The 56,405-nt window shown below is 65.6% G+C and carries 51 protein-coding genes and 2 tRNA genes (1 of these 53 running past the window's edge); 12 read left to right on the top strand and 41 right to left on the bottom strand.

Annotation, left to right across the window (positions count from 1 at the left end; translation table 11 throughout):
* The 7 genes from WAQ08_RS03375 to rnr all read right to left on the bottom strand — a co-directional run.
* A protein-coding gene (locus tag WAQ08_RS03375) for a phosphatidate cytidylyltransferase (protein ID WP_422189225.1) crosses the window boundary here: on the bottom strand, positions 1–546 show its 5' portion. The gene continues 387 nt to the left of window position 1, outside the view; only the first 546 of its 933 coding nucleotides appear in the window; the start codon lies at positions 544–546; its stop codon lies beyond the left edge, outside the window.
* 5 nt (positions 547–551) lie between these two features.
* Positions 552–1,328 (bottom strand): polyprenyl diphosphate synthase, encoded by a 777-nt coding sequence (gene uppS, locus WAQ08_RS03370; RefSeq protein ID WP_422189224.1) that lies wholly within the window; start codon positions 1,326–1,328, stop codon positions 552–554.
* A 111-nt stretch (positions 1,329–1,439) separates the two neighbouring features.
* Positions 1,440–2,000 (bottom strand): ribosome recycling factor, encoded by a 561-nt coding sequence (gene frr / locus WAQ08_RS03365; protein ID WP_422189223.1) that lies wholly within the window; start codon positions 1,998–2,000, stop codon positions 1,440–1,442.
* An 88-nt stretch (positions 2,001–2,088) separates the two neighbouring features.
* Positions 2,089–2,799 (bottom strand): UMP kinase, encoded by a 711-nt coding sequence (pyrH, locus tag WAQ08_RS03360; RefSeq protein ID WP_422189222.1) that lies wholly within the window; start codon positions 2,797–2,799, stop codon positions 2,089–2,091.
* 172 nt (positions 2,800–2,971) lie between these two features.
* A complete protein-coding gene (tsf, locus tag WAQ08_RS03355) occupies positions 2,972–3,871 on the bottom strand; it encodes a translation elongation factor Ts (protein WP_422189221.1) in 900 nt (299 codons plus the stop codon).
* Between the two features lie 128 nt (positions 3,872–3,999).
* A complete protein-coding gene (rpsB, locus tag WAQ08_RS03350; RefSeq protein ID WP_422189220.1) occupies positions 4,000–4,746 on the bottom strand; it encodes a 30S ribosomal protein S2 in 747 nt (248 codons plus the stop codon).
* A 180-nt stretch (positions 4,747–4,926) separates the two neighbouring features.
* Complete coding sequence (gene rnr, locus WAQ08_RS03345) at positions 4,927–7,239, bottom strand: ribonuclease R (RefSeq protein ID WP_422189219.1); 2,313 nt, start codon at positions 7,237–7,239, stop codon at positions 4,927–4,929.
* Between the two features lie 117 nt (positions 7,240–7,356).
* On the opposite strand from rnr, the gene WAQ08_RS03340 reads away from it, so the two are divergent.
* Positions 7,357–7,441: transfer RNA gene (locus WAQ08_RS03340), tRNA-Leu, on the top strand.
* Positions 7,442–7,866: 425 nt separating this feature from the next.
* Positions 7,867–7,951, top strand: a tRNA-Leu gene (locus WAQ08_RS03335).
* A 183-nt stretch (positions 7,952–8,134) separates the two neighbouring features.
* On the opposite strand, the gene WAQ08_RS03330 is transcribed toward WAQ08_RS03335, so the two are convergent.
* From WAQ08_RS03330 to WAQ08_RS03235, 20 genes are all read right to left on the bottom strand, one after another.
* Positions 8,135–8,656 carry a phosphoribosyltransferase gene (locus WAQ08_RS03330; protein WP_422189218.1) on the bottom strand — a complete coding sequence of 174 codons (522 nt, stop codon included), beginning with the start codon at positions 8,654–8,656 and terminating at the stop codon, positions 8,135–8,137.
* Positions 8,657–8,711: 55 nt separating this feature from the next.
* On the bottom strand, positions 8,712–10,073 hold the full coding sequence (locus WAQ08_RS03325; RefSeq protein WP_422189217.1) for an adenylosuccinate synthase: 1,362 nt from the start codon (positions 10,071–10,073) through the stop codon (positions 8,712–8,714).
* 58 nt (positions 10,074–10,131) lie between these two features.
* Entirely contained in the window at positions 10,132–11,322 is a 1,191-nt protein-coding gene (locus WAQ08_RS03320; RefSeq protein WP_422189216.1) for an ATP phosphoribosyltransferase regulatory subunit, read from the bottom strand.
* 59 nt (positions 11,323–11,381) lie between these two features.
* Positions 11,382–11,567 (bottom strand): DUF2065 domain-containing protein, encoded by a 186-nt coding sequence (locus WAQ08_RS03315; protein WP_422189215.1) that lies wholly within the window; start codon positions 11,565–11,567, stop codon positions 11,382–11,384.
* Positions 11,568–11,591: 24 nt separating this feature from the next.
* Positions 11,592–12,467 carry a protease modulator HflC gene (hflC, locus tag WAQ08_RS03310; protein WP_422189214.1) on the bottom strand — a complete coding sequence of 292 codons (876 nt, stop codon included), beginning with the start codon at positions 12,465–12,467 and terminating at the stop codon, positions 11,592–11,594.
* Between the two features lie 18 nt (positions 12,468–12,485).
* Positions 12,486–13,886, bottom strand: coding sequence for an FtsH protease activity modulator HflK (hflK, locus tag WAQ08_RS03305; protein WP_422189213.1), 1,401 nt, complete (start codon positions 13,884–13,886; stop codon positions 12,486–12,488).
* Entirely contained in the window at positions 13,867–15,138 is a 1,272-nt protein-coding gene (gene hflX / locus WAQ08_RS03300; protein ID WP_422189212.1) for a GTPase HflX, read from the bottom strand. The genes hflK and hflX overlap by 20 nt, the downstream gene beginning before the upstream one ends.
* Before the next feature lie 62 nt (positions 15,139–15,200).
* A complete protein-coding gene (gene hfq / locus WAQ08_RS03295) occupies positions 15,201–15,440 on the bottom strand; it encodes an RNA chaperone Hfq (protein ID WP_125243601.1) in 240 nt (79 codons plus the stop codon).
* Positions 15,441–15,614: 174 nt separating this feature from the next.
* Positions 15,615–16,958 (bottom strand): ribosome biogenesis GTPase Der, encoded by a 1,344-nt coding sequence (der, locus tag WAQ08_RS03290; RefSeq protein WP_422189211.1) that lies wholly within the window; start codon positions 16,956–16,958, stop codon positions 15,615–15,617.
* A 24-nt stretch (positions 16,959–16,982) separates the two neighbouring features.
* Entirely contained in the window at positions 16,983–18,110 is a 1,128-nt protein-coding gene (gene bamB / locus WAQ08_RS03285; protein ID WP_422189210.1) for an outer membrane protein assembly factor BamB, read from the bottom strand.
* Between the two features lie 56 nt (positions 18,111–18,166).
* Complete coding sequence (locus tag WAQ08_RS03280; protein ID WP_422189209.1) at positions 18,167–18,844, bottom strand: YfgM family protein; 678 nt, start codon at positions 18,842–18,844, stop codon at positions 18,167–18,169.
* Positions 18,845–18,907: 63 nt separating this feature from the next.
* Positions 18,908–20,206 (bottom strand): histidine--tRNA ligase, encoded by a 1,299-nt coding sequence (hisS, locus tag WAQ08_RS03275; RefSeq protein WP_422189208.1) that lies wholly within the window; start codon positions 20,204–20,206, stop codon positions 18,908–18,910.
* Positions 20,207–20,232: 26 nt separating this feature from the next.
* Entirely contained in the window at positions 20,233–21,534 is a 1,302-nt protein-coding gene (gene ispG / locus WAQ08_RS03270) for a flavodoxin-dependent (E)-4-hydroxy-3-methylbut-2-enyl-diphosphate synthase (RefSeq protein ID WP_422189207.1), read from the bottom strand.
* Entirely contained in the window at positions 21,531–22,529 is a 999-nt protein-coding gene (locus WAQ08_RS03265; protein ID WP_422189206.1) for a helix-turn-helix domain-containing protein, read from the bottom strand. Before WAQ08_RS03265 ends, ispG begins: the two co-directional genes overlap by 4 nt.
* A complete protein-coding gene (pilW, locus tag WAQ08_RS03260; protein ID WP_422189205.1) occupies positions 22,522–23,385 on the bottom strand; it encodes a type IV pilus biogenesis/stability protein PilW in 864 nt (287 codons plus the stop codon). Before pilW ends, WAQ08_RS03265 begins: the two co-directional genes overlap by 8 nt.
* Before the next feature lie 68 nt (positions 23,386–23,453).
* Positions 23,454–24,581 carry a 23S rRNA (adenine(2503)-C(2))-methyltransferase RlmN gene (rlmN, locus tag WAQ08_RS03255; protein ID WP_422189204.1) on the bottom strand — a complete coding sequence of 376 codons (1,128 nt, stop codon included), beginning with the start codon at positions 24,579–24,581 and terminating at the stop codon, positions 23,454–23,456.
* A gap of 22 nt (positions 24,582–24,603) precedes the next feature.
* Positions 24,604–25,029, bottom strand: a complete 426-nt coding sequence (gene ndk, locus WAQ08_RS03250) for a nucleoside-diphosphate kinase (RefSeq protein WP_422189203.1) — start codon at positions 25,027–25,029, stop codon at positions 24,604–24,606.
* 82 nt (positions 25,030–25,111) lie between these two features.
* The gene (gene rluB / locus WAQ08_RS03245) at positions 25,112–27,217 is read right to left on the bottom strand and encodes a 23S rRNA pseudouridine(2605) synthase RluB (protein WP_422189202.1); all 2,106 of its coding nucleotides are present in this window, start codon (positions 27,215–27,217) and stop codon (positions 25,112–25,114) included.
* 35 nt (positions 27,218–27,252) lie between these two features.
* Positions 27,253–28,113, bottom strand: coding sequence for an SMC-Scp complex subunit ScpB (gene scpB, locus WAQ08_RS03240; RefSeq protein ID WP_422189201.1), 861 nt, complete (start codon positions 28,111–28,113; stop codon positions 27,253–27,255).
* 265 nt (positions 28,114–28,378) lie between these two features.
* On the bottom strand, positions 28,379–29,443 hold the full coding sequence (locus WAQ08_RS03235) for an RluA family pseudouridine synthase (RefSeq protein ID WP_422189200.1): 1,065 nt from the start codon (positions 29,441–29,443) through the stop codon (positions 28,379–28,381).
* A gap of 235 nt (positions 29,444–29,678) precedes the next feature.
* On the opposite strand from WAQ08_RS03235, the gene WAQ08_RS03230 reads away from it, so the two are divergent.
* Complete coding sequence (locus WAQ08_RS03230; protein WP_422189339.1) at positions 29,679–30,434, top strand: outer membrane protein assembly factor BamD; 756 nt, start codon at positions 29,679–29,681, stop codon at positions 30,432–30,434.
* A 94-nt stretch (positions 30,435–30,528) separates the two neighbouring features.
* On the opposite strand, the gene aceK is transcribed toward WAQ08_RS03230, so the two are convergent.
* Together aceK and can are read right to left on the bottom strand one after the other, a co-directional pair.
* Entirely contained in the window at positions 30,529–32,412 is a 1,884-nt protein-coding gene (aceK, locus tag WAQ08_RS03225) for a bifunctional isocitrate dehydrogenase kinase/phosphatase (protein WP_422189199.1), read from the bottom strand.
* Positions 32,413–32,458: 46 nt separating this feature from the next.
* Complete coding sequence (gene can, locus WAQ08_RS03220) at positions 32,459–33,133, bottom strand: carbonate dehydratase (protein ID WP_422189198.1); 675 nt, start codon at positions 33,131–33,133, stop codon at positions 32,459–32,461.
* A gap of 127 nt (positions 33,134–33,260) precedes the next feature.
* On the opposite strand from can, the gene WAQ08_RS03215 reads away from it, so the two are divergent.
* Complete coding sequence (locus tag WAQ08_RS03215; protein ID WP_422189197.1) at positions 33,261–34,343, top strand: MBL fold metallo-hydrolase; 1,083 nt, start codon at positions 33,261–33,263, stop codon at positions 34,341–34,343.
* On the opposite strand, the gene WAQ08_RS03210 is transcribed toward WAQ08_RS03215, so the two are convergent.
* The 7 genes from WAQ08_RS03210 to WAQ08_RS03180 all read right to left on the bottom strand — a co-directional run bounded on the left by WAQ08_RS03210 (position 34,330) and on the right by WAQ08_RS03180 (position 42,489).
* A complete protein-coding gene (locus WAQ08_RS03210) occupies positions 34,330–35,301 on the bottom strand; it encodes a M48 family metallopeptidase (RefSeq protein WP_422189196.1) in 972 nt (323 codons plus the stop codon). The genes WAQ08_RS03215 and WAQ08_RS03210 overlap by 14 nt on opposite strands.
* The gene (locus WAQ08_RS03205; RefSeq protein ID WP_422189195.1) at positions 35,298–36,107 is read right to left on the bottom strand and encodes a lysophospholipid acyltransferase family protein; all 810 of its coding nucleotides are present in this window, start codon (positions 36,105–36,107) and stop codon (positions 35,298–35,300) included. The genes WAQ08_RS03210 and WAQ08_RS03205 overlap by 4 nt, the downstream gene beginning before the upstream one ends.
* Positions 36,104–36,712, bottom strand: a complete 609-nt coding sequence (gene gmhB, locus WAQ08_RS03200; protein ID WP_422189194.1) for a D-glycero-beta-D-manno-heptose 1,7-bisphosphate 7-phosphatase — start codon at positions 36,710–36,712, stop codon at positions 36,104–36,106. The genes WAQ08_RS03205 and gmhB overlap by 4 nt, the downstream gene beginning before the upstream one ends.
* Positions 36,713–36,770: 58 nt before the next feature.
* The gene (gene glyS, locus WAQ08_RS03195; RefSeq protein ID WP_422189193.1) at positions 36,771–38,954 is read right to left on the bottom strand and encodes a glycine--tRNA ligase subunit beta; all 2,184 of its coding nucleotides are present in this window, start codon (positions 38,952–38,954) and stop codon (positions 36,771–36,773) included.
* Between the two features lie 2 nt (positions 38,955–38,956).
* A complete protein-coding gene (gene glyQ / locus WAQ08_RS03190) occupies positions 38,957–39,892 on the bottom strand; it encodes a glycine--tRNA ligase subunit alpha (protein WP_422189192.1) in 936 nt (311 codons plus the stop codon).
* 129 nt (positions 39,893–40,021) lie between these two features.
* A complete protein-coding gene (lnt, locus tag WAQ08_RS03185; protein ID WP_422189191.1) occupies positions 40,022–41,578 on the bottom strand; it encodes an apolipoprotein N-acyltransferase in 1,557 nt (518 codons plus the stop codon).
* 11 nt (positions 41,579–41,589) lie between these two features.
* Positions 41,590–42,489, bottom strand: a complete 900-nt coding sequence (locus tag WAQ08_RS03180) for an HlyC/CorC family transporter (protein WP_422189190.1) — start codon at positions 42,487–42,489, stop codon at positions 41,590–41,592.
* An 85-nt stretch (positions 42,490–42,574) separates the two neighbouring features.
* On the opposite strand from WAQ08_RS03180, the gene WAQ08_RS03175 reads away from it, so the two are divergent.
* The 5 genes from WAQ08_RS03175 (at position 42,575) to hslU (ending at position 48,197) form a co-directional block, all read left to right on the top strand.
* Complete coding sequence (locus WAQ08_RS03175) at positions 42,575–43,642, top strand: CobW family GTP-binding protein (RefSeq protein WP_422189189.1); 1,068 nt, start codon at positions 42,575–42,577, stop codon at positions 43,640–43,642.
* 121 nt (positions 43,643–43,763) lie between these two features.
* A complete protein-coding gene (gene dksA / locus WAQ08_RS03170; protein ID WP_422189188.1) occupies positions 43,764–44,483 on the top strand; it encodes an RNA polymerase-binding protein DksA in 720 nt (239 codons plus the stop codon).
* A gap of 33 nt (positions 44,484–44,516) precedes the next feature.
* Positions 44,517–46,295 (top strand): STAS domain-containing protein, encoded by a 1,779-nt coding sequence (locus tag WAQ08_RS03165; protein ID WP_422189187.1) that lies wholly within the window; start codon positions 44,517–44,519, stop codon positions 46,293–46,295.
* Positions 46,296–46,303: 8 nt separating this feature from the next.
* On the top strand, positions 46,304–46,855 hold the full coding sequence (hslV, locus tag WAQ08_RS03160; RefSeq protein WP_422189186.1) for an ATP-dependent protease subunit HslV: 552 nt from the start codon (positions 46,304–46,306) through the stop codon (positions 46,853–46,855).
* 7 nt (positions 46,856–46,862) lie between these two features.
* The gene (gene hslU, locus WAQ08_RS03155) at positions 46,863–48,197 is read left to right on the top strand and encodes an ATP-dependent protease ATPase subunit HslU (protein WP_422189185.1); all 1,335 of its coding nucleotides are present in this window, start codon (positions 46,863–46,865) and stop codon (positions 48,195–48,197) included.
* Between the two features lie 73 nt (positions 48,198–48,270).
* On the opposite strand, the gene WAQ08_RS03150 is transcribed toward hslU, so the two are convergent.
* Positions 48,271–49,056: a type III pantothenate kinase gene (locus WAQ08_RS03150; RefSeq protein ID WP_422189184.1), complete on the bottom strand. Its 786-nt coding sequence runs from the start codon at positions 49,054–49,056 to the stop codon at positions 48,271–48,273.
* A gap of 256 nt (positions 49,057–49,312) precedes the next feature.
* On the opposite strand from WAQ08_RS03150, the gene WAQ08_RS03145 reads away from it, so the two are divergent.
* Entirely contained in the window at positions 49,313–49,897 is a 585-nt protein-coding gene (locus WAQ08_RS03145) for a chalcone isomerase family protein (RefSeq protein WP_422189183.1), read from the top strand.
* 104 nt (positions 49,898–50,001) lie between these two features.
* Positions 50,002–50,844 (top strand): HDOD domain-containing protein, encoded by an 843-nt coding sequence (locus WAQ08_RS03140; RefSeq protein WP_422189182.1) that lies wholly within the window; start codon positions 50,002–50,004, stop codon positions 50,842–50,844.
* A 30-nt stretch (positions 50,845–50,874) separates the two neighbouring features.
* Here WAQ08_RS03140 and WAQ08_RS03135 read toward each other — a convergent pair whose 3' ends face one another.
* Genes WAQ08_RS03135 through WAQ08_RS03120 form a run of 4 tightly spaced genes read right to left on the bottom strand, consistent with a single transcriptional unit; the run spans position 50,875 to position 53,886 of the window.
* Positions 50,875–51,831, bottom strand: coding sequence for a S49 family peptidase (locus WAQ08_RS03135; protein WP_422189181.1), 957 nt, complete (start codon positions 51,829–51,831; stop codon positions 50,875–50,877).
* 2 nt (positions 51,832–51,833) lie between these two features.
* On the bottom strand, positions 51,834–52,217 hold the full coding sequence (locus WAQ08_RS03130) for a Rieske (2Fe-2S) protein (protein ID WP_422189180.1): 384 nt from the start codon (positions 52,215–52,217) through the stop codon (positions 51,834–51,836).
* Positions 52,204–52,881, bottom strand: a complete 678-nt coding sequence (locus tag WAQ08_RS03125) for an HAD-IA family hydrolase (protein WP_422189179.1) — start codon at positions 52,879–52,881, stop codon at positions 52,204–52,206. The genes WAQ08_RS03130 and WAQ08_RS03125 overlap by 14 nt, the downstream gene beginning before the upstream one ends.
* Positions 52,882–52,932: 51 nt before the next feature.
* Positions 52,933–53,886 carry an RluA family pseudouridine synthase gene (locus tag WAQ08_RS03120; protein ID WP_422189178.1) on the bottom strand — a complete coding sequence of 318 codons (954 nt, stop codon included), beginning with the start codon at positions 53,884–53,886 and terminating at the stop codon, positions 52,933–52,935.
* Positions 53,887–54,752: 866 nt separating this feature from the next.
* On the opposite strand from WAQ08_RS03120, the gene WAQ08_RS03115 reads away from it, so the two are divergent.
* The coding region (locus tag WAQ08_RS03115) for an Rne/Rng family ribonuclease (RefSeq protein ID WP_422189177.1) at positions 54,753–56,405 on the top strand (1,653 nt) is incomplete at its 3' end.

Genomic DNA, 56,405 nt, shown 5'->3' with positions numbered 1-56,405 from the left:
ATAGGCACCGATGTCCGCAGCCCAGACCAGACACAGCACGGACAGCAGGAAGTTGAGGCCCTGCAGCTTCGCTTCCGTCAAGGCCAGCCACGCCAGCGCCGCCAGCAACACACCCAGCACCAGACGCAGCACCGAAGCCACGCGGCGCCACCAGGTTGAGCCCCAGCGCAGCACCGCCGCGCCACCCAGCACCCACAGCAGCGCGGTGCCCAGCCACAGCCCTGCCGGCAGCACGAAGCCCACGGGCGCCACGCCCGGCGCATGCACATGCGGCACGCTGGAAGCCGCCGGCTCGGACACCAGATCCGCATGGCTCCACACAGGCAAACCACCGGCATCGGCCACCAGCAGCGACAACACAGCCACCGCCAGGCCGATCAGCCAAGCCGTGACACCGCTGCCCCCATTGAGGCGCGACCATTCCCAGCCCGCAGCCGACACGAACGCCAGGCTGAGCAGCGCGAAAGGCCACAGAGCCTCGACTGCGAGGGACGGCAGCAGCACGGCCATCAGGATCAGTGCAGTGATGACTCGTTGTTTCAGCATCGTCGTCAGTTCCCCCAAGTCTTGAGCGACTGGGCAACGCCCGGCACTGACTCATCCTGGCCGACATCGCCGAAACGGCGCTCGCGCCGCCAGAAAGCCTGCAAGGCCTTGTCAAGTTCCTCGTCGTCGAAATCGGGCCACAGGCAATCCGTGAACACCAGTTCCGCGTAGGCGCTCTGCCACAGCAGGAAGTTCGACAAGCGAACCTCACCACCCGTGCGGATGAACAGGTCCGGATCCGGGGCGTAGTTCATGGCCATGTAGCGCGTCAGCAGCACCTCATTGACCTGATCGGCCGGCACGCCATCGGCGACCATGCGCTGGCAGGCCTGCGCGATATCCCAGCGGCCACCATAGTTGAACGCCACCGTCAGCACCAGCCGCTTGTTATGAGCCGTGGCCGTGCTGGCATCCAGCAGGGCCTGGCGCACCTTGGACGACACACCGGCCATGTCGCCCACCACCTGGATCTGAACGCCATCGGCCTCCAGCTTGGTCAGGTGCTTGGACAAGGCCACGATCAGCAGGCTCATCAGGCCGGAGACCTCTTCCTCGGGGCGCTTCCAGTTCTCCGACGAGAACGCGAACACCGTGAGGTACTCGATGCCGCGATCCGCGGCAGCCTGCACCACGCGCACCAGGGCATCCACGCCAGCCTTGTGCCCCATGCCCCGAGGCATGAAACGGCGCTTGGCCCAGCGGCCATTGCCGTCCATCACGATGGCCACATGCCGGGGCACGGGCTGATCGTTCGAGGCGGCGGGCGTGAGGGCTGAAAACATGGAAGGACTGCCTGGCTGTGTGATTTCTTGAAACGCGACGAGGCGGACCAGCCGCCTCGCTTCTCAAACCGTCAACATGGTTTGCAGGGAATGCAAGACCATGGGTGGCCCTCAGACAGCCAGCACTTCGGCTTCCTTGCCCTGCACCAGCTTGTCGATCTCGGCAATGGTCTTGTCCGTCAGCTTCTGAACGTCGTCCTGCGAGCGGCGGTCTTCGTCTTCAGTGATGGCCTTGTCCTTGAGCAGTTTCTTGGCCTGCTCGTTGGCATCGCGGCGCAGGTTGCGCACGGCCACCTTGGCGTCTTCACCAGCGTTGCGGACCACCTTGGTCAGTTCCTTGCGGCGCTCCTCCGTCAACGGGGGCATCGGCACGCGGATCAGGTCACCCTGCGCAGCGGGGTTCAAACCCAGGTCGGACTCGCGGATGGCCTTCTCGATCTTGGCGCCCATGCCCTTTTCCCAGGGCTGAACGTTGATCGTGCGGGCATCCTGCAAGGTCACGTTGGCGACCTGGCTCAAAGGCACCATCGAGCCGTAGTACTCCACATGCACCTGATCCAGGATACCGGGGTGGGCACGACCCGTGCGGATCTTACCCAGTTCGTTCTTGAAAGCCTCAATGGACTTGAGCATTTTCTGCTCGGCGTTCTTCTTGATGTCTGCGATGCTCATGGAATGCTCCGTGCAAATACGTCTGATGGCGACCTTGCCCTGCCAAGGTCAGAACGCATCAGCGGGGTGGCTGGACGACAGGCGCCGGTCAGACGTGGACCAGCGTACCCTCGTCTTCGCCCAGCACGACGCGCTTGAGCGCGCCGGGCTTGAAAATGGAAAACACCTTCAGGGGCAGGTTCTGGTCACGGCACAAGGCAAAGGCCGTGGCGTCCAGCACCTGCAGGTTCTTGATCAGGGCCTCGTCGAACGTGATGCTGGCATAGCGCGTAGCCGACGGATCCTTCTTGGGATCGGCCGTGTAGACGCCATCGACCTTGGTGGCCTTGAGCATGATCTCCGCGCCGATCTCGGCGCCACGCAGCGCGGCGGCGGTGTCGGTCGTGAAGAAAGGGTTGCCGGTACCGGCGGCGAACACCACCACCTTGCCCTCTTCGAGGTACTGCAGCGCCTTGGGGCGCACGTAGGGCTCGACCACCTGCTCAATGTTGATCGCCGACATCACGCGAGCCGTCATGCCTTCCTGGCGCATCGTGTCGGCCAGGGCCAGCGAGTTCATCACCGTGGCCAGCATGCCCATGTAGTCGGCCGTGGCACGGTCCATGCCCACGGAGCCACCCGCGACACCGCGGAAGATGTTGCCGCCACCGATCACGACAGCCACCTCGCAACCCAGCGTGGTCACCTCCTGGACTTCCTTGACCATGCGCACGATGGTGGCACGGTTGATGCCAAAGGCATCGTCGCCCATCAGGGCTTCACCAGAAAGCTTCAGCAGGATGCGCTTGTAGGCGGGCATGCAATCGTCCTTGTCGTCGTCATGTTTGGAAGCTCGGCTGGAAGGTTACCGCAAACCGCCCAGCGAACCTCGCTTTGGATTTAAAACCGCACCGGTGGTTCCGGCGCTCGCGGCGGTTTCTCAAGCAGCCGCGCCAGGAGAAGCAAGGGGGCCCGAAAGCCCCCTTGTTTCATCAGGCCTGGCCCTTGGCTGCGGCCACCGTGGCGGCCACCTCAGCAGCGAAGTCGTCCTGCTTCTTCTCGATGCCTTCGCCCACGACGAACATCGTGAAGCCCTTGGCGGTCGTGCTGGTCGACTTCAGGTACTGCTCGACGGTCTGCTTGCCGTCGGCGGCCTTCACGAAAACCTGGTTCAGCAGCGAGACTTCCTTCAGGTATTTTTGAACGGCGCCTTCGATCATCTTGGCAGCGATGTCGGCGGGCTTGCCGGCTTCAGCAGCCTTGGCCGTGGCGACGCTGCGCTCGGTTTCGATCAGAGCGGCGGGCACGTCAGCCGACGACAGCGACACGGGCTTCATGGCAGCGATGTGCATGGCCACGTCCTTGGCGGCCACGGCGTCACCATCGAACTCCACCACGACACCGATGCGGGCACCGTGCAGGTAGGCAGCCAAGTTGCCACCACCAGCGTAACGCTGGAAGCGACGGATGGACATGTTCTCGCCGATCTTGCCGATCAGGCCCTTGCGCACTTCTTCGACCGTGGGGCCGAAACCGTCTTGCGACAGGGGCAGTTCGCCAATGGCGGCCACATCAGCGGGGTTGTTCTTGGCGATCAGCTCGGCCACGGACTTGCCGAAGGCCAGGAAGGAATCGTTCTTAGAGACGAAGTCGGTTTCGCAGTTGATCTCGACCAGAGCACCGGTGGCGCCGTCGACATAAGCGGAAACCACGCCTTCGGCGGTCACGCGGGAGGCGGCCTTGGAAGCCTTGCTGCCCAGCTTGACGCGCAGGATCTCTTCAGCCTTGGCGAAGTCGCCTTCGGCTTCGGTCAGGGCCTTCTTGCACTCCATCATGGGAGCGTCGGTCTTGGCGCGCAGGTCGGCAACCATGCTGGCGGTGATGGCGGGCATATGCGTTCTCCGTAGGGGTTCTAGGCGCGGCGGTGCGGTTGTCACCGCCGCGTCACATCAGAATCAGTTTGAAAAAAAGGGGCTGAATCAGCCCCTTCGGATCCGGTCCGAGGACCTGGATGTGAAGTTCAGGCGGCTTCGTTGACTTCGACGAATTCGTCGTCGCCGGCAGCAGCCGTTTGAACGATGTCGTTCACGGCGTTGGCCTTGCCTTCCAGCACGGCGTCAGCCACAGCCTTGGCGTACAGCGCCACAGCCTTGGAGGAGTCGTCGTTGCCGGGGATGACGTAGTCGATGCCTTCGGGCGAGTGGTTGGTGTCCACCACGGCGATCACGGGGATGCCCAGCTTCTGGGCTTCAGCCACGGCAATCTTGTGGTAACCGACGTCAATCACGAACAGGGCGTCAGGCAGAGCAGCCATGTCCTGGATGCCGCCGATGTCCTTTTCCAGCTTGGCCAGATCACGCTGGAACAGCAGGCCTTCCTTCTTCTTCAGGTTGTCCAGACCGGCTTCGACCTGAACCTGGGCGTCCTTCAGCTTCTTGATGGAACCCTTGACCGTCTTGAAGTTGGTCAGCATGCCGCCCAGCCAGCGCTGGTTCACGAAGGGCACGCCGGCGCGCTGGGCTTCAGCGGCAACGACATCGCGGGCTTGGCGCTTGGTGCCGATCATCAGCACGGTGCCGCGGCGGGCGGACAGCTGCTTGATGAACTTCAGAGCATCCTCGAACGCGGGCTGCGTCTTCTCGAGGTTGATGATGTGGATCTTGTTGCGATGACCGAAGATGTACGGGGCCATCTTGGGGTTCCAGAAGCGGGTTTGGTGACCAAAATGGACACCGGCTTCCAGCATTTCGCGCATGGATACGGGCATGAGAGTGCTCCAGAGGTTGGGTCTAGAAACCGCCGCAGATCACGTGCGCCGCACCGGAAAACCACTCCCGGGCAACACGCGCGACACCTTGGTTGGGCGGTTTCGCGATTACGTTTGCCGACCTATTTCGGACAAACCCCGACATTCTAGCACGACTTAGCACCCCCTCCCGCCGCTTGGTCAGCTTCTGCGGCGAACACTCTTGCGGCTGGGCGCCTTCTTGCCCGCCGGTTTGCCTTGCGCAGCACGCTGCTCCGCCCGCAGCGATGGGGCAGCCGCTCCCTTCTTGCTGCCACGGCCAACCGACTTGCCGCCACGCTTGACCTCACGGTCGCGCCGCTGCACCTCGGCCAGTTGGGCCTGCGCCGATTCGAAACCCTCACCGCTGTCGCGGGCGCCATCGCGCGGGCCACCGCGGCGCTTGCTGCGCCCCGTGGCTTCGCCCAAGGGCCCTTGCCCCTCTCTCACGATGCGGAAATCGATTTTGCGGCTGTCCAGGTCCACACGACTGACCTGCACCCGCACGCGGTCACCCACGCTGTAGCGCACACCGGTGCGCTCGCCACGTAACTCCTGCCGGGCTTCGTCGAACTTGAAATAGTCGCCCCCCAACTCGGTGATGTGAATCAGCCCCTCCACATACAGGCCATCCAACTGCACGAACAGCCCGAAACTGGTCACCGTGCTCACGGTGCCGCCGTAATCCTCGCCCAGGCGCTCGCGCATGAACATGCACTTGAGCCAAGCCTCGACATCGCGGGAGGCCTCGTCGGCACGACGCTCATTGGCGCTGCAGTGCACGCCGGCCACTTCCCAGGCCACACTCTCTTCCGCCGACATCTTGATCTTGGCGCGCTTGGCAGGCGGTTTGGGCAGGGTCGCGCCCGGTTTGCCTTTCTTGAAGTTGCCGACCGAGGACACCACAGGCGGCAGGATCAGGCCGTAGCGCTCGCCGCTCAACAGCGCCTTGATCACACGGTGCACCAGCAAGTCCGGGTAGCGGCGGATCGGGCTGGTGAAGTGGGTGTAGGCCTCGTAGGCCAAGCCAAAGTGGCCGCTGTTGATCGGCGTGTAGATGGCCTGCTGCATCGAGCGCAGCAGCATCGTGTGGATCTGCAGCGCATCCGGCCGCTCCTTGGTGGCCTGCGCGATGGCCTGGAACTCGCCTGGCGTGGGCTCTTCGCCCACACTCAAGCCCAGGCCCAGCGCCTTCAGGTAGTTCTTGAGCGTCTGGCGCTTTTCCGGCGTGGGCCCTTCGTGCACACGGTACAGCCCCGGGTGCTTGCCTTTCTCAATGAACTCGGCCGAGCAGACGTTGGCCGCCAGCATGCACTCCTCGATCAGGCGGTGCGCCTCGGTGCGCGTACGCGGCACGATCTTGGCGATGCGACCGTTGTCGTCGCAGACGATCTGCGTCTCGGTGGTGTCGAAATCCACCGCCCCACGCACACTGCGCCCCTTGAGCAAGGCGCGATACACGTCGTAAAGGTTCAACAGGTGCGGCACCAACTCGGCACGACGCTGCGCCTCGGGGCCACGCGTGTTGCCGATGATGGCTGCCACCTCGGTGTAGGTGAAGCGCGCATGCGAGCAGATCACCGCCGGGAAGAACTGGTAGGCATGGATCTCACCCTCGGCCGTGATCAGCATGTCGCAGACCATGGACAGGCGATCGACCTCGGGGTTGAGCGAACACAGGCCGTTGGAGAGCTTCTCCGGCAGCATGGGAATTACACGGCGCGGAAAGTAGACGGAGGTGGCACGCTCGTAGGCCTCGCGGTCCAGCGGCTCGCCGGGCTTGACGTAGTGGCTCACGTCGGCAATGGCCACCAGCACGCGCCAGCCATTGGGCTTCTTGCTGCGCCCCATAGCCGCAGGCTCGCAATACACGGCATCGTCGAAGTCGCGCGCATCCTCGCCGTCGATGGTGACGAGTGGTACGTCGGTCAGGTCGATACGCCCCTTGCGGTCGGCGGGGCGGACCTTGTCGGGCAGCTTGGCCGTCTGGGCCAGCACGTCGTCGCCGAACTTGTGCGGCACTTCGTACTTGCGCACGGCGATCTCGATTTCCATGCCGGGGTCATCGATGCCGCCGAGCACTTCGCTCACGCGGCCAACGGGTTGCGCGTGCAGTGACGGCACCTCTGTGAGCTCAACCGCCACCACCTGCCCTGCCTGCGCGTTGGCGATGGCCTTGGGCGGGATCAGGATGTCCTGGCCGTAGCGGCGGTCTTCAGGCGCCACGAGCCACACGCCGCCTTCATGCAGCAGGCGGCCGATGATCGGGGTCTTGCGGCGCTCGATGATGCTGAGCACCTGGCCCTCGGGGCGGCCCTTGCGGTCGAAGCGGAGCACCTTGGCGCGCACGCGATCGCGGTGCAGCACGGAGCGCATCTCCTGGGGGGAAAGGTAGATGCTGCTGGCGCCATCGTCACTGACCACGAAGCCGTGGCCGTCGCGGTGGCCTTGCACCGTGCCCTCGATTTCGCTCATGAGGTTCACGGAAAGTTGCGTTTTACTTGTCATGCTTGTAATTTTGATGCTATAGTCTTAGTCTTCGCTGATCACTGCAAACAAATAGTTTGAAGCGATTTTCGAAGAACAGTACCTGCCCAGGTGGCGGAATTGGTAGACGCACTAGTTTCAGGTACTAGCGGGTAACTCCGTGGAGGTTCGAGTCCTCTCCTGGGCACCAGATGCAAGCCGCATGATCGAAAGGTCATGCGGCTTTTGTCTTTGTTGGCCACGTCACTGACCAGATAAAGCCAACGAGGATCGTGAACGTTGTGGGGTGGGATGGTTGCCGAGAGCGCCGCTTTCGAACGGGGCGCATGGCATCGATGGCGCTTTGTGCAGGCCTCGGCACTGCGGGGCGCCGCAAGGCTCGTGCGGCCAGGATCCAGTGGATCGATCAAAAACACCATGGCGTTCAGATTACCTCAAGCCGCACCGCTCGGGCACCAGAACACCCAACTGCCCCGCCTGGGATGTCATCTACTGATGCGCGCAACACACATGTGGCGCAAACGCACTGCAGATGCCGATATCGCTTCGAAGCCATGCTATAGTCTTGGTCTCGACAACGCACTGCAAACACAGCGCAGACATCGAGAAGTACCTGCCCAGGTGGCGGAATTGGTAGACGCACTAGTTTCAGGTACTAGCGGGTAACTCCGTGGAGGTTCGAGTCCTCTCCTGGGCACCAAGATGCAAGCCGCATGATCGAAAGGTCATGCGGCTTTTGTCTTTTCTGGCTCGATAGATTCATAGGCATCTTCACCCGCATGCGCCCTCCCCGCTTGTCGACAATGGAGGGCCCAAGAAAAAAGGCAACCCGCCGGGTTGCCTTCGATCCGAAGCGACGCACACAACGTGCGCCAAGCCATCATCACACCTGATAACGCTTGAGCAGCGCATCGGGGCGCAGCGTGTCGTACTCTTCGAAAGGCTGATGGATCCAGGGGCTGGTGGGCAGCGTCTCGACGTAGTAGTCGGGCGTGTAGCTGGAGACACCCTTGGTCCAGATCACGGCCGAGCGCAGTTCGGTGATGGCCGGCATGCCGCGCAGGCGGTCGACCACGGCGCGCAGCGTCACACCCGAATCAGCCAGGTCATCGACCAGCAGCACGCGGCCGGCCAGTTCCCCCTTAGGCATGGTAATGTACTTGGCCATGTCCAGACGGCCCTGCAGCGTGCCGCCGTCATCACGGTAGGAACTGGTCGACATGATGCCCAGCGGGCGGTCGAAGATGCGCGACAGCACATCGCCCGGGCGCATGCCGCCACGGGCCAGGCACAGGATCTGGTCAAACTCCCAACCCGAGGAGTACACCTTCAGCGCCAGACGTTCGGTCAGCTGGTGGTACTCCTCCCAGGACACGTACAGGTGTTTGCCGTCATCGGTGAGCATGGGGACTCCTAGGGAAATGCAAGTAGGAAGTTAAACAACAAAGGCCTGGCCTGTTTCAACCCTTGTAGGGGTGACGCAGCAGGATGGTGTGGTCGCGGTCAGGACCGGTGGAGACCATGTCGATGGGCGCGCCGATGAAGGCCTGCACACGCTCCAGATAGGCGCGCGCATTGGCCGGCAGTTTGTCCCATTCGGTGATGCCGAAGGTGGTGCCTTCCCAGCCAGGGAAGGTTTCGTAGATGGGTTCGCAGGCGATGATGTCGTCGGCGTCCAGCGGCAGGATGTCGACGCGCTTGCCATTGAGCATGTAGCCCGTGCAGACGTTGATGTCCTTCAGGCCGTCGAGCACGTCCAGCTTGGTGATGCACAGGCCCGAGATACCGTTGATCAGCACCGAGCGCTTGAGCGCAGCCGCATCCAGCCAGCCGCAGCGGCGGGCACGGCCCGTCACGGTGCCGCGCTCCTGGCCCACGGTGGACAGGTGGTAGCCCACGGTGCCTTCGGTTTCCCAGTCCAGCTCGGTCGGGAACGGGCCGCTGCCCACACGCGTGGTGTAGGCCTTGGTGATGCCCAGGATATAGTGCAGCTTGTCGGGGCCCACACCCGAACCGGCGGCGGCGTTGCCGGCCACGCAGTTGCTGGAGGTGACGTAGGGATAAGTGCCGTGGTCGATGTCCAGCAGCGTGCCTTGCGCACCTTCGAACAGCACGCTGCCACCGGACACGTTGTGGCCGTGGATCTGCACGCCGACATCGGCCAGCATGGGCAGGATCTGCTCGGCCACCTTCATGGCCTGGTCAAAGATGGGCTGGAACTCGATCACGTTGCTCTTGAGGAAGCCTTGCAGCGCGAAGTTGTGCAGTTCGAGCAGTTCGCGCAGCTTCTTGGCGAAACGGTCGGGGTGCTTCAGATCCTGCACGCGCAGGGCGCGGCGGGCCACCTTGTCTTCGTAGGCCGGGCCGATGCCCTTGCCGGTGGTGCCGATCTTGCCGCTGCCGCTGGTCTCGCGAAGGGCTTCGCGGGCCTTGTCCACCTCGACGTGGAAAGGCAGGATCAAGGGGCAGGATTCGCTGATGAACAGGCGCGAACGCACGTTCAGGCCGGCAGCTTCCAGGCGCTCGATCTCGGACAGAAGGTGGGTGGGATCGACCACCACGCCGTTGCCGATGTAGCAGGCCACGCCATCACGCATGATGCCGGAGGGGATCAGTTGCAGCGCAGTCTTCTTGCCGTTGATGACCAGGGTGTGGCCGGCGTTGTGGCCACCCTGGAAACGCACGACGGCGGCGGCATGGTCGGTCAGCCAATCGACGACCTTACCCTTGCCTTCGTCACCCCATTGGGTGCCGACGACCACAACGTTGCGGGCGGATGCGGGACGGGCCGACGCATTCGAAGGCGCGGTGGAGCTTTGCATGGCGGATTCCTGTTTCGCGTAGGGGTTGAGGCGGTGCGGATCTGAGGACGATTCGTCGTCAGATCGGGCGCACCTGCCAGCGTCCATCGATCAATGCGAGCTCGCGGTCGCAATCGAATTCCTGGACGTCGTGTTCATGTCCGGGCAGCACGCACACCACGGTGTGCCCCTGCCCTCTCAGTGCGCGCACGGCCTGGCGCAAGGCGGGGTCTCCACCCCAGGGAGCACGCACCGCCGGGCGCACGGCCAGGCCTTGGCGGCCAGCGAGCAACTCGGCAATGATCTTCAGGTCGAGGCTGAAGCCCACGGCGGGACGGCGGCGGCCGAACACGGCCCCCACCTCGTCGTAGCGGCCACCGCGAACCAGGGCATCGGCATGGCCTTCGGCATAGATGGCGAAGCGGGTGCCGCTGTAATAGGCGTAGCCGCTCAGATCGGACAGGTCGAAGCCCACGCGCAGATCAGGCTGGGCCTGGCGCAGATGGCGCGACAGCCAGGCCAGATCGTTCAGCGCAGCGTCGACCAGCGGGTGCTTGGGCAGCACGGCGCGGGCCTTGTCCAGTGTGGTGTCGTCGCCGTACAGCGTGGTGAGCGTCACCAGGACATCGGCAGCGCCTGCGGCACTGGCCAGGGGGCCTTGCGCCAGATCGTGCAACTCACCAACGTCCTTGTCGGTCAGGGCGCCCACGACGGCGGCATGAGTGGCATCGTCCAGATGCGGCAGGCCCAGGCCGGCCAGCACGCCCTGCACCAGGCGCACGTCGGCCAGGTCGATCACCAGGCCGGTCACGCCGGAGGCCTGCAGGCCTTCCAGGGCCAGCTCGGTCACTTCCAGATCGGCTTCCAGGCCGGCGTGGCCGTAGATCTCGGCACCCAGTTGCAGCGGCTCGCGGCTGGCCTGAGGGCTGGCCGGGCGAGTGTGCAGCACGGGACCGCAGTAGCACAGGCGGGTCAGGCCTTCTCGGTTGAGCAGGTGGGCATCGATGCGGGCCACCTGGGGCGTGGCATCGGCACGAACCCCCAGCGTGCGGCCGCTGAGTTGGTCAACCAGCTTGAAGGTGCGCAGGTCCAGTTCATGGCCGGTGCCCGTGAGCAACGAATCAAGGTGCTCCAGCAGGGGGGGCATGACCAGCTCGTAGCCGTAGCCACGCGCCGCATCCAGCCAGACGCGGCGCAATTCTTCCACGCGACGGGCTTGCGCAGGCAAGACGTCGGCAATGTGCTCTGGCAACAGCCAAGCAGACGACATAGGAAAACGTGTGGGGGTTAAAACCGGGATTCTACCGGGGTTCGGAGTGCCCGACCACCCTAGCCCAGCACCCAGATGAGGAGCAGTCCGCACAGGACGCTGCCGATACCGACCAAGCGCAGCTGTGCATCATTGAGTTGGAGCGCCTGTTCGAACACCCGCCGCCACGCGGCGGGGTTGATCATGGGCAGCAGGCCCTCGATCACGAAGATGAGGGCCAGGGCCAGCCAAAAGGCGTCGGCCATGACGGAATCGCGAGCGCCGGGGGCTTACTTGGCGCCGCCGGAGCCGCGCATGGCCTTGAAGAAGTCACTGCTGGAGTCGAGCACCATCACATCCGACTTGCTGCGGAAGGTGCTGCGGTAGGCCTCCAGGCTGCGGTAGAACTGCGCGAACTGCGGGTCACGGCCGAAAGCATCGGCGTACAGGGCTGAGGCCTTGGCATCGCCATCACCCTTGAGCTTTTGCGCATCGCGGTAGGCTTCGGCCACGATGATCTCGCGCTGGCGGTCGGCGTCGGCGCGGATCTTTTCACCTTCGGCAGCACCTTGCGAGCGCAGCTCGTTGGCCACGCGCTGACGCTCGGACTGCATGCGGCGGTAGACCGCATCCGTGATGCTCACGGAGAAGTCCACGCGCTTGATGCGCACGTCGACGATCTCGATACCGAAGGACTTGGCGTCGTCGGCCAGGCGCGAGATCACGCCCTGCATGACCTTCTCGCGCTCGGTGGACAGCACGGCGCCCACGGTACGGCGCGTCACCTCTTCGTTGAGCGCAGCCTGCACGATGGGGCTCAGGCGGTTCTCGGCGTCGCGCATGTCGGTGCCCAGTGCACGGATGAACAGGCGGGGATCGGTGATGCGCCACTTGAGCAGCCAGTCGATCACCAGGCTTTTCTTTTCAGCCGTGAAGATGGGCTTGGATTCGGGGCTGTCCAGGGTCTGCGTGCGGCGGTCGAGCACGACCACGTTCTGCAGCGGCGCGGGCAGCTTGAACTTCAGGCCGGGCTCGCTCACGACTTCCTTGATTTCACCCAGGCCGTACACGACGGCGTACTGACGCTGATCCACCACGAACAGGGTGGATGCCAGGATGATGAGGGCCAGCAGCGCGCCGACCACGATGATGCCAATGCGGTTCATGTCGGTTGTCCTTCGGGCTCAGCGGGCGTCACGGTCACGGCTGCGCAGGTTCTCGCGCGAGCGGGCGTCACTTGCCAGCGAGGGGCTGGACGAGGGCACGGTCGTGGTCGATTCCGGCACCGAGGCGGCATTGCCTGCGGCACCCGCCGCGCCGGCCACCGGCACACTGCCACCGCTGGCCTGCAGCAGCTTGTCCAGCGGCAGGTACAGCAGGTTGGAGCCCTGGCGCGAATCGACCATCACCTTGGTCACGTTGCTGTAAACCTGCTGCATGCTGTCGATGTAGAGGCGGTCACGCGTGACGGCTGGCGCCTTCTGGTACTCCGTCAACACCGAACGGAAACGCTGGGCATCACCATCGGCCTGTGCGACCACACGGGCGGCGTAACCGGCTGCTTCCTCGCGCAGGCGCGCGGCGGTACCTTGGGCCTTGGGGATCACGTCGTTGGCGTAGGCCTGGCCTTCGTTCTTCAGGCGCTCACGGTCGGCACCGGCCTTCACGGCATCGTCGAAAGCGGCCTGGACCTGCTCGGGGGCCTGCACGTTGCGCACGTTGACGTTGACGATCGTGACGCCGGCCTTGATCTTGTTGAGCTGCGACTGAACCGACTTGACCAGTTCGGTGGCGATGGCGTCGCGCTTCTCGTAGAGCACCGAGTCCATCGTGCTGGTGCCGACGATCTCGCGCACCGCCGATTCGGCCGCCTGCTTGACGGCCTCGTCGGAGCTGCGGTTCTCGAACAGGTACTGCTTGGCATCGGCCAGGCGGTATTGCACCGTGAACTGGATATCGATGATGTTCTCGTCGCGCGTGAGCATGGACGAATCGCGCAGACCCGTGCCCTGCTCCACTGTGGGACTGCCCACTTCCAGCGAACGCAACTGCGTGACGTTGACGATCTCGTGACTCTGGAAGGGGTACGGGCCGCGCCACTGGAAGCCAGCCTCGGAGGTGTGGCTGTAGCGCCCAAAGGACATCACCACGGCCTGCTGGCCTTCCTGCACAATGAAAAAGCCGCTGCCCAGCCACACCAGCACCACCAGGCCGGCCACCAGGCCGATGCCGATGCCTGCGCCCGTGGGATCGGGCGACATGCTGCCGCCAGGACCATTGCTGCCATTGCCACCCTGGTTGCCGCCATCACCGCCGCGGCCAGAAAACAGGCCACTGAGCTTGCGGTTGAAATCACGCCAGAGCTCGTCCAGATCGGGCGGACCGTCATCACGGCGGTTTTCGCTGGTGCTGACGCCGGCCACGCCGGGCAGCAGGCGATACAGACGGTGCGTCGAGCGCCACACCAGGCGCGTAGCGATCCCGGTCAGGAAACCCGCGGTCAGCGCCACGGCCGACGCCACGGCACGCAGGCCGGTTCGCGGCGCGCCCTGGGCGGGACTGGTCTCAGCGTTGTGCATGTCCATGTTCGAACGATTCTTGGTGAGAGGCCACGCCATCCTCCGACGGGGCCGTGAGTTCATGATTGTGCATGCCGAATGGCTGGAAGTCGGCCGAAAAGCCAGCGTCGACACTTTCCAGCCCGGAAACGGCCGCTTGCGAGAGCACTTCGCGCAACACATCGAGGCCGTCGCCGGTCAGGGCGCTGCAGAACACGCGCAGTGCGCGCGTGCCGTCGGGCATTTCGAAGATGTCGCGGTCATGGCGGGGCTGCTGGTGCTCCGGCAGCGCATCGCACTTGTTGAACACCAGCACCTGTGGGATGCCGGAAGCGCCGATAGAGTTCAACACCCGCTGCACTTCGGCCATCTGCTCGAGCAGCACTGGGCTGGCGGCATCGACCACGTGCAGCAGCACATCGGCCTCAGTAGCCTCCTGCAAGGTGGCCTCAAACGCCTCGACCAGCGTGTGCGGCAGGTCGCGGATGAAGCCGACCGTGTCGGAGATGGTGACGCTGCGCTGCGCCTGCGCAAGGTACAGCTGGCGCACGGTGGTGTCCAGCGTGGCGAAGAGCTGGTCGGCCGCGTAGGTGCCGGCCTTGGTGAGCGCGTTGAACAGCGTGGACTTGCCCGCGTTGGTGTAGCCCACCAGCGAGATGCGGAAGGTGCCCGTGCGCTCGCGGCCACGGCGCTGCGTGTTGCGCTGGCACTTGACCTTGATCAGTTGCTGCTTGAGCGACTTGATGCGCTGATCGATCATCCGGCGGTCCAGCTCGATCTGGGTTTCGCCGGGGCCGCCACGATGGCCCACACCGCCGCGCTGACGCTCCAGGTGGGACCAGCGGCGCACAAGCCGCGTGGAGAGGTAGCCCAACCGGGCCAGCTCGACCTGCAGCTTGCCTTCGTGGCTGCGCGCACGGTCACCGAATATCTCGAGGATCAGCGAGGTGCGGTCCAGCACCTCGACGCCGATGTGGCGTTCGAGGTTGCGCTGCTGCGCGGGCGACAGGGCCTGGTCGAAGATGACGGCCTGTGCCCTCTCATCGGCCACGAGGCGCTTGATCTCGTCGGCCTTGCCCGAGCCCACGAAGAACGCAGCATCGGGCGCCTTGCGGCGTGCGATCACACGCGCAATGGGCGCATCGCCGGCCGATTCGGCCAGCAAGGCAAGTTCATCAAGGGTGGGATCGAAGGACGATCCCGGCCCCAGATCGACCCCCACCAGCACGACCCTGGGCGGGCCGCTGGGGGCGGGCTCGAACGGCACTGAAGATGTCAAGGCGTGTCGGGCTTGGGTCGGATCTTTTGGGATGGAAGGAGGTTTGACGCCGTGTCAAAAACTCAGGCGTCGCCGTCTTCAGCGGCGTGGAAATTGACCGAACGGCCCGGCACCACGGTGGAGATCGCGTGCTTGTAGACCATCTGGGTCACGGTATTGCGCAGCAGGACGACGTATTGATCGAAAGATTCGATCTGGCCCTGGAGCTTGATGCCGTTGACCAAATAAATGGACACGGGCACGTGCTCTCTGCGCAGAAGGTTCAGGAACGGGTCTTGTAGAAGTTGCCCTTTGTTGCTCACGATATGCTCCGTGATAAAAAGTTTGGGAAAAGACACCTTATCACAGGCTGCATCCGCATTTGCGGCAGGGTCTTGGCCTGAAAAGTCAAGGTGACGCCGAGCGCGAATTTGCCCGGCGCGGGTTCAAATGTAGCCTATTGCGCGACGTTTACGAGAAAACCCGGAGTGACGCCCTTATTCTTTCTCGGCAAAGGGGTTCGACGAGAGCTTCATCTCGATGCGCAGCGGCGTGCCCGTGAGCTTGAAGTGCGCGCGGAAACGCCCTTCCAGGTAGCGCTTGTAGCTCTCTGAGACGTGCTCCAGCGCATTGCCGTGGATCACGATCACAGGCGGGTTCTGGCCGCCCTGGTGGGCATAGCGCAGCTTGGGCCGCGACATGCCGCCACGCTGCGGCTGCTGGAACTGCACGGCCTCTTGAAGCAGGCGCGTGAGCACGGGCGTGGACATCTTGCAGCTGGCCGAGAACCAGGCATCGCTGATGGCCTTCCAAAGCGGGCCCAGGCCCTGGCGCTTGATGGCCGAGATGTGCAGCACGGGCGCGAACTTGAGGAAGGCCAGGCGCGTCTCGATGGAGCGCTGCAGCATCTCGCGCTGGTAGGAATCGACCGCGTCCCACTTGTTGATGGCCACGACCACGGCACGGCCCGATTCAAGCACGAAGCCGGCAATGTGCGCATCCTGGTCGGTCACGCCTTGGGTGGCATCGATCAGCAGCAGCACGACGTTGGCATCGGCGATGGCCTGCAGCGTCTTGACGACGGAGAACTTCTCGATGGCCTCGAAGACCTTGCCCTTGCGGCGCAGGCCGGCCGTGTCGATCAGCTCGAAGCGCTGGCCATTGCGCTCGAAGGGCACCTTGATCGCATCGCGCGTGGTGCCGGGCATGTCGAAGGCCACCAGGCGCTCTTCACCCAGCCAGGTGTTGATCAGCGTGGACTTGCCGACGTTGGGGCGACCCGCCACCGCCAGGCGAACCGGGCGGTCGGGATCGTCTTCCAGCAGGTCCTCATCATCGTCTTCGTCACCAAAGAACTCGTCGAGTGCCATGTCCAGCAGGCTGCGGATGCCCTGCCCGTGCGCCGACGACACCGGGATGGGATCGCCGATACCCAGCTCGTAGAACTCGGCCAGCTGCGGCGAATCCTGCATGCCTTCGGCCTTGTTGGCCGCCAGCAGCACCTTCTTGTTGGCGCTGCGCAGGTAGTTGGCGATGTCGTGATCCTGGGCAGACAGGCCCGCGCGCAGATCGACCACGAAGATGACGGCATCGGCCTCGGCCACGGCCTGGCGCGTCTGCTTGGCCATCTCCTTGAAGATGCCGTCCGTGCAGTCGGGCTCGAAGCCGCCTGTGTCGATGACGATGTACTCGCGGGCGCCCTGGCGGCCTTCGCCGTAGTGGCGGTCCCGCGTGAGGCCGGCGTAGTCGGCCACGATGGCGTCACGGCTCTTGGTGAGACGGTTGAAGAGCGTCGATTTGCCGACGTTGGGGCGACCGACGAGCGCGATGACGGGTTTCATTCGAAAGAAGCAGGCTGGCCGGGCTTATTGAGCCCGCAGCGCGTAAAGGGTGCCGCCGCGGGTGGCCACCAGCAGAGTGCCATCCACGACCTTGGGCGCGCCGCTCAGGGCGCTGTCCAGGGACAGGCGGGCCACGGTGCGGCCATCGCTGGACGAGAGGAAATGCAGTTGACCGTCGTAGTCGCCCACGGCGATCAGGCCAGCCCACAGCACGGGGGTGCTCAGGGCGCGGTGCTGGAAGCGGTCGATGCGCCACAGCACCTCGCCGGTTTCGGCACGCCAGGCGGTCAGGCGGTCGGCGCTGTCTGCGCCCACGACGATGCGGTCGTCAGCAGCCAGGCCCTGGTAGCCGGCCTGCGGACGCGACCAGCGCAGGGTGCCGCGGTTCATGTCCACGCAGCCGACGGACAGCTGGAAGGAACGCACGCACAGGTCGTCATCGCTGCGCACGGGCGGACCGACCAGGTCGGACAGGCGCTCGACCTCGTTGGTGCCGCGCGGCAGGCCCAGGCTGGCCTCCATGCGCACGGTGCCGCGCAGCGGGTCCAGGCCGATCAGGCGCGAACCCAGGCCCACCACCAGGGTGTCGCGGAAGGCGGCCAGCACACCAGACTGGGCCAGGGCCAGGGGGTCAGTACCCGGGCGCTGGAAGTTCCACAGCCAACGGCCGTCCTGGGCGTCATAGGCGCGCACGCTGCGGTCGACCGATTGCACGAAAACACGCTCACCGGCGACCAGCGGGGCGGTGATCACGCGGCCCGGCAGGCGATCACGCCACAGCGGCTTGCCGCCGTCGAGGACGACGAGTTCGTTGTCGGTGGTGACGACCGCCGCGAAGCGGCCATCGCTGCCAACGCCTGCACTGAGCTTGCTGCCAGCCTGGCCCTTCCAGAGCTCACGGCCGCCGGCGAGATCGACGGACACGATCTGGCCATCGGAGGCGGCCACGGTCACGGCGCCGTTGCTCACGGCCAGCGACATGGGGCCATCGGCCTGGCCGACGCGCACGCTCCAGGCGGTGCGCACGGTCTGGCTCGGGGTGAAGGTTTCCAGGGCCGCGGGCTTGGGCTTGGAAGAGCTTCCGCAACCCGCCAGCACGGCAGTGGCCACCAGCACGGCGCCAGCGCGCCAGAACATCGTCGGTCTCGTCATGATTCGGGTGTGAATGTCGTGAAAGATTGCAGCCTGCCAGGGCCTGCACAGGGGCATCAATGGGCAGCAGAAGCGCTGCCCTGGACCACCGACGGCGCCGGCGGCTCACCCAGTGCGGTGAGCTTGCCTTCGATGAAGCGGCGGTATTCAACCTTGGCGTCCATGGCCATCCAGGCGGCTTGATAGGCCTTGAGGGCCTCGTCCTTCTTGCCCTGCGACAGCAGGATGTCGCCGCGGCGGTCATCGGCCAGGGGCTTGAACTCCTCAGGCACCTTGGCGTCGACCAGCTTGAGGGCTTCGTCGTACTTCTTGGCGTCGAGCAGCAGGCCCGCCAGGCGCAGACGCGCCACGGCCACCAGGTCATCGTTCTTGCCGTTGTCCACCAGCCACTGCAGGCTGGCCTGGCCTTGGTCGGCCTTGCCGGCATCGACCTGGGCCCGGGCAGCCAGCAGGGCGCCCTGCTCTGCGAAGGTGGCGCCAGCGTACTGGTCCTTCAGGTCATTGAAGACGCGGCCGATCTTGTCGACATCGCCAGCCACGACGGCACGGTCCAGCTCTTCGTAGAGGCCGCCGGCCTTGGCGGCCTTGTCGTTCTGCCAGTAGAGGTAGCCCGTCCAGGCGGCATAGCCACCCAGCGCGATCACGAGCACCCAGGTGACCAGGTTGCCATACCTCTTCCACAGGTGCTTGGCGTTGTCGAGCTGTTCTTGTTGTTCGAGGTTGTACGTGGCCATCGAATCCTCTGATCGCTGTGCGAGGTTGGTTGGAAGTGCGTGATTATCGCCGGGCCGGAGGGCTCAGCCCGCGGTGCGCAGGCTGGAAGCCCAGACCGCCACGTCGGCCAGCGGGGCCAGGCACTGCTCGCCCCCGTCACGCAGGGGTTTGATGGCCACTTCGCCGCGCGATGCCTCATCAGGGCCGAACACCAGGGCAAACCGGGCGCCGCTGGCGTCGGCCTTCTTGAACTGGGATTTGGGGCTGGCCGGCCCGTCCTTGCCGGCCGGGTTGAGCACCACCGACACGCCCTGGGCGCGCAAGGCCTCCAGCGTCGTCATGACGGGGGCCAGGGGCGTGCCCGCCAGCACGACGGCGAAAGCGTCGGGCGCCACCGGGGCGGGGATCTTGCCCACCTCTTCGAGCAGTAGCAGCAGGCGTTCGATGCCCAGGCCCCAACCGACGGCTGGCGCGGGCTTCTTGCCACCGAGCTGCTCGATCAGGCCGTCGTAGCGGCCACCACCGCAGACGGTGCCCTGCGAGCCCAGCCGCTCGGTGATCCACTCGAACACCGTAAGGTTGTAGTAGTCCATGCCGCGCACCAGGCGCGGATTGACGCGGTAGGCGATGCCAGAGGCATCCAGCGTGGCCTTGACCGCCTCGAAATGGGCCAGCGAGGCCTCGCCCAGGAAATCGATCAGGCGCGGCGCGCCTTCGACCACAGGCTGCAGCGCCGGGTTCTTGGTGTCCAGGATGCGCAGCGGGTTGCTGTGCAGGCGGCGGCGGGCCTCCTCATCCAGCAGGGCTTCGTGCGATTGCAGGTAGGCGATCAGGGCCTCGCGGTGGGCCCGGCGCTCATCGGGCTGGCCCAGGCTGTTGATTTCAAGGCGGACATCATCCCCCACCGCCAGACCCAGATCGCGCCACAGCGCGGCGCTCATCAGGATGATTTCGGCATCCACATCGGGGCCGGCGAAGCCCAGCACCTCGGCGCCGACCTGGTGGAACTGGCGGTAGCGGCCCTTCTGCGGGCGCTCGTGGCGGAACATCGGGCCGATGTAGTACAGGCGCCTGCCGCCTTCGTACAGGAAGCTGTGCTCGTTCACGGCGCGCACCACGCCGGCGGTGCCTTCCGGGCGCAGGGTGAGCTTGTCGCCATTGAGGCTGTCTTCGAAGGAGTACATCTCCTTCTCGACGATGTCGGTCACCTCACCCAGGCCGCGCACGAACAGGGCCGTCGGTTCGACGATGGGGACGCGCACGTTCTGGTAACCGTAGCGGCGCATCAGTGCACGGACGGTGTCCTCCAGCCATTCCCACCGCGCCGAATCGGGCGGAAGGATGTCGTTCATGCCTTTGACGGCTTTGAGTTGTTCGGCCATGGAATCAGAGAGAAAAAATATTGTCGTCAGTCAGGCTGCGCCACCGCCTCGGTGCCATAGCGCCGGGCAATGTAGGTTTCCACGATCTGCTGGAACTCCTGGGCGATGCCTTCGCCGCGCAGCGTCATGGCCTTTTCGCCATCGATGAACACGGGGGCCGACGGCGCCTCGCCATTGCCCGGCAGGCTGATGCCGATGTCGGCATGCTTGCTCTCGCCCGGACCGTTGACGATGCAGCCCATCACGGCCACCTTCATGCCTTCGACGCCAGGGTACTTGGCACGCCAGACCGGCATCTGCGCACGCAGGAAATCGTCGATCTGCTTGGCCAACTCCTGGAAAGTGGTGCTGGTGGTGCGGCCACAACCAGGGCAGGCCGTGACGCTGGGCACGAAGACGCGCAGACCCAGGGCCTGCAGGATCTCGGAAGCGACCACGACCTCTTGCGTGCGGGCTTCGCCGGGCTGGGGCGTGAGCGAGACGCGGATGGTGTCGCCGATGCCCTCCTGCAGAAGGATGGCCAGGGCCACGCTGGAGGCCACCGTGCCCTTGGTGCCCATGCCAGCTTCGGTCAGGCCCAGGTGGAGCGGGTAGTCGCAACGCTGCGCCAGGGCGCGGTAGACGCTGATCAGGTCTTGCACACCGCTGACCTTGCACGACAGGATGATCTGCTCGGGCGCCATGCCCATCTGCTGCGCCAGGCTGGCCGATTGCAGGGCCGAACTGACCAGGGCTTCGTACATGACCTGTCGCGCTTCCCAGGGCTGGGCACGATGGCCGTTTTCGTCCATCAGCTGCGCCATCAGTTCCTGGTCCAGGCTGCCCCAGTTGACGCCGATGCGCACGACCTTGTCGTACTTGAGCGCCGCCTCGATCATCTGGCCGAACTGCTTGTCCTTCTTGTCACCCTTGCCCACGTTGCCGGGGTTGATGCGGTACTTGGACAGGGCCTGGGCGCAATCGGGATAGTCGGTGAGCAGGCGGTGGCCGTTGTAGTGAAAATCGCCCACCAGCGGCACGTCGATGCCCATGCGGTCAAGCTGCTCGCGGATGTAGGGCACGGCCTGGGCTGCCTCGGGCGTGTTGACCGTGATGCGCACCATCTCGGAGCCGGCCAGCGCCAGTTCCTTGACCTGGATGGCTGTTCCGACCGCGTCGACCGTGTCGGTGTTGGTCATGGACTGCACACGCACCGGGGCGCCGCCGCCGATGGTGACCACGCGCGAGCCCCACACCACCCGTGCCTGGCGGCTGCGACGTGGCGCAGGCTTGGCAGCCTTGATGGGCTGCCCGGCGCATGAAAAAGGGGACGGGGACGTATCGCTCATGGCGTGGACTTCAACTCAAGTCGGGCCACATTGTTGCGCGCAAAGGGCTGCAGGTCGATGGCCCTGCCCAGGTAGCTGACCTGCATGCCCGACGCATTGCCGATCTTCACGTACAGAGGGGGCGAGCCATCAATGCCGATCGTCTCGCCTGAAGACACGGTGCGGGAGAGCAGTTTCTCGCCCTTGGCATCACGCACTTCAACCCAGGAATCCGCGAAAGACACCATGACCAGCGCACTGCCCGAGCGCATGGAGCCGGGCTGACGTGAACCCTCCACGGTGAGCACCGGCACGGGGCCGGAAGCCGCCGGCACCACCACGGTGGGCACCGAGGCCGCAGGCGCCAATTCTGCGGCAGCCGCGGCAGAGGCTGCCAAAGCCGCCGCCGACGCGCCGGACGCCACCACAGCCACACTGGGCACCACCTCTTCAGCCACCACGATCTGGGACGCCCCCAGGGCCACGGACTCGGCCCCGCCTTGCGAGGCGGTGGCCGTTGTGCTCTCACTGCGAGCCCACAGCGCGGCCCAGTCGACATCCGACGGGAACACGTACAGCAGGGCCGCCGCGAGCAGCACGCCCAGCGGCACCAGGTAGCGCGGCACCAGCAGGGCCGACCAGCGGATGCCCGGGCTGCTCATGTCCAGGTTGAGCTTGAGGCTGCTAGCCCGGGAGGCATCAAAGGGCACAGCCTTGGCCTCGCTGGCCACCAGGCTGATGGGCTGGGCCGCAGGCAGACTGGCCAGCACGCCGGCCGGATCAACCTTCAGGGCTCGGCACACCGCCATGGCCAGCGCACGCGTGAAGGCAGCGTCAGGCAGTTCCTGAAAGCGGCCGGACTCCAGAGCATCGAGTTTGGCGGGCGTGACCTTGATCAACAAAGCAAGGCCTTCGAGTGTCAGCCCACGGTCCAGGCGGGCCTGCCGCAGGAAGGATGCCGAGGGCACAGCGCCGCCCGCTGGAGCATCACCAGAAGCCGGTGTGTTCTCAATCATCAAAACGTCCAAGGTCCAGGGCCGTGGTCTCGCGGGCATTCGGGAAACGGCTGCGCAGCTGGGTGGCCAGCTCTTCCATCGTGGCCCGCCCGCCCAGCTTGCGCTCGATGCGGATGCCCAGCCAGAGCGATTCGGCGTTGGCCAGCTCCGGCACGTTGTTGACACGGCGAATGTAGAAGCGCGCACGGTCCAGATCGCCATTGCGATAGAACAGCGACGCCAGGTTAAAAGCGGTCACGGGATTGCCCGGCTCCATCTCGTAGGAGCGCTTGAGCGACGCCTGCGCCTCGGGCAACTGCCCGGCCTGCATCTGGCACACGCCACGCGCCATGAGCGTGCGGGAGGTCTGCACGCTCATCGGCAGCTCGACCGCACGGGCGAACAGTGCATCGGCCTCGGCATACTGCTGACGCTGGCAGAGGAACCAGGCGTAGTTGTGCAGCACACTGCCATTGCGGGCATCGAGCTGGATGGCGCGCTTGTAGCTTTCCTCTGCCAGACCGGGCTCATTCATGCCGCTGTAGATCAGGCCCCGCAGCTCGTAGGCGGCACTCATGTTGCCATCAAGGGCAATGGCCTGCTTGACCTCATCGAGCGCCGTGGTGAGCTGCCCCCGGCTGAAATAGGCGCCGGCCAATTCCAGGCGAAGCCGCGCACGGCGGCGCACTTCGGTTTCATCGGAGGCCGTGACGATATCGCGCCCTGCGGCGCTGGACGTCATGGCCTGGCGGGACACGGGCGACTGCTGCCCTGCCCCCGTGGTGGCGCAACCCTGCAGGACGATGAGCGCGGCCACGCCCGTCGAGGCCAGTGCCGAACGGCCCAGGCCTGCCAGGCTCCGTGGGGTGAATGACATCCCAAGAACTCCTCGAACTCGACGTTGAAACAAGGCCCCGACACCGGAGCCACGCGGATGTGCCCGCATCAGACCTTGCGAGCCGCCACGGTGGCCGGCTGGATCACGATGGGCTGGCGCAGCATGCGCTCGCTGGCACGGGTGCGGTCCTGCACCTCACCGGCCAGTTGACCGCAGGCGGCGTCGATGTCATCGCCACGCGTCTTGCGGACAGTGGTGACGATACCAGCATCGACCAGGATGCGGGCGAAGGCCTGCACCCGGGGATTGTTCGAGCGTTTGAGCCCGGACTGGGGAAACGGATTGAACGGGATCAGATTGAACTTGCATGGCACTTTGTTGCGCACCAGGGCAATCAGTTCCCGGGCATGCTCGTCGGTGTCGTTGACGCCATCGAGCATGCAGTATTCGAAGGTGATGAAATCGCGCGGGGCGGCGCTCAGGTAATCCACGCAGCTGGCCAGCAGCTCGGCGATGGGGTACTTGCGGTTGAGCGGCACCAGTTCGTCGCGCAGCGGATCATTGGGCGCATGCAGCGACACGGCCAGGGCCACGGGGCAGTCCTTCTGCAGACGCTCGATCATCGGCACGACACCCGAGGTGGACACCGTGACACGGCGGCGCGACAGGCCATAGCCATGGTCGTCGAGCATCGTGCGCAGTGCGGGCACCAACGCGTTGTAGTTCTGCAGCGGCTCGCCCATGCCCATCATCACCACGTTGCTGACGATGCGGTCATCGCGCTTGAAGCGCTCGCGCAGCGTGTGCTCGGCGTGCCAGAGCTGGGCGATGATTTCGCCGGTGCTCAGGTTGCGTGAAAAGCCTTGGTGGCCGGTGGAGCAGAAACGGCAGCCGACGGCGCAGCCTGCCTGCGAGGAGATGCACAGCGTGGCGCGGTCGTCCTCGGGGATGTAGACGCTCTCGACGGCATTGCCGCCGCCCACGTCGAATAGCCACTTGATGGTGCCATCGGCGGACACATGTTCGCTGATGACCTTCAGGCGCTCCAGCGTGGCCACACCCTGCAGCTTCCCGCGCAGAGACTTGGCCAGGTCCGACATCTGGTCGAAGTCGGTAGCGCCTTTTTGATGGATCCAGCGGAACAGCTGGACGGCGCGAAAGCGCTTTTCGCCCAGCTGCTCGCAAAACGCCGTCAAGCCTTCAAGATCGAAGTCGAGCAGGTTGACGGCGCTCATGGCACATACCTCCAGCCCGCGATCAGCGGCTGTAGACGTTCAGGCCGGGGAAGAAGAAGGCAATTTCTTGCGCGGCGGTTTCAGCGGCGTCAGAACCGTGCACGGCGTTGGCGTCGATGCTGTCAGCGAAATCGGCGCGGATGGTGCCCTTTTCAGCCTTCTTGGGGTCGGTGGCGCCCATCAGGTCGCGGTTCTTGGCGATGGCGCCTTCACCTTCGAGCACTTGCACGAACACGGGGCCGGAGACCATGAAGTCCACCAGGTCCTTGAAGAAGCCGCGCTCCTTGTGCACGCCGTAGAAGGTCTCAGCTTCTTGACGCGACAGTTGCACCAGCTTGGCAGCGGCAACCTTCAGGCCTGCGCCTTCAAAACGGGCGACGATCTGGCCGATCACGTTCTTGGCGACAGCGTCGGGCTTGATGATCGAGAGGGTGCGTTCGATGGCCATGTAATTTGCTCCGAAATTCGGTTATTTGACAAAACCCGGCATTGTACTGCGGGCAAGTATCAGGTTGTTGAAACTGGGGAGATCAGCGACGACGGCCACCGCCGCCCCGGTTGCCGCCACCGCCGCCGCCCTTGTTGCCAAAGAAGGCGTCGGCACCGATGTAGCCCACCGAGGTCTGCAGCGGATCGGGCTCACGGGGGCCGCCCTTCTTGCCGCCGCCACGCTGACCTTGCTGCTCGTGCTGGTCCGGCCGGCCGAAACCGGAGGTGATGCGCTTGGAGCCCTTGGCGAACCGGCGGTCGAAGGTCTGCTCCAGCGGGTTGGGGATCGGTCCGATGTGGTCATGATCGTCATCGCTGTCAGAGCGGCGGTCCATCGGACGGTCATCGCGGGGCGGACGAGCCTGCTGCTGACGGTCCGGACCACGGTTGCCTTGGTTGTTGCCCTGGTTGTGGCCGTTACCGTTGCCGCGCGGGCCTTGGCCTCGCTGCTGATTCTGGCCGTTGCCCTGGCCGAACTTGTCCTTGTTGCCGAACTTGCCCTGGCCACCGCGCTGGTTGTCGCGCTGATTGTTGTTGCCGTTGCGGCCCTGGCGGTCGTCGCGGTCATTGCGACGGCCTTGTCCCTGGCCCTGGCCTTGTTGTCCCTGGCCTTGCTCCTGGCGGTCACCGCCGGCCAGGAACTTGACCGCGCGCACATCCGACTCGCCCAGCTCGACCCACACGCCGCGCTTGAGGCCCAGCGGCAGCACGATGGAGCCGTAGCGCACGCGAATCAGGCGGCTGACCGTCAGACCCACCGCGTCAAACAGCTTGCGCACTTCGCGGTTGCGGCCTTCCGTGATCACGACGCGGTACCAGCGGTTGACGCCTTCGCCACCGCCTTCTTCGATGGACTTGAACGAGGCGGATTGGCCCTCGATGTCCACGCCTTCGAGCAGCTTGGCCTTGGCGTCAGCGGCGAGCGAGCCCAGCACGCGCACGGCGTACTCGCGCTCCACGCCGAAGCGGGGGTGCATCAGCTGGTTGGCCAGATCACCGGAGTTGGTGAACAGCAGCAGGCCTTCGGTATTCAGATCCAGGCGGCCGACGGATTGCCACTTGCCGTGTTGCAGGCGGGGCAGGCGGCGGAACACGGTGGGGCGATCCTGCGGATCATCGTGCGTGACGACTTCACCCACGGGCTTGTGATAGGCCAGGATGCGGGCCGGCGGCGGCGAGATGCGCACGCGGATGGGCTTGCCGCCCACGGCGATCTTGTCGCCGAAGGAGACGCGCTGGCCGATGTGGGCCACTTCGCCATTCACGGAGATACGGCCGTCTTCGATCATCTGCTCGATGTCGCGGCGAGAACCCACGCCGGACTGGGCCAGCACCTTCTGCAGCTTGGGCGCATCCGGCTCGGGGCGCAGCACGCGCTTGGTCTGGGCGGCCTCGGCGTCAGCGCCTTCGGCCTCCGCCTCTTCTTCATGGGCTTTGTCGAAATCGCCAGCCAGCAGCTCAGCGAACACGGCAGAAGCCTGTTCGGCGGCGATGGCCGCGCGGCGCGACGGACGGGGCTCTTCATCGGTGCCCGCAACCTGACCGCCCTCGCCTTCCTCGGCCTGGCGCGATTCGCGGCGCTCACGGCGCTCCTGGCGATCGTGCCGGTCACGACGGGGGCGGTCGCGGGACTCGCCTTGCTCGCCACCTTCGGGGGCAGCTTCTGCGGCCTCGCCAGAGGCCTCGGCGCCGGCGTCAGCACCCTGCTCTGCCGGGTCCAGCTGGAAGAAGCCATGGCCGGCGGATTCGCGGATCACCGGGGCTTGCTCGACAGGCTCAGCAACGGGCGTTTCATCAGCGGGTGCGGCATCGGCCAGCAGATCACCCTGCTCGGGGGCCACGGCCTTGCGGCGGGGGGCACGCTTGGGCTTGGCCGGCGCTTCTTCAGCCACCGGATCCAGGGCGGGCGCCTCAGCCTCAGCCTCTGCGGCAGCCACGGGCGCAGCCTCATCAGCAGCCTTGGTACGGCGCCGGGACGTCTTGCGGGCCACGGGAACCTCACTGCCGTCCGCCTCGGTCGGCGCGGCGGCTACCGCTTCAACGGCGTCAATGGCTTCAGGGGCCTTGGCGCGGCGGGTGCGCTTGGGCTTGGCGACGGCGTCGGCACCGGCCTCTTGCGGCGGTGTCGTGTCTTGAGGCTCTTGCATGGGCGTGTCGGTCATCGTCGGACAGGAAAGTGTGTTCAGGGGGCCGGCGCCACGGGGGCGTCATCGGCGGTATCGGGGCCGGCATCTGCCTCGGGCTGAGGGGCGGTCATCGTGGGTTCGGTGTGGATGTGTAGCTCGGCGTGGTTGACCGGCGTCAACGCGACCTGGGGCGCCAAGGATTCGGCAGGTGCGGGGGCTTCGGCAGCCTGTGGCACGCCGGCCTCGTCGGCGGCCTCAATGACCGCGCCCTCAGCCGACTCGAAATCCAGAGAAGAGGTTCCCTGCGCCGGCACATCGGTGTTGCCATCGGTATCGGCATCGCCCTCAGCGGCGGCTTCCTCGGCCTGAAGCTCCGGCAACAGGGCCTGCACGGCGCCCATGTGGTCGAGCTCGGGCAGTTGCTCCAGCGAAGTCAGGCCCAGGTCATCCAGGAACTGCCGCGTCGTGGCATACAGGCCAGGGCGCCCGGGCGCATCGCGGTGGCCGATCACCTCGATCCAGCCACGGTCTTCGAGCTGCTTGACGATCTGGGTGCTGACGGTCACGCCGCGGATGTCTTCGATGTCGCCGCGGGTGACGGGCTGACGATAGGCAATGATGGCCAGCGTCTCCATGGTGGCGCGCGAGTACTTGGGCGGCTTCTCGGGGTGAAGCCTGTCCAGGTACTCCTGCACCTCGGCGCGGGTCTGGAAGCGCCAGCCGGAACCTGTCTCGCGCAGCTCCGCCCCCCGGCCTTCCCAGCGATCAGCGAGCTCGTGCAACAGCGCCTTGACCTCATCGGCCGACAAGGCGTCGTCGAACAGCACCCGCAGCTCACGGATGGTCATGGGTTGGTGGGCGCACAACAGCGCCGCTTCAAGGATGCACTGCGCATCCTGGCGATCGAGAATGTCCATCTCTCCAGTCACTTCAAGCCGGAAACCCCGTGCATCAGCCGGACAACCGTCCGGTCTGGCGGATCAGCCTGGCATGCGCCGGGCCCGGCAAAAAGGCAGCATCAGTCGGATCGTTTGGGGTGCATGGGTGAGGGCCCCCGTCCCTGTCGGAGCCGCTGGCCGCGCAAAGGCGTACGGGCAGTTGCTCCGATACCCGGCGGTGCCTTTCGTTCCGCCTCATCTCTCTCGATGAGGCCGGACTGGATCGACTGCCGCCAACAGCGTGTCACACGCTTGTGGGCTCATTATGCACGACTTGGGACCAGGCGGCGGCCATATCGGGCGGCAAAGGTGCCTCAAATGCCAGTTCGTGCCCAAGCACGGGGTGCGCCAGCACCAGACGGGCGGCGTGCAGCGCCTGACGCGTGAGGCCCAAGGCCGGCGCCCCGCCGTACAGGGCATCGGCCAGCAGGGGCCAGCCCCGCGAGGCCAGGTGGACCCGGATCTGGTGGGTACGGCCGGTGTGCAGCGTACATTCCACGGCACTGACACTGCCCTCGGTGGGGCCTTTGCACCCGTCTGCGGCCACGGGCGACAGACGGGCCAGACAACGCACATCGGTCATGGCAGGCTTGCCGGAGGCCACCACGGCCATCCGCACCCTGGAGACAGGATCCCGCCCGATGGGCGCATCGATGCGAAGGCTGTCGGGCGGCGCGCCCCAGGTCAGCGCCCGGTACTGCCGGTGTATTTCGCGGGCCGCGATGGCGCGGGTGAGCGCGGTGCAGGCCTGCAAGGTCTTGCCCACCACCATCAGGCCGCTGGTGTCCTTGTCCAGCCGGTGCACGATGCCTGCGCGGGGCAGCAGCCCGGCACCCTCGTGGCGAGCCAGCAGGCCGTTCATCAGGGTGCCTTGCCAGTGGCCGGCGGCGGGATGCACCACCAGGCCCACGGGCTTGTCGACAATCATCAGGTGCTCGTCCTCGAACACGATGGGCAGATCCATCGCCTCGGGCACGAAGGCCTGGCTTTGCGGTGTCGGGCGCAACTCGGCCACCACTTGCTGGCCGGCCTGCAGCTTGCGCGACGGCGTGCTGATAGCCCGACCATCGACCGAGATGCAGCCCGCCTCGATCAGGTGCTGCAAGTGACTGCGGGAGAACTCCGGCGCCTTGCCTGCCAGCCATTGGTCCAGGCGGCGGCCATGGGCTGATGTCTCCACCGGCTCACGCAGCACGATGGTCTGGGCAGGGGCAAAACCGCTTCCACCTGACTCAGCTGGAGCCCCCGCATCGAGCAGTTCATCGCCCGCCAGATCCTCATCGCCCACCCAGGCCGGCGGCACAGGCACCAAGGCCTCATCCGGCTGGGCCGCAAGTGCCGTATTCGGCTCAACAGGCTCGGTTCGTGAACGGTTCTGACGGTCGGACCGCTTTGGCATGTGGCAGTGCTTCTATACTGCGGGGTGTTGCGCACTTCTGCGGCCCCCGCATACGATTCAAGTGAAAGTTTCCAAGCATCCCCTGAGCAGCCTGACCCAGGTGCTGAGCAAGAGCCTGTGGGCCGGTGTAGCGGCCGTTGTGCTGATGGCTGGCCTGGCAGGCTGCGGCTCGACCCCTGAGAACGAGTTCTCCGGCACCAGCGTCGATCAATTGTATGCGGACGCCCGGGAAGAGGCCTCTGAAGGCAATTTCGAAAACGCCATCAAGCGCTACGAAAAGGTCGAGGCACGCGCCACCGGCACCCTGATGGCCCAGCAGGCCCAGCTCGAACTGGCCTACGCCTACTACCGGACGGGCGAACGGGCCCAGGCGCTGGCCAAGATCGAGCGCTTCGTGCGCCTGCACCCCACCAGCCCCGCGCTGGACTATGCCTACTATCTGCAGGGCCTGATCAATTTCAACGATGATCTGGGCCTGTTCGGCTGGCTGTCCAAGCAAGATCTGAGCGAGCGTGACCAGCAGGCCTCCCGCGATGCCTACGAATCGTTCCGCCAACTTGTCGAGCGCTTCCCCACATCGCGCTATGCGCCCGATGCCCGCCTGCGCATGAACCACATCGTGAACTCGCTGGCCGCTGGCGAAGTGCACGTGGCACGCTTCTACTACCGCCGTGGCGCCTACCTGGCCGCTGCCAACCGCGCACAGACGGCGGTGACGGAGTACCGCAACTCGCCCGCGATCGAGGAAGCCCTCTTCATCATGGCCCGCAGCTACGACAGGCTGGCCATGCCCCAGTTGCGCGACGACGCCATGCGCGTGCTCAAGACCAGCTTCCCGCAGAGCGCCTACCTGACGCAGGGCGACGCCACCATCGAGAAGAAGTGGTGGAAGCTGTGGTGAGCCTTGGCTTGACCGCCGCCTGACATGACAACGGCCCCTGATGGGGCCGTTTTTCATGGCATTCGCAGCGAGTGCTCAGGGCGCCCAGCAACGCTCAATCGCCCTCGGTGCCACCGGTGGTGAAGCCGGTCAGGCGCCCCTGGTCGTGCACGCTGTCACCCATGGGCTGCACGTCCACCGGCTCATCGACCGGCGCGAACTCATCGGCATCCCGGTCGGTCGGCGCACCCAGCAGGTTCTTGAAGCGCTTGGAGCGGTCGTAGGGGAACACGTCGTGCACGTAGCCCGCCTGGATGCGCTCCTTGTGGGTCTGCCAGTACGCCACATCGAGCAGATCACCGTGGTGCTGCATGAAGATGCTGCGCACGCGCGGATCGCCCAGCAGGAAGGGGCCGAAGGTCTCGGGGAAGACATCGTACTTGCCCACGCTGTACCAGATCTCACCAGACATCTCTTCTTCCTCGTTGCGCGGCTCGGGCACCTTGCGGAAGTTGCAGTCCGTGACGTACTCGATCTCGTCGTAGTCGTAGAACACGACCTTGCCGTTGCGCGTGACCCCGAAGTTCTTCCACAGCATGTCGCCCGGGAAAATGTTGGCGGCCACCAGATCCTTGATGGCGTTGCCGTACTCGATCACGGCGTGCTCCAGGCTCTCGCCCTCGGCCTCCTGGATATAGATATTGAGCGGCACCATGCGGCGCTCGATGTACAGGTGCTTGAGCACGAGCACATCGCCCTCCTCCTCCATCAGGCTGGGCGAGAACTTCTTGAGCTCCGCGATCAACTCGTCGTCGAAGCGGTGGCGCGGGAAGGCCACATTGGTGAACTCCAGCGAGTCAGCCATGCGGCCCACGCGGTCATGCTGCTTGACCAGCAGGTACTTGCTCATGATGAGCTCGCGCGTGGTTTCCTTCTGCGGCGGGTAGTAGTCCTTGATCACCTTGAACACGAAGGGATAGGACGGCAGATCGAACACCAGCATGACCATGCCCTTGATGCCGGGCGCGATGCGGAACTTGTCGGTCGAGTGGCGCAGGTGAAAGAGGAAGTCGCGGTAGAACAGGTTCTTGCCGTGCTTCTGCAGGCCCAGCGCGCTGTAGAGCTCGGCGCGGGGCTTGCGCGGCATCAGGGTGCGCAGGAACTGCACGTAGGCCGAAGGCACCAGCATGTCGACCATGAAGTAGGCACGCGCGAAGCTGAAAAGCGCCAGCAGATCATCTTCACCAAACAGCGCGGCGTCGATGTACAGGTGCTTCTTGGAGTTGTGCAGGATGGGGATGGCGAACGGCAGGCTGCGGAAGCCATTGATCACCTTGCCGACGATGTACGCCCCCTTGTTCCGGTAGAACAGGGATGACAGCACCTGGATCTGGAAGTTGGTGCGCAGGCGCACATTGCCCACCTGCTCCTGCAGCGAGTCGAAGACGAAGCCGATGTCGCGGTCCAGATCCTCGAAGGGCACGTTCAGGCCGTAGCTCTGCACCACCGCCTTGAGCGTTTCGCGCAGGTTCTCGCGGGTGGGGTAGTAGGCGCGGAAGCTCGGCATGCCGTCCGCGTCGTCATCATCGATGTATTCGGTGGACACCGCCGGCCGCACGAAGATGAAATCGTTGCGGTAGTACTTGCGGTGCAGGATCTGGATGGTGGCCGAGTTGAAGAAGGTCTCGGCCAGTTCGGGCTGGCGGTGCCCCGTCAGCAGGCCAATGTAGAACAGCTTGATCTGCTGCCACACCTCCATGGGCAGTTGGCTGGCGGCGTAGTCGGCCTCCAGGCTGGCCACGGTCTCGTCCACCCGCAGATCGTAGAACTCGATCCGGGCGCGCTGGGCATCCTGCTGGGCGTGCCAGTCGGCCTGCTCGAAGCGCTGCTTGGCCTTGGCGCTGGTGGCGCGGAAGATCTTGTAGTGCTTGTCGAAGCCGTCGAGCAGGGCCTGGGCGATCTCGAAGACACGGGTGTCGGTGAGTTGCTGGGGAAACATGCTGCGCCTGTGTGAATGTGAGGTGATGTGGGCCCGCGCAGGGGGATCAGGCCTGGTCGGCCGCCGACAAGTGCCCGGCATAACGGTTTCTGAGTGCCTCCAGTGCACGGGCGTAGGCCTCGGGCACGTCTTCGGCCTTCGAGGTGGTCATGCGCAGGTCCTTGATCAAACCGTTATGCAAGCCGTAGACCCAGCCGTGCACGGCCACTTCCTGGCCCTGCTCCCAGGCGCTCTGCACCACGGTGGTATGGCACACATTGAGCGCCTGCTCCAGCACGTTGAGCTCGCACAGGGCGTCCAGGCGCACAGGCCCCTCGGGCAAGGCGTTCAGCCACTGCTGATGGTGATTGCGCACATCCTGCACGTGGCGCAGCCAGTTGTCGGCCAGGCCCACGCGCAGGTTCTTCATGGCCGCATTGACGCCGCTGCAGCCGTAGTGGCCCACCACGATCACATGCTTGACCTTGAGCGAGTCAATAGCGAACTCCATGACGGAGAGGCAGTTCAGGTCAGAGTGCACCACCACGTTGGCCACATTGCGGTGCACGAACAGCTCGCCCGGCAGCAGGCCGACGATTTCATTGGCCGGCACGCGGCTGTCGCTGCAACCGATCCACAGGTACTGCGGCGATTGCTGCTGTTGCAGGCGGGTGAAGAAACCGGGCGTGCGCTGCTCGATGTCTCGGGCCCAGGCGCGGTTGTTGTCAAACAGGTGATCCATCTTCATGCGGTCAAGTGTAGACAACTTCCGAAGTGCGGCTGAATGCGGCATGCATGCAAAGCCCTCGCCCACCAGGACGCCCCTATGGAAGGCACAATCGTTCGGTCATCAACGAAGTCAGATCCCGATGCAGTCGTCCGCAGCCCCTCAGCATCCCGCCCTGCAGTACCCGTGGGAGAGCACCCAGCCAACCCCAGGCGAATGGATGACGCTGCGCCCCGGCCTGCACTGGGTGCGCATGCCCCTGCCCTTCGCGTTGAACCACATCAACCTGTGGGTGCTGGACGATGAACTGGACGGGCAGCCCTGCTGGACGGTGGTGGATGCCGGCGTGTCCATCGACGCCATCCACGAGGCCTGGCGCACGCTGTGGGCCGGGCCGATGGCGGGCAAGCCGCTGGGCCGCATGCTGGTCACCCACATGCACCCGGACCACATCGGCAATGCACAGTGGCTGATCGAGCAGTTCAGCCCTACGGGGCACCCGGCCCGGCTGTGGATCAGCGCGACGGATTTCCTGGCGGCCACCATCGCCTGCCAGTCCACCACCGGCTACGGCGGTGACCGTGCGGCGGATTACTTCGCCTCCCACGGGCTGGACGATGGCAAAGGCCTGCCGCTGATCCGTCAGCGTGGCGGGTACTACTCGTCGATGGTGCCCTCCGTGCCGGCCAGCTACCGCCGCCTGCGCGAGGGCATGACCGTGTCGATCGGCGGACATGATTGGCGCTGCATCGCCGGCTTCGGCCATGCGCCGGAGCACATCGCCCTGTACAGCGAGGCCCAGGGCGTGCTGATCTCGGGCGACATGCTGCTGCCCAAGATCTCGACCAACGTCAGTGTGACGGATGCGGAGCCCGAAGCCGATTCGCTGGGCCTGTTCCTGGATTCACTGAGCCGCTACGAGGAGCTGCCGCCCGACACGCTGGTGTTGCCCTCTCACGGCCACCCCTTCGTCGGCATCCACGCGCGGGTGGACGCCTTGCGCACCCACCACCAGGAGCGCCTGGACGACATCCGCCAAGCCTGTGCCGAACGGCCCAGCACGGCGGCCGAGCTGCTACCCGTGCTGTTCAAGCGCGCGCTGGACATGCACCAGACCACCTTCGCCATGGGCGAGGCCGTGGCGCACCTGAACTACCTGTGGCACCGGGGCGAGCTGCGCCGCCAGGCCGATGAGCAAGGCGTGTGGCGCTTCAGTCCGGGATGACGGCGTGGCGCAGTTGCTCGCGCGCCTGATCGTACTCAGGCAGCACGGAGCGCACCACGCCCCAGAAGCGAGGGCTGTGGTTCATCTCCTTGAGATGCGCCAGTTCATGCGCCACCACGTAATCGACAATGGCTGGCCCGAAGTGGATCAGGCGCCAGTGCAGGCGGATGGAGCCATCGACACTGGCACTGCCCCAGCGCGTGCGCGCCGATGACAGGCGCAGGCTGGACACCTTCACCCCGAGTTGCGCGGCATAGTGGCGCACGCGCAAGTCGAAGTACGCCAGCGCATAGCGCTGCAGCCACGCGTTGACGGCATCGCGGATCTGTTCGGCCGTGGCACTCTGCGGCAGGCCCAGGTGCAAGGTCTTGCGCGGCACACCCGGCAGGGCCTGGGCATCCTCGTGCAGATGGGCACCGGGCTGACGGGCATCGAGCACCAGGATCACGGACTCACCCAGCACGGGCACCACTGCGCCTTCGCGCCATTCGATGCGCGCGGCCGCCTGCTGGCGTTCACGCTCACGCTGTTCGGCCAGCTTGGTGCATATCCAGCGCGCCTTCTCCGTCAGCGCGGTTTCGATCTCGGTCCAGCCCACCCAGCGGGGGGCACGCACGCTCAGGCCTTCGACGCCCACCACCATGCCGATGCTGCGGCGCCGCACCCGCTTGAGCTCGAAGGCCACCAGCGCATTGCCCAGGCGGATCTCGTGATGAGCTTGCGGATGGCGAAACACCGGCAGGTTGTCCACCGGACTCGGGTCACGCGTCAGACGCTGCTTGCGCGCCGAGGTCTCGTCGCCCTGCCCTTTGCCTGGCGCCTTTGGCGTGCCCGAGCGAGGGCGCCCGCTGCCGGCTTGATCAGCCACGTCCGGCGCGACCACCGGTGTCGAGGCAGGCGCCTCGGCCGGCGATTCATCCGACCACCAGGGCAAGGTGAGCTGCTGGTGGACGCTCATGCGCGCGAGCCTCCCGGGCTGGTCTGCAGGGCGCCTGGCGGCTTGGAGCGCGCCGTGTAGGCATCAGGATCCAGGCGACGCATCTCACCCTCGATCCAGGTCTCCACCTCGTCCATCACCTGCTGAGGGGTACGACCCGCCACGGGGATAGGCGCCCCGACGGACACATCGATGACACCCGGCCGCACCCACCAGCCCTTGGGCCAGCAGCGGCCGGAGCTCACGGCCACAGGCAGCACCGGCGTGCCGGTGTCCACCGCCAGCCGGGCCGCGCCCAGCTTGTACGGCAGTTGCCCACCGCGCGGCCCACGTGTGCCCTCAGGAAAAAGGATGATCCAGTTACCCCGGTCCAGCATGCGGCGCCCCTGCTCGGCCACCTTGCGCGAGGCCTCGCCACGGCGGGCACGGTCGATGTGCACCATGTCCAGCCGGGCCAGCGCCCAGCCGAAGAACGGAATCCACAGCAACTCGCGCTTGAACACGTAGGACAAGGGGCGCGGCATGGCCACGCTCAGGAAGAAGGTCTCCCAGGCGGATTGGTGCTTGGCGCAGATGATCAGGGGCTGCCCGGCCGCATGGGCCGCGTCCACCTGCTCCCAGCCCTGCACCCGGTGCTCGATGCCGCAGATGGCGCGCGCACCCCAAATCGTCAGCCGGTTCCAGCCCGCAGCAAACCAGTAGAGACGCGCCCCGCCGATCAGCACCGAGGCCAGCACCAGCACAGCCGCATAGGGCACCACGGTCACCGCCATCCACACACCGAAGGCCAGCGAGCGCAATGCCACCGCGGCCTGACATCTGTTCATGAAAATTCGCCCATGTGCGTGGCCACGGGTCCATCCTCACCGTGGGCCGCGCGATCACGCAGGATCAGGAAGTCGGCGAAGGCCGACAGGTCGGGGTGGATGGTCAGCCCCGGCACCTGGCGGCGCAGGTCCACCAGTTCAACGTCCGTCATGGCGGCGGCCTGGCCGGTGCGCACCAGGTGCGGCTCGCAGCCCACGGACTGGGCAGCCAGCACGTCGCGCGGCAGGTCGCCCACCATGGGCACCTCGTCGAGCGACACGTTGAAACGCTCACCGATCATCTTGAACAGCCCCGGCTGCGGCTTGCGGCAGGTGCACTGGTCTTCAGGCATGTGCGGGCAGAAAAACACCGCATCGACCCGGCCGCCATGGCGCGCCAGCATCTGGTGCATCTTGGCGTGCATGGCGTTCATGGCCGCCATGTCGAACAGCCCCCGCCCGATGCCGGACTGGTTGGTGGCCACCACGACGTGCCAGCCGGCGTGGTTGAGCCGCGCGATGGCCTCGATGGCCCCAGGCAGCGGCACCCACTCCTCGGGCGACTTAATGTAGTCGTCGCGTTCGTGGTTGATCGTGCCGTCGCGATCCAGGATGACCAGCTTCATGGCTGCAAAGTATGACGTACAGGGGCCGCGCCGTACAACGTGACCCCATTCACCCGATTCAGGCCGCCAGGCGGGACAGGTCCGCCACGCGGTTCATGGCGCCATGCAGCGTGGCCAGCAGCCCCAGGCGGTTGGCCTTGAGCGCGGCATCCTCTGCATTGACCATCACCCCATCGAAGAAGGCATCCACCGGGGCCTTGAGCACCGCCAGGGCCTTGAGCGCACCGGTGTAGTCGCCGGCCTCGAAGGCCTGCTGGGCCTGGGGCGCGACGGACTGCAGCGATTCGTACAGGGCTGCTTCTGCCGGCTCCTTGAGCAAGGCGGTGTCCACGCGGGCTTCGGTCTCGCCTTCAGCCTTCTTGAGGATGTTGCCCACGCGCTTGTTGGCGGCAGCCAGGGCGGCCGCCTCCGGCAGCGCGGCGAAGGCACGCACGGCCTCCAGGCGACGGGTGACATCGCCCAGGCGGGCCGGCTTCAGCGCCAGCACGGCATCGACCTCCTGGGCGCTGTAGCCCTGCTCGCGCAGGGACACGGCCAGGCGGTCAGAGAAGAAGGCCAGCAGCGGCTCGGTCGGGTCCTGGATCAGCTCACCGAAGGCCGGAAGGGCTGCTTCGATCAGGGCCGGCAGCGACAGCGGCAAGTGCTTTTCGACCAGGATGCGGATCACGCCCAGGGCGTGGCGGCGCAGCGCGAACGGATCCTTGTCACCCGTGGGCAGTTGGCCGATGCCGAACAGGCCGATCAAGGTCTCGAGCTTGTCGGCCAGGGCCACCACGGTGCCGGTGTGGTTGCGCGGCAGGCTGTCGCCGGCGAAACGAGGCTTGTAGTGGTCCTCGATGGCGATGGCCACGCCATCACGCAGGTTCTCGTGGCGAGCGTAGTAACCGCCCATGATGCCCTGCAGCTCGGGGAACTCGCCGACCATGTCGGTCAGCAGGTCGGTCTTGGCCAGGCGGGCTGCTTGCTGCGCCTTGCTGTCGAGCGCGGCGAAGTGGTCCTGGTCGTCCACCGTGATGGGCACGGTGCCCAGGCTCCACTGCTTGACCACCTCGTGGGCGATGGCGCGCACGCGCTCGGCGCGCTCGCCCTGGGTGCCCAGCTTGCCGTGGTAGACCACCTTGGCCAGGCCAGCCACGCGGGATTCCAGCGTCTTCTTGCGGTCTTGGTCGAAGAAGAACTTGGCATCGGCCAGGCGCGGACGCACCACGCGCTCGTTGCCGCCGATCACGAAGCTCGCATCCTCGGGGCTGATGTTGCTGACGATCAGGAACTGGTTGGTGAGCTTGTCTTGAGCATCCAGCAGCGGGAAGTACTTCTGGTTGGCCTTCATGGTCAGGATCAGGCACTCCTGGGGCACTTCCAGGAAGGCCTGCTCGAAGCGGCCGGTGAGCACATTGGGGCGCTCGACCAGGGCGGCGACCTCGTCCAGCAGGGCGTCGTCGTCGATGGGCTTGAGGTCCGTGCCGGCCTTGGCGGCGGCGGCCTGCAGCTGGCGCACGATCTCGGCGCGGCGCTCGGCGAAGCTGGCGATCACAGCGCCATCCTCACGCAGTTGCGCAGCGTAGCTGTCGGCATCGCGCAGCACCACGGGGCTGACCTTGGCCTCGAAGCGATGGCCTTGGGTGCTGTTGCCGGATTTCAGTCCCAGCACCGACACGGGCACCACGGTGCTGCCGTGCAAGGCCACCAGGCCATGGGCCGGACGCACGAAGTTCACGCTGGTCCAGCCGGGCTGGAAATTGGCGCCTTCGCCCTGCTCCAGCTGGTAGGTCATCACCTTGGGGATGGGCAGCTTGGCCAGGGATTCGTCCAGGGCCTTCTGCAGGCCTTCGGCCAGCGTGGCACCCGATTTGACACTGTCGTAGAACAAGGCTTCAGCCTTGCCATCGGGCGCGCGCTTGAGGCCCGCCACAGCTTCAGGGCCTGCGCCCAGCGCGGCCAGCTTCTTGAGCAGGGCCGGCGTGGCATTGCCAGCGGCGTCCAGGCCGACGCTGGCGGGCATCAGCTTTTGCTGCACGGCCTGGTCGGCCGCCTTGCCAGCCACAGCCGCCACATGCACGGCCAGGCGGCGCGGCGACGCGAACGAGGTCACGGCTGCATCGGCAGCGGCCAGGCCCTGCGCCTTCAGGCTGTCGGCCAGCACGGTGGCGAAGGATTCGCCCAGCTTCTTGAGCGCCTTGGGCGGCAGCTCTTCAACGAACAGTTCGACCAGCAGGTTGGCCTTTTGATCCACGGAGGTCATGCTCAGGCCGCCTTCTTGTTGTTCAGTTGCTCGATCACCTCGTCGGCCCAGGCCTTGGGGGCCATCGGGAAGCCCAGGCGGGCCCGGCTGTCGAGGTAGCTGGCCGCCACGGCTCGGGCCAGGTTGCGAATGCGGCCGATGTAGGCGGCGCGCTCGGTCACCGAGATCGCACCGCGCGCATCGAGCAGGTTGAAGGTGTGGGCAGCCTTGAGCACCTGCTCGTACGCTGGCAGCGCCAACTGCTGTTCCATCAGGTACTTGGCCTGCGTCTCGTAGTTGGTGAAGGCACCCAGCAGGAACTCGACGTTGCTGTGCTCGAAGTTGTAGGTGGACTGTTCCACCTCGTTCTGGTGGAACACATCGCCGTATTTCACGATGTTCCCGGCCGGATCCTGCGAATAGACCAGGTCGTACACGCTCTCGACACCCTGCAGGTACATGGCCAGGCGTTCCAGGCCATAGGTGATCTCGCCGGTGATGGGCTTGCAGTCAATACCCCCCACCTGCTGGAAGTAGGTGAACTGCGTCACTTCCATGCCGTTGAGCCAGACCTCCCAGCCCAGGCCCCAGGCGCCCAACGTGGGGTTCTCCCAGTCGTCTTCGACGAAGCGGATGTCGTTCTTTTTGAGGTCGAAACCCAGGGCCTCCAGCGAACCGAGGTACAGCTCCAGGATGTTGGCTGGCGCAGGCTTGAGCACCACCTGGTACTGGTAGTAGTGCTGCAGGCGGTTGGGGTTCTCGCCGTAGCGGCCATCCTTGGGGCGGCGGCTGGGCTGCACGTAGGCGGCCTTCCAGGGCTCCGGGCCCAGGGCGCGCAGGAAGGTGGCCGTGTGGCTGGTGCCTGCCCCTACTTCCATGTCGTAGGGTTGCAGCAGCGCGCAGCCCTGGGCGTCCCAGTAGCTTTGCAGACGCAGGATCAGTTGCTGGAAGGTCAGCATGTCGATGGCCTTGGAAATGTCTTCAAAAGGTCCGGCGGCGGTGTGCCGCGAACCGAACACGTCATTTTAAGGGGCTACCCAGGCTGTGCCACAGCCTGGCAGGCGGCGCATACCTGGGCCCAGCCCCGATCAGGATGCCGGCCGGCGCGTCACCGCCACGATCAGCACCACCGCCAGACCGATCAGCGGCCACAGCCCCCACGGGCCGGCCCAGCGGGCAAACGGTGTCAGGCCGGTGGTGCCCTGCACCTGCGCGTACAACACACCCTGGGTGTTGGTGGCCAGCAGGTCAGTGACTACACCGCGGTGATCGATCACCACCGTGGCGCCGGTGTTGGTCGAGCGAATGGTCGGGCGCTGGAACTCCAGCGAGCGCAGCCGGGCGATCTGCAGATGCTGGTGGATGGCGACCTCCTCACCGAACCAGGCCAGGTTGCTCACATTGGCCAGGATGGTGGGCGCCGGCGTGAGCGCCCCGGTGAAGCGGGCCGCCAGTTCCTCGCCGAACAGATCCTCGTAGCAGATGTTGGGCGCCACCCACTGTCCCGCCACCTCGAACGAAGGCGCATTGCGCGGCCCCTGGGTGAAATCACCCAGGGGCATGTTCATCATGTCGACGAACCAGCGAAAGCCCCAGGGGATGAACTCGCCGAACGGCACCAGGTGATGCTTGTTGTAGCGAAAGACGCCCCCCTCCAGCCCCACCGTGCCGCGCGACACACCCACCACCGAGTTGGTGTAGCCATGCTCGAAGCTGCCCAGCGGCACGCCGATCAGAGCGGCGCGATCGCTTTTCTGGAAAGGCTTGAGCAAGGCCGCCCAGAAGCCCTCGGGCAGATCCGAGGGCAGGAGCGGGATGGCTGTCTCGGGCGCCACGATCAGGTCACCCTTGGCCGACACCAGTTGCGTGGCATGCCAGATCAGCGCCTCACCCTGGTGCTGCGGCTCGAATTTTTCACTTTGCGGCACATTGCCCTGCAGCAAGGCCACGGACAGCGGACGGCCATGGATCTGCACGAAGCTCAATGACGGCAGCACGGCATGGGCGATGCCCAGCGCCGCCACCCCGCCCACCAGGGCGATGCGGGCCTTGCCTCCGGCCCGCAACACCACGACCAGCACCAAAGCGGCCACCAGGGTCACCAGCACCTGCCCCATGCCATAGACACCCACCCAGGGCGCCAACCTCGCGAACGGCGAATCGAGCAACGCGTAACCGCTGGCCGCCCAGGGAAAGCCCGTGAAGATCAGCGCGCGCGCCGCTTCCGCCAGCAGCCACAGGCCGCCCAGCAGCAGCGCATCAGCCGCCCAGCGGCGGCGACGCCAGCGCCCCCAAGCCGCGCACGCCAGGGCCAGGTACAGGGACAAGGCCGCGCACAGCAGCAGCACCGCCCCGCCAGCCAGCCAGGAGGGCAGCCCCCCGTAACGGTGCAGGCTGACGAACATCCAGCCCGTGCCCCCCACCAGCCAGACCGTGCCGAAGCCCCAGCCTGCCCAGGCGCCCTGCATGGGCCGCTCGGCACGGTGCAGCACCAGCACCAGGGCCGCCAAGGCCAGCACGCTCATCGCGACCGGACCCGCCGGGGTCAGATGGGCCACGGCCGGGTAGAACGCCAGAGCCTGGAGAACGCCCGCCAAGGCACCCACCGCCAGCCAGCGCAGGCCGCTCACGCCGCGCCGCGTCATGCCTGCGCGCCTCACGCTTCGTCCACCGTGTCGCCGCCAGGACGCAGAGGGGTCACCTTGAACCACCGCACCGCTCCGCCGCGCGCCAGCATCACCGTGAAGCGCAACCCGCCCACCTTGATGATCTCGCCACGCCGCGGCACATGCCCCAGCTCGTGCGCGACCAGTCCGCCGATGGTGTCGAAATCCTCTTCCGGCAGCGCCGTTTCGAACACCTCGTTCACCGATGAGATCAGGGTATCGCCCGCCACCCGCTGGCTGCCATCAGCCAGGGTGAAGATGCTGGTGTCGCTGGTTTCGTCGTCGAATTCGTCCTCGATTTCGCCCACGATCTCCTCGAGCACGTCCTCGATGGTGATCAGGCCCGCCGTGCGGCCGAACTCGTCGATCACGATGGCCAGGTGGCTGCGGTTGGTACGGAAATCGCGCAGCAACTCGTTCAGCCCCTTGGATTCGGGCACGAACATGGGCGCGCGCAACAAGGTGCGCAGGTTCAGCTCGGGGGCACGCTGCAGCTTGAGCAGATCCTTGGCCAGCAGCACGCCGATGATGTTGTCGCGACTGCCCTCGTACACCGGGAAACGCGAATGCGCCGTGTCGATGATGAAGTGCAGCAACTCTTCGTAAGGCGCCTGGATGTCCAGCATGTCCATGCGGCGCACGGCCACCATGACATCGCCGGCCGTCATGCCGGCCATCCGGATCACCCCCTCCAGCATCACCCGCGATTCGGGCTCGATCAACTCGCGCTGTTCGGCCTCGGCCAGGGATTCGATCAGCTCGTCCGTGGAGTCGGGGCCGGGCGAAATGAATTCGACCACGCGCTCGAAAAGGGTACGGCGGTCCTTGTGGGCGCCGGGACGGCTGGATTTGTCGGCGCGAGGGGGCCGACTCTGGGAGGGTTCGGACACGGAGGGCGGTGTCGTGGTTGAGACACACCAAGAATAGCGCAACCCTGTGGCCACACAGGCTCACCCATGGGGCTACACTTGTGTTATGAGCCTGATTCCCGTCACCATCCTTACCGGCTTCCTGGGCAGTGGCAAGACCACCCTGCTCAAACGCATCCTCACCGAGGCGCATGGCCAGAAGATCGCCGTCATCGAAAACGAGTTCGGCGAAGAAAACATCGACAACGACATCCTCGTGTCCGACACGCAGGAGCAGATCATCCAGATGAGCAACGGCTGCGTCTGCTGCACCATCCGTGAGGATCTGCGCACCACGCTGACCGACCTCGCCGCCAAGAAGCGCGCCGGCGAGGTGTCGTTCGAGCGCGTCGTGATCGAAACCACCGGCCTGGCGGACCCCGGCCCCGTGGCGCAGACCTTCTTCATGGACGACGACATCGCCGACCAGTACCTGCTGGACGCCATCGTCACCCTGGTGGATGCCAAGCACGCCGAAGGGCAGTTGGACACCCGCCAGGAAGTGCGCCGCCAGATCGGTTTCGCCGACCAGATCTTCATCAGCAAGACCGACCTGGTGCCTGCCGCCGAGGTCGATGCCCTGGCCCACCGCATCAAGCACATGAACCCCCGTGCACCGCAAAAGCGCGTGCATTTCGGCGAAGTGAGCATCGGCGAGGTGTTCGACCTGCGCGGCTTCAACCTGAACGCCAAGCTGGAGATCGACCCCGATTTCCTCAAGGACGACAGCCACGACCACGGTCACCACCATCACGAGCATGGCCCGGATTGCGGCCATGACCATGGCGACCATGAACACGGTGAGCACTGCGACCACCCACACCACCATCGCCACGACGACGACGTCAAGTCCTTCGTGTTCAAGTCCAACCGGCCCTTCAACCCCACCAAGCTGGAGGATTTCCTGGGCTCGGTGGTGCAGATCTACGGCCCGCGCATGCTGCGCTACAAGGGCGTGCTCAACGTGATGGGCATGGACCGCAAGGTCGTGTTCCAGGGCGTGCACCAGATGATGGGCAGCGATGTGGGCCCCAAGTGGGCCCCGGGCGAAACCAAGATCAGCAAGATGGTGTTCATCGGGCTGGACCTGCCCCAAGACCTGCTGAGAGCAGGTCTGGAAGGCTGCCTGGTCTGAACGTGGCTACAATGCCGCGCGCTCCCGCTTTGGCGGGGCACGACAATGGAGCGGTCGGGGTCTCGTGCCACTGACCCCGCCATCCAGCTGATGGAACGTGTTTTTCGGGAAGGAGGATCCTGTGACCAAGACCACAGCCAAGGCGGCCGACAAGGCAGCAGCGCCCAAGGCGTCTGCCAAGACCGCCGCCGAGAAAGCGCCGGCCAAGACGCCGGCAACGGCCAAGGCTGCGCCTAAAACCGCTCCATCCTCCGCTTCCCCAGCCACCAAGGCGGGCAAGCCGGCCAGCCGGTCGGCCGCCCCCCCGGCTCAAGCTTCGGCCCCAAGTGCCGAATCCGCAGTATCTGCATCCAAGGTTTCCCAGAACATGCCCACTACAGCGACCAAGGTCGACTCCAAACTCGCCAACGCCTGGAAAACCAAATCGGGCCGTGAACTGACCGACGCCGAGCTGCTGGCCATGCCCGACAGCGAGTACATGAGCGACAAGCAGCAGGAAGCCTTCCGCACCCGCCTGGAAGCCCTGAAGGACGATCTGCTGTCCAACGCCGGTGAAACCACCGAGCACCTGCGCGAAGACACCTCCATCGTCCCCGATCCGGCCGACCGTGCCACCATCGAGGAAGAACACGCCCTAGAGCTGCGCACCCGCGACCGCGAGCGCAAGCTGCTCAAGAAGATCTCCCAGGCCCTGACCCGCCTTGAATCCGGCGACTACGGCTACTGCGACGAAACCGGCGAGCCCATCGGCCTGGGCCGACTGCTGGCCCGCCCCACGGCCACGCTGTCGCTTGAAGCACAACAGCGCCGCGAACTCAAGCAGAAGATGTTCGGAGACTGACGCCCTGCCCCGGGTGTCATACTGGCCGTACCCATGAGCAAGGACACGAGCAACTTTCTGCGCAAGGTCGTCAAGTTCGTGTCCCATCCGGCCACGGACTGGACTGAGCTCGATTCCAACGCGACCGACAACCGCGAAAGCGAGTACGCCAAGGCTGAGATCAAAGCCATGATCGAGCGCAAGCGGCGCAACGACTTCGTGCGCAAGCGCGAGCTCGACATGCTGCGCAAGATCCGCCGCGAGGGCTTGAGCCACGACAGCGCACTGGCCCTGACCAGCCCGTCCAACCTGGACTCCGAGTCCTCCAAGATCAACAGCGGCAGCGCCAAGTCGGACGTCACCGTCAAGGCCAAGATCGACGCCATCGAGCAGCAGATGGTGGGTGCCGGAGAGCCCCGCCGCCCGGTGCACAACGGCGACACCTCGCCGCCCACCCTGCCCGGCGGCATGCCCGCCGACGGCTACGCGGCCACCCGCCCCTTCAGCCCGACAGACATCCCCACCCAGCCCATGCAGGCGCCTGATGCGCCCACCACGGTGCCGGAGAGCGTGCTGATCTCGGCCCGCACCGAGGTGCCCCGCATGCCTGGCGAGCCGCCCATCGTCCGCGGCCCCGTGCACTCGCCTCTGGCGCCCACGGGCTTCACCAACGCCTTCGCGGTCGACGTCAACGAGATCACGCACGATTCCGAGCTGGACGAGGCTGTGATCGCCTTCGCCAATGCCGATTTCGAGCAGTGCGAACGCAACCTGATGACACTGATCCAGCCCGGCGGCCCGCGCCACGGGCAGTCGGACACCTGGATGGTGCTGTTCGATCTGTACCGCGCGCTTGATCAGCAACCCAAGTTCGACACGCTGGCCAACGCTTTCGTGCACCAGTTCGGCCTGTCGGCGCCGCAGTGGTACTCGCTGCCCGAGCGCGTGTCGCGCCATCTGGCCGCCCGCACGCAGATGGTGGCACCGGCCAGCGCCGCCACCGAGGCCAAGCCTGTCCAGGCACGGGCCGCCGTGGAAAGCACCGAGCCCCCTCTGGAAGGCTGGATCGCCCCACCCATCATGGACACCGACGCCCTGGGCCGCCTGCGCTGCGAGGTGCTGCAGTTGCCCCGCCCCTGGGTGATGGACTGGGCTGGCGTCGAGGCGATCACGCCCGAAGCCGCCGGCCTGCTGCACAAGCAGTTCAAGGACTGGGGGCTCGAACCCCTGCACATGACCTGGATCGGCATCGACCGCCTGCTGGATGTGCTCATCGAGATGTCGCCCACCGGCAACCGCGACGCCGACCCGGACATCTGGATGCTGCGCCTGGAGCTGCTGCGCCTGGCCAACCGCCCCGACCAGTTCGACGAAGCGGCCATCGACTACTGCGTCACCTACGAGCTGTCGCCCCCCTCCTGGGAGGCGCCTCAATGCAGCGTCAAGCTGATCCGTGACGCCGCCTGCACGCAGACCGTCTCGCTCAGCCACATCGGCGATGTCTCCACCAGCTTCGTCGAATCCATCCTGCACGATGACATCGAGTTCATCCAGGTGGCCTCGCTGGAGCTGTCCGGCCAGCTCAGCGGCGACATCGGCAGCACCCTGTCGGAGCTGGACACCCAGCTCGGCGCCAGCGTGGCCGTACAGCTCGACTGCGCCCACCTGATCCGGGTGGACTTCATCGCCGCCGGCGATCTGCTGAACTGGGTGCTGGCACGCAGCGCCGAGAACCGCACCGTCAACTTCGTGAACCCGCACCGTCTGGTCGCCCTCTTCTTTGGCGCCATGGGCATCACCGAGCACGCCAAGGTCAAGCTCCAACTGGTCTAATAGAGGCCATGGAAAACTATCACGGCACGACCATCGTGAGCGTGCGCCGCCGCACCGCCGCGGGCACCTGGCAGGTGTCCATGGGTGGCGACGGCCAGGTCACCCTGGGCCACATCGTCGTCAAGGCCAGCGCGCGCAAGGTGCGCCGCCTGTACCGCGAACAGGTACTGGCGGGCTTCGCGGGCGCCACCGCCGACGCCTTCACCCTGTTCGAACGCTTCGAGGCCAAGCTCGAGAAGCACCAGGGCCACCTGGCCCGCGCTGCGGTCGACCTCACGCGCGACTGGCGCACGGACCGCGTGCTGCGCCGCCTAGAGGCCATGCTGGCCGTGGCCGACCGCGAAAGCTCGCTCATCATCACCGGCAACGGCGATGTGCTGGAGCCCGAGATGGGCGTCATCGCCATCGGCTCCGGCGGCGCCTACGCCCAGGCGGCCGCGCGTGCCCTGCTGCAGAACACGGAACTCGGCGCCGCCGAGGTGGTCAAGAAATCGCTGGAGATCGCAGGCGACCTGTGCATCTACACCAACCAGAACCACACACTAGAAACACTGGATTGATGCTCACATGAGCGCCATGACCCCGCAAGAAATCGTCAGCGAACTCGACAGCCACATCATTGGCCAGAAGAACGCCAAGCGCGCCGTCGCCATCGCCCTGCGCAACCGCTGGCGCCGCCAGCAGGTCGAGCAGCCCATGCGCGGCGAGATCACGCCCAAGAACATCCTGATGATCGGCCCCACCGGCGTGGGCAAGACCGAAATCGCCCGCCGCCTGGCCAAACTGGCCGATGCGCCTTTCGTGAAGGTCGAGGCCACCAAGTTCACCGAGGTGGGCTACGTGGGCAAGGACGTGGACACCATCGTTCGCGACCTGGTCGAGGTGGCCATCAAGCAGGAACGCGCCCACCAGATCAAGCTGCAGCGCATGCGCGCCGAGGACGCCGCCGAAGAGCGCCTGCTCGATGTGCTGGTGCCCCCACCGCGCCATGACGTGGGCTTCACGGCCAGCCCAAGCGGCGACAGCACCGCCCGCCAGGTGATGCGCAAACGCCTGCGCGAAGGCACGCTGGACGACAAGGAAATCGAACTGGAGCTGGCCGAGGCCAAGCCCACGGTCGAGATCATGGGCCCCGCCGGCATGGAAGACATGGCCGAGCAGCTGCGCGGCATGTTTTCGCAGATGGGCGGCGAGCGCAAGAAGCTGCGCAAGCTCAAGCTGGCCGATGCCCGCGCCCAATTGATCGAGGAAGAAGCCGGCAAGCTCGTCAACGAAGAAGACATCAAAGCCCGCGCGCTCGAAAAGGCCGAGCAGAACGGCATCGTCTTCATTGACGAGATCGACAAGGTGGCCGGCCGTGGCGCAGAGAGCCAGGGCGGTGAGGTGTCGCGCCAGGGCGTGCAGCGCGACCTGCTGCCTCTGGTCGAAGGCACCACGGTGAACACCAAGTATGGCATGGTGCGCACCGACCATATCCTGTTCATCGCCTCGGGAGCTTTCCACCTGAGCCGCCCCAGTGATCTGATCCCCGAGTTGCAAGGCCGCTTCCCGATCCGGGTGGAGCTGCAATCGCTGTCCGTGGACGATTTCGAGGCCATCCTCACGCAGCCCAGCGCCAGCCTGATCAAGCAGTACCAGGCCCTGCTGTCGGCCGAAGGCGTGACGCTGGAGTTCACATCAGACGCGATCCGCCGCATCGCCCAGATCGCCTTCGAGGTGAACGAGCGCACAGAGAACATCGGCGCGCGCCGCCTGTCGACCGTGATGGAGCGCCTGCTGGAAGAACTCAGCTTCAGCGCGCCCAACCTGTCGGGTCAGACACGCTCGATCGATGGCGCTCAGGTGGACACCAGCCTGGGTGAGCTGGCGCGCAACGAGGATCTCTCGCGCTTCATCCTCTGAGCCAGGGGCCTGGCGGCGCTTTTATGGCACCTTAACGGCGCCCGCCCGGCTCAGCCTGCAGCCGCAGCAGGATTCAGGAGGTCTCGCGCCCCAGCGCCTGCTCGTGCGCCAGCACCAGCAGCCCCTGGAAGATCAGGTGCTCTACAAAGCGCACCGGCAACTCTTCGGCCAGCGATAGCAGCTTGGGCGCCGCCCCACCGGACATCAACAGCAAGGGATCGCTGCCCTCCCGACGCGCCAGGCGGCGGTAGCTGCGCTCGATGGCCCCCGCGATGGCATCCGTGCCGCCGCTGGTCAGCGCATCGCTGGTGTTGGTCGGGAATTCCGTGGCTGAGCCCATGGGCACCTTGAGGCCCGCCGTGCCCGTTTCCAGCGCGCGCAGCATCAGGCCGAAGCCGGGCATGATCGATCCACCCAGGAAATGACCCTTGCTGTCCAGCGCATCGATGGTGACGGCCGTGCCGATCATGATGACAAGCGCGGCGGCTTTGGAGGGGCCCAGCTCCCGGCTTTCATGGCGAGCCCCCACCAGGGCGGCCCAGCGATCAGCCCCCAGGCGGTGGGGATGGTCATAGCCGTTGATGACACCGCCCGCCCGTGAGGTGGCCACCAGCCAGTGCGGTGACAGGCCCCAGCGGCTCAGGTGCTCTTCGACCCGGCGCTTGATGGCTTCGCCAGCCACCACACAGCCCAGCATGCCTTGCGGACGTGGCAAGTGCTTCCAGGTCGTCTCCCACAGGCCGTCGATGTCTTCCAGAACAACGGCGCCTTGCTCCAGCAGGGGCGCCTCGGGATGGGCTTGCGCATACACCCCCCACTTGAGGCGGGTGTTGCCAATGTCGATCACCAGGAACGTCATGGGTATGGGTATGAACCGGCACATTCCTCTCCAGAAATCTCGTGGAATGTGCCCGGGTGGGGCAATGCCTCGGCTTGTGGCCGCGAGGTCTGGGGCGATTCTGCCTGCAAGCGGCACACCGCTTGCCCTGAGAGGCCAAAGGATGTGGTTTTTTGAAGGCACGCGCCGCGCGAAGTCCGGAAATGACCACTGGCCAACAGCACAACAAAAGGGTTAACCCTTGGATTATCATTCGTTAAACAACAAGGAGCCGCGCATGAAGAAACACCTCGCCGCCTGGGCCCTCGCCGGCCTGAGCGCCCTTTGCAGCCCCGCCACCTGGGCCGCCGTGGAGTTGGAAGGCGTGCGCTTCGAGGACACCATCCAGGTGGCCAACCAGCCGCTGCAACTCAACGGCGCGGGCGTACGGGTCAAGCTGGTGGTGGATGTGTACGCCGCCAGCCTGTACCTGCCGCACAAGGGCAGCACCCTGGAAGAGGCGCTTGACCAGCCCGGCGCCAAGAGCGTGCACACCGTGTTGCTGCGCGATGTGTCTGCGCAGGACTTCGTGGGCGCCCTGATGAAGGGCTTCAAGGCCAACAACCCGCCCGAGGTGTACGAGCGCTTCCTGCCACGGCTGCAGGATCTGGGCCATCTGATGGAAGAGACTGGCTCGGCCCGTAAGGGCACGCTGGTGCGGATCGACTACCTGCCGCAGACGGGCACCCGCATCTACGTGGACGGCAAGCGCCAGGGCTCCGATATGCCCGACGAAGCCTTCTTCAAAGGCCTGCTGCGCATCTGGCTGGGCCCCAAGCCTGTCGATGCCGATCTCAAGGCCGCCCTGCTGGGACGCAAATAGTGCCGCAACAAGGGGCTGATCCAGGCATCAGGCAGGGTGCGCCCCCTTGCGCCCTTTTGCAGATTTGTCGATAACAGGGTATCGATTCTTTGATCGCCGATCCCATGATCGATCACGCCCTGCCCAACCTTGCCGCATGGATCCATGCCCTGGAGGATGCGGACATCCCGGTGCTGCCCGGCACGGCGCTCAACATCGCCGCCCTGCATGAGCAGGAAGAGGCCAAAGGCAACGTGGACGCGCACCTGCTCACCCAGGAGATCAACAGCGATCCGCTGATGACCCTGAAGGTGCTGGTGCATGTGTCGCGCTACTGCACCCGCCTCAATGTGGAGCCGCCGGAAACCCTCACCGGCGCCATCCTGATGCAGGGCATCGAGCCCTTCTTCAAGGCCTTCGTGGGCTTGCCCACCACGCAGACCTGGTTCGAGGGCAACCCCACGGCGCTCGAGGGCCTGCACAAGGTGGTGCTGAGAGCCCGGCGCGCGGCTCATTTCGCCTACAGCTTCGCCCTGCATCGGCAGGATGAGGATGCCGTGATCATCCACGAGGCGGCGATGCTGCACAGCTTCGTCGACATGATGCTGTGGTGCCATGCCCCGCGGCTGGCCCAGTTGCTGGCCGACCGACTGGAGCAGGACACAGCCTTGCGATCAGCCGATGCCCAGCAGTCGATCCTCGGCGTGCGCTTGATCGACTTGGCACCAGAGCTGATGTGCGTGTGGCAGTTGCCGGATCTGCTGATCCGCTGCACGGACGAGCGCCATGCCCGCCACCCGCAGGTGCGCAACGTGATGCTGGCGGTGCGGGTGGCCCGCCACACGCAGTACGGTTGGGACAACCCCCACGCCCAGGCCGCCCTGCCCGACGACGTGGCCGATCTGGCCGAGTTGCTCAACCTGTCGCCGGAAGCCGCCTACCGCAAGGTGCACGACCTCGACGAGTGAAGCGGCAGCCCGAGCAACGGGCCGCGCTCTTCAGCGCACCGTCACCGACGAGCGCATGGCCTGCGCGGCCCCTGCGCCAATAGAGGCGCCAAAGCGCTTGGCCAGGCGCTCGGCCAGGTTTTCCTTGACGGTGTAGTCAATGATGTCCTCGGACTTGACCACGTCGCGCGCCACGGAATCCAGGCTGCCCAGGTGATCGGCCAGGCCCAGCTTGACGGCCTCTTCACCGTTCCAGAACAGGCCCGAGAAGGTGTCGGGCGTTTCCTTCAGGCGCTTGCCACGGCCATCGCGCACCACCTTGATGAACTGTTGGTGGATCTGGTCGAGCATGCTCTGCGCCAGCGCGTCCTGGTTGGGGTTGCGCGGCGAGAACGGATCCAGCATGCTCTTGTTGGCGCCCGCCGTCAGCAGACGGCGCTCGACGCCGAACTTCTCCATCGCGCCCGTGAAGCCGAAGCCGTCCATCAGCACGCCGATGGAGCCCACCAGCGAGGCCTTGTCCACGTAGATCTGGTCAGCAGCCACGGCGATGTAGAAGGCGGCCGAGGCGCACATCTCTTCGCACACGGCGTAGACCTTCTTCTTGTGGATGGCCTTGAGGCGCCGGATCTCGTCGTTGATCAGGCCGGCCTGCACCGGGCTGCCGCCGGGCGAGTTCAGGCGCAACACGATGGCCTTGGCCCCCGCATCCTGGAAGGCGCTGCGCAGCGCCGAATTGAGGTTGTCCGCGTTGGCATCGGCATCCACGCCGATCTCGCCACGCACCTCCACCAGCGCCGTGTGCGGCGTGGTCGGCGCGGAGCTGGAAGGCATGCTCTGCAGCGATCCCCAGATCAGCGCCATCAGCAGGCCCGTCCAGAGGATGCGCCAGAACCAACGCCAGCGGCGCTGGCTGCGCTGCTCGGCCAGGTAGGCGCGGGCGAATTCGTTGAGCAGCTGTTGCTGCACAGCCCCTCCCTGGGGCGACGAGGTGGAATCAATGCTCATGCTCAGAACACCGGTTGGAATTGATCGTCAGGATACCAATAGACCTGTCCGCCGCGCTCTTCCAGGCGAATCGAAATGAGTTTCTTGCCCCTGCAGGGCCCCATCACGCACAGGCCGTTGGGCGGATCGTACAGGGCGCCATGCACCGCGCAGATGATGAAGCGCTTGTCCATGTCCCAGAAATCACCGGGCTGCCAGTCCAACTCGGTGGGCACGTGGGCACAGCGGTTCAGGTAGCCCACGGCCTGGTTGTCGAAGCGCACGGCAAAGGCGTTCAAGACCACCCCGAACTCCATCACCTCGAAGGTGACGGAGCCTTCGCATTCCTTCAGGTCGGCCGACTCGCACAGGTACTGCGCCTCGAGGTTGAGCTCAGGCATGGGCATGCAGCCAGTCTTGCAGCTCGGCCACCGAATGGGCCACCAGCCGGGTCGGGAAGGCGGCAAAGGCAGCAGGTTCATGCGCACCGTAGGACACGGCGATCGAGGCCGTGCCGGCATTGACGGCCATCTGCAGATCGTGCGTGGTGTCGCCAATCATCAGGGTGCGCTCGGGCTCGACGCCGAACTCGCGCATCAGCTCCATCAGCATCTGCGGGTTGGGCTTGGAGCGGGTTTCATCGGCCGTGCGGGTGCCATCGAAGACATCACGCAGTTGCACATGCTGCAGCGCTTCGTTCAGGCCCTGACGGCTCTTGCCGGTGGCCACGGCCAGCCAATGCTGCCGCGCCTTGAGCATGGCCAGCATCTCCAGCGTGCCCTCGAACAGGCTGAGCTGGTGCTGGCTGGCGAAGTAATGGTGGCGATAGCGCAAGCCCAGTTCCGGCACGCGAGCCGGCTCCAGGGTGGGAGCCACGTGGGCCAGCGCATCGTGCAGGCCCAGGCCGATCACGTAAGCGGCCTCCTCGCGCGAGGGCACGGGCAGGCTCAGATCCGCACAGGCTGCCTGGATGCAGCCGGCGATCAGGGCGGTCGAATCGAACAAGGTGCCATCCCAGTCGAACACGACGAGGTCGAACTGGCGGGGGCGGTTGGTGTCCACGGTGGTCATCGACAAGTGGGGGCAGTTGGAGAGGGGGCAAGGAAGCCGACGGCTTGCGGCTCAGGCAAGATGATCCACCAGCGCCTGACATTCTGGCGGCAGAGGGGCCGTCAGGCAGAGTTCTTCACCCGTGACCGGGTGCGGCAGGCGCAGATCACGCGCATGCAGGAACATGCGGTCGAACTTGCTGCCTTCGACCAGCGAGCCACGGGCCAGGGATTTGTTCAAGGCGAAATCGCCGTACTTCTCGTCACCCACGATGGGGTGGCCCTCGTGCGCCAGGTGTACGCGGATCTGGTGGGTGCGCCCCGTCTTGATGGTGACATCCAGCAGCGAGAAGGCCTGGGCGCCCCGCTCGAACAGTTGCGCCACCTTGACCAGGGTGATGGAGCGGCGGCCGTCGTCGTCCTCGCCGCTCACGGCCTTGACACGCCGCTCGCCTTCGGCGGTGAGGAACTTGTGCAGCGCCACGTCAACCACCTTGCGCGAGGCCGGCCAGTGGCCGATCACCATGGCCGCATAGGTCTTGTGCGCGGTGCGGTGGCGGAAACAGTCCTGCAGGGTGACCAGGGCGCTGCGCTTCTTGGCCACCAGCAGCACGCCGGAGGTTTCCTTGTCCAGCCGGTGCACCAGTTCCAGGAAGCGCGCCTGCGGGCGGGCCTGACGCAATTGTTCGATCACGCCGAAGCTCACGCCGCTGCCGCCGTGCACCGCCACGCCGGCGGGCTTGTTCAGGGCGATCAGGTGGTCGTCCTCGAACAGGATGGGGAACTCTCGGGCCGGCGCGGCCGAGGCGCCCGCCTGTGCCGATTCGGCCAGGCGCACGGGTGGCACCCGCACCTCGTCGCCCAGCGTCAGGCGGGTATCGGCCGAGGCGCGCGCCTTGTTCACGCGCACCTCACCGCTGCGGATGATGCGGTAGACCAGGGTCTTGGGCGCGCCCTTGAGCGTCTTGATCAGGAAGTTGTCCAGGCGCTGGCCGTCGCTGCCCTCGTCGATGCTGAGGCGTTGCACGCTGGCCGTCTGCGCAGGCGCTGGCGGGACTGGTTGCTCGCGGACGGGGGGGGCTGCGCGGGTGGGCGCCGGCGCATTGGCGTGCGTCGTTTTTTGCGGATATTTCGCCCGATGGGACGATGTTTTCGCACCTATAATGGGCTTGGCCACGTTTGAATCAGTGTTGTGATTGTTGGATATTGCAATACAGGCAAGGCCCGGCAAGAGTGTAGCGCCCGGATGATTGTCCCGGCCCGCCGGCCTGGATTCGAACAAAGCCAAAAAGCGATGGTGATGCAGCAATGTCTGCCCGGCTTCGAGAAAACCGCCCAAGGTGCGGTTTTGCGGTCGGCAGCCTTTGTCAGAACCAGCGACGATCGAACCCACGAACAAGGTTTATGGGCTTGAGCGGTTTCAAGGGGCAACCCGCCAAAACGCTCTGGCCCGCGTCAATAAGCAAAACACATGATGGGGCCCTCCAAGGCTTGTGTCGCCGATACCCCCCGCCTGGCCACGTTCCGCACGACGGACGTGATCGCCTGCGAGCGGGCGCGGTCGCGCCGCACCCGGATGTCCCGCCCCTTCATTCATGGCACCTCCCACCCTCTGCAGCAGCACCTCATGCCAAAGGCCCAGGCCTTGTGGGCATGCCGGCGGCCGCCTGCGCGCGTGTCCGGCTGCCTCGTGTCTACGCCATTGACGCACGCGCCCCTGCCCCGCTGACACATGCGCCACCATCAAAGCGCGTCGGTCGAGGCCCAGGCAATTCCTTACCCGGTTCCGTCTCGTTGATTCGTGCATGAAGCAGTGCCCCGGCCTTCTGGTCTGGGTACGTCGAGGTATCGTCCGGCGCCATCCCGGACGGCCTCGCTGTCACTGGAGTGCACATGAAGCGCATGCTGATCAACGCCACGCAGCCCGAAGAACGGCGCCTGGCCATTGTCGACGGACAGAAACTGCTCGACTTCGAAACCGAAATCGAAGGGCGCGAACAGCGCAAGGGCAATATCTACAAAGCCGTCGTGACGCGCGTCGAGCCTTCGCTCGAAGCCTGTTTCGTCGATTACGGTGAAGACCGCCACGGCTTCCTGCCGTTCAAGGAAATCTCCCGCCAGTATTTCAAGGAAGGCGCGGAAGTCCGCTCGGCCAAGATCCAGGACGTGATCAAGGAAGGCCAGGAACTGCTGGTCCAGGTCGAAAAGGAGGAACGCGGCAACAAGGGCGCCGCCCTGACCACCTTCGTCTCGCTGGCCGGCCGCTACCTGGTGCTGATGCCCAACAACCCGCGTGGCGGTGGCGTGAGCCGCCGCATCGAGGGCGATGACCGCGAAGAACTCAAAGAGGCAATGGACCAGCTCGAATACCCCAAGGGTATGAGCCTGATCGCCCGCACCGCCGGCATCGGCCGCAGTGCCGCCGAGCTGCAGTGGGACCTGAACTACATGCTCAAGCTGTGGTCGGCCATCGATGGCGCCGCACGCGAGGGCAAGGGCGCCTTCCTGATCTACCAGGAATCGTCGCTGGTGATCCGCGCCATCCGCGATTACTTCACCGCCGACATCGGCGAGATCCTGATCGACACGGACGACATCTACGAGCAGGCCAAGCAGTTCATGCTGCACGTCATGCCCGACACGGCCAACCGCGTGAAGCGTTACCGTGACGATGCCGCCCTGTTCTCGCGCTTCCAGATCGAGCACCAGATCGAGACGGCCTTCAGCCGCACGGTGAACCTGCCTTCCGGCGGCGCCATCGTGATCGATCACACCGAGGCCCTGGTCTCGGTGGACGTGAACTCCGCCCGCGCCACCCGCGGCAGCGACATCGAAGAAACCGCCTTTCGCACCAACCTGGAAGCAGCGGATGAAATCGCTCGCCAGATGCGTCTTCGGGACCTGGGCGGGCTGATCGTTGTCGACTTCATCGACATGGAAGAAGGCAAGAACCGTCGCGAGGTGGAACAACGCCTGCGCGACGCCCTGCGCTTCGACCGTGCCCGCGTACAGTTCAGCTCCATCAGCAAGTTCGGCCTGCTGGAGATGTCTCGCCAGCGCCTGCGCCCCGCTCTGTCCGAAGGCAGCCACATCACCTGCCCGCGCTGCAACGGCACGGGCCACATCCGCGACACCGAATCGTCGGCGCTGCAGATCCTGCGCATCATTCAAGAAGAATCGATGAAGGACAGCACCTCGGCCGTGCACGTGCAGGTGCCGGTGGAAGTGACCTCCTTCCTGCTGAACGAAAAGCGCACCGAGATCACCAAGATCGAGCTCAAGCAGCGCGTGACCGTGCTGCTGGTGCCCAACAAGCACATCGAGACCCCGAACTACAAGCTGGAGCGCCTGCGTCACGACGACCCGCGTCTGGAAAACATCCAGGCCAGCTACACGATGATCGAGGAGCCGGACGACGAGGTGGGCATCACCCGCCGCCGAGATGCCAGCGAACGGGCCAAGCCCAAGCAGGAACCGGTGATCAAGGGCGTGCTGCCCGACCAGCCGGCCCCCGTGGCGCCGCCCAAGCCCGAGCCTGCCCCCGCC

It is taken from the genome of Aquabacterium sp., from assembly GCF_049274795.1.
Lineage (GTDB): Bacteria > Pseudomonadota > Gammaproteobacteria > Burkholderiales > Burkholderiaceae_C > Aquabacterium.
The sequence above is the reverse complement of the archived record's forward strand: the minus strand, read 5'-3'. Positions and strand labels throughout refer to the sequence as shown.

What these genes read in the sequence shown, in the direction of transcription:
- WAQ08_RS03325 (WP_422189217.1), bottom strand. Translation starts at nt 10,073, where the DNA reads ATGCAAAGCTCCACCGCGCCTTCGAATGCGTCGGCCCGTCCCGCATCC.
- WAQ08_RS03135 (WP_422189181.1), bottom strand. Translation starts at nt 51,831, where the DNA reads ATGAGCATTGATTCCACCTCGTCGCCCCAGGGAGGGGCTGTGCAGCAA.
- WAQ08_RS03145 (WP_422189183.1), top strand. Translation starts at nt 49,313, where the DNA reads ATGAAGAAACACCTCGCCGCCTGGGCCCTCGCCGGCCTGAGCGCCCTT.
- hslU (WP_422189185.1), top strand. Translation starts at nt 46,863, where the DNA reads ATGAGCGCCATGACCCCGCAAGAAATCGTCAGCGAACTCGACAGCCAC.
- WAQ08_RS03210 (WP_422189196.1), bottom strand. Translation starts at nt 35,301, where the DNA reads ATGAGCGTCCACCAGCAGCTCACCTTGCCCTGGTGGTCGGATGAATCG.
- WAQ08_RS03320 (WP_422189216.1), bottom strand. Translation starts at nt 11,322, where the DNA reads ATGTCGTCTGCTTGGCTGTTGCCAGAGCACATTGCCGACGTCTTGCCT.
- WAQ08_RS03125 (WP_422189179.1), bottom strand. Translation starts at nt 52,881, where the DNA reads ATGACCACCGTGGACACCAACCGCCCCCGCCAGTTCGACCTCGTCGTG.
- WAQ08_RS03140 (WP_422189182.1), top strand. Translation starts at nt 50,002, where the DNA reads ATGATCGATCACGCCCTGCCCAACCTTGCCGCATGGATCCATGCCCTG.
- gmhB (WP_422189194.1), bottom strand. Translation starts at nt 36,712, where the DNA reads ATGAAGCTGGTCATCCTGGATCGCGACGGCACGATCAACCACGAACGC.
- hflC (WP_422189214.1), bottom strand. Translation starts at nt 12,467, where the DNA reads ATGAACCGCATTGGCATCATCGTGGTCGGCGCGCTGCTGGCCCTCATC.
- WAQ08_RS03175 (WP_422189189.1), top strand. Translation starts at nt 42,575, where the DNA reads ATGAGCCTGATTCCCGTCACCATCCTTACCGGCTTCCTGGGCAGTGGC.
- scpB (WP_422189201.1), bottom strand. Translation starts at nt 28,113, where the DNA reads ATGGACATTCTCGATCGCCAGGATGCGCAGTGCATCCTTGAAGCGGCG.
- uppS (WP_422189224.1), bottom strand. Translation starts at nt 1,328, where the DNA reads ATGTTTTCAGCCCTCACGCCCGCCGCCTCGAACGATCAGCCCGTGCCC.
- WAQ08_RS03215 (WP_422189197.1), top strand. Translation starts at nt 33,261, where the DNA reads ATGCAGTCGTCCGCAGCCCCTCAGCATCCCGCCCTGCAGTACCCGTGG.
- WAQ08_RS03280 (WP_422189209.1), bottom strand. Translation starts at nt 18,844, where the DNA reads ATGGCCACGTACAACCTCGAACAACAAGAACAGCTCGACAACGCCAAG.
- pilW (WP_422189205.1), bottom strand. Translation starts at nt 23,385, where the DNA reads ATGTCATTCACCCCACGGAGCCTGGCAGGCCTGGGCCGTTCGGCACTG.
- glyS (WP_422189193.1), bottom strand. Translation starts at nt 38,954, where the DNA reads ATGACCTCCGTGGATCAAAAGGCCAACCTGCTGGTCGAACTGTTCGTT.
- bamB (WP_422189210.1), bottom strand. Translation starts at nt 18,110, where the DNA reads ATGACGAGACCGACGATGTTCTGGCGCGCTGGCGCCGTGCTGGTGGCC.
- ispG (WP_422189207.1), bottom strand. Translation starts at nt 21,534, where the DNA reads ATGAGCGATACGTCCCCGTCCCCTTTTTCATGCGCCGGGCAGCCCATC.
- WAQ08_RS03165 (WP_422189187.1), top strand. Translation starts at nt 44,517, where the DNA reads ATGAGCAAGGACACGAGCAACTTTCTGCGCAAGGTCGTCAAGTTCGTG.
- rnr (WP_422189219.1), bottom strand. Translation starts at nt 7,239, where the DNA reads ATGAGCGAAATCGAGGGCACGGTGCAAGGCCACCGCGACGGCCACGGC.
- WAQ08_RS03130 (WP_422189180.1), bottom strand. Translation starts at nt 52,217, where the DNA reads ATGCCCATGCCTGAGCTCAACCTCGAGGCGCAGTACCTGTGCGAGTCG.
- hisS (WP_422189208.1), bottom strand. Translation starts at nt 20,206, where the DNA reads ATGGCCGAACAACTCAAAGCCGTCAAAGGCATGAACGACATCCTTCCG.
- aceK (WP_422189199.1), bottom strand. Translation starts at nt 32,412, where the DNA reads ATGTTTCCCCAGCAACTCACCGACACCCGTGTCTTCGAGATCGCCCAG.
- frr (WP_422189223.1), bottom strand. Translation starts at nt 2,000, where the DNA reads ATGAGCATCGCAGACATCAAGAAGAACGCCGAGCAGAAAATGCTCAAG.
- rpsB (WP_422189220.1), bottom strand. Translation starts at nt 4,746, where the DNA reads ATGCCCGTATCCATGCGCGAAATGCTGGAAGCCGGTGTCCATTTTGGT.
- rlmN (WP_422189204.1), bottom strand. Translation starts at nt 24,581, where the DNA reads ATGAGCGCCGTCAACCTGCTCGACTTCGATCTTGAAGGCTTGACGGCG.
- hslV (WP_422189186.1), top strand. Translation starts at nt 46,304, where the DNA reads ATGGAAAACTATCACGGCACGACCATCGTGAGCGTGCGCCGCCGCACC.
- hflK (WP_422189213.1), bottom strand. Translation starts at nt 13,886, where the DNA reads ATGGACATGCACAACGCTGAGACCAGTCCCGCCCAGGGCGCGCCGCGA.
- pyrH (WP_422189222.1), bottom strand. Translation starts at nt 2,799, where the DNA reads ATGCCCGCCTACAAGCGCATCCTGCTGAAGCTTTCTGGTGAAGCCCTG.
- WAQ08_RS03230 (WP_422189339.1), top strand. Translation starts at nt 29,679, where the DNA reads ATGGCTGGCCTGGCAGGCTGCGGCTCGACCCCTGAGAACGAGTTCTCC.
- lnt (WP_422189191.1), bottom strand. Translation starts at nt 41,578, where the DNA reads ATGACGCGGCGCGGCGTGAGCGGCCTGCGCTGGCTGGCGGTGGGTGCC.
- rluB (WP_422189202.1), bottom strand. Translation starts at nt 27,217, where the DNA reads ATGCAAGAGCCTCAAGACACGACACCGCCGCAAGAGGCCGGTGCCGAC.
- glyQ (WP_422189192.1), bottom strand. Translation starts at nt 39,892, where the DNA reads ATGCTGACCTTCCAGCAACTGATCCTGCGTCTGCAAAGCTACTGGGAC.
- tsf (WP_422189221.1), bottom strand. Translation starts at nt 3,871, where the DNA reads ATGCCCGCCATCACCGCCAGCATGGTTGCCGACCTGCGCGCCAAGACC.
- ndk (WP_422189203.1), bottom strand. Translation starts at nt 25,029, where the DNA reads ATGGCCATCGAACGCACCCTCTCGATCATCAAGCCCGACGCTGTCGCC.
- WAQ08_RS03205 (WP_422189195.1), bottom strand. Translation starts at nt 36,107, where the DNA reads ATGAACAGATGTCAGGCCGCGGTGGCATTGCGCTCGCTGGCCTTCGGT.
- der (WP_422189211.1), bottom strand. Translation starts at nt 16,958, where the DNA reads ATGAAACCCGTCATCGCGCTCGTCGGTCGCCCCAACGTCGGCAAATCG.
- can (WP_422189198.1), bottom strand. Translation starts at nt 33,133, where the DNA reads ATGGATCACCTGTTTGACAACAACCGCGCCTGGGCCCGAGACATCGAG.
- WAQ08_RS03330 (WP_422189218.1), bottom strand. Translation starts at nt 8,656, where the DNA reads ATGCTCACCGATGACGGCAAACACCTGTACGTGTCCTGGGAGGAGTAC.
- WAQ08_RS03265 (WP_422189206.1), bottom strand. Translation starts at nt 22,529, where the DNA reads ATGATTGAGAACACACCGGCTTCTGGTGATGCTCCAGCGGGCGGCGCT.
- WAQ08_RS03150 (WP_422189184.1), bottom strand. Translation starts at nt 49,056, where the DNA reads ATGACGTTCCTGGTGATCGACATTGGCAACACCCGCCTCAAGTGGGGG.
- WAQ08_RS03315 (WP_422189215.1), bottom strand. Translation starts at nt 11,567, where the DNA reads ATGGCCGACGCCTTTTGGCTGGCCCTGGCCCTCATCTTCGTGATCGAG.